Below are 57,236 nucleotides of genomic sequence, written 5' to 3' on the forward strand. Positions count from 1 at the left end.
CAGGTGCGCCTGCTGTGCAATACCTCGGCCATGACCGAATTCCTGCCGGATGCACTGGCCAGCTTCCTCAAGGCGCATCCGCAACTGAGTATCAATCTGGAAGAACGCCTGAGCCGCGAAATCACGCGTGCCGTGGCGGACGGCGCTGCCGACATCGGCATCATCTCGGACGCCGTGGACCCTGGCGCGCTGCAGACCTTTCCCTTCCGCGACGATCCACTGGTGCTGGTCATGGCGCGCGGCCATCCGCTGGCGCACGCGCTTGGCCACAAGCGCCACATGGCGTTTGCCGATGCGCTGGATCATGACTTCATCGGCCTGGCCGGCGACAGCGCTTTCCAGCAGAACGCCAACGAACAGGCGGCACGGCTGGGCCGGCGCATTCACTGCAAGATCCGTCTGCTCAGCTTTGAAGCCGTGTGCCGCATGGCTGCCAGCGGCGCCGGCGTCGCCCTGTTGCCGGAAGCGGCCGCGCGCCGCAGCGGCAATGGTCTGCGCATGGTCAAGCTCACCGACGAATGGGCCGACCGCAAACTCCTGATCTGCGTCCGCGACGCCAGCACCCTGCCCGGCTATGCCCGCGAGCTGGTTGGCGCGCTGACAGAAAATCACCGCTAGCTAATCCACGTCCGGCGCCCAGTTGATCGGGCCGATGTGCCCCGAGTGCAGCAACGTCATGCCAGGCGTGGCGGTACGCACCTTGGCCTTGACCTCTTTGGCGGGACGGTCGTATGGCGCCGGGTCGCCCGGCACAAAACTCATGGTACGCACCAGTACATCGCCAGTCAGCAGCTCCACCACGCAGCGCGAGCCACGCTGTATCGCCTTCTTTTGGCGGATGACCTGGTTGACCTCTTCCTGCGCCTGTTCCTGCTGTACCTGCGCCGCCTTCATGGCCAGCGATATCTTCGCCACCTGGCGCAGCGACGGGCCGACCGCTTCCGCCATCTTGTGGAACAGCGGCTCCTGCTCTGGCGTCAGCGTGACTTCGCGCTTGCGCACGCGCGTCGCCAGCGTCAGATAATTACGGACCTCGGTCTGGCTGGTGATCGCATCCATCTCGGCCTTGCGCTTGTCGGCCTCGCGCGCCGCGTGCTGCACCTTGGGCTGCAGCTCGGCGATCTTCTTGTCGAATTTGGCAGTATCCGGCACCAGCGGATACAGCAGCATCTCGTTCTGTTTGCGCGGGCCGGCGTGAAGAATCTCGATCTTGCGCGCCGCGATGGCGCAGCCCTCGGCCACCTTGATGACCACTTCCTCGGCCATGATCTCGCAGTTGCTCGCCTCGCCGATCACCACACGCGTACCCGAGATGATGCAGCTCTCCGCACGCGTCAGCGCGATCTCGCCGCGTTTGGTTTGCAGCACCGCGCCGGAAGCCACGCCCTGCACGCGTATCGCGCCATCGGCATTGGTGGCGGTACCGCCCATCAGATTTTTACTCAGCACGATATCGCCGCCGCGCGACACGATATTCCCGAACACATCGCCGTGGATGGTGATGTTGCCGCCTTCGACCACGCGCTGTTCCTGCACGTCGCCAAACTCCTCGTACTCGCCGGTGAGTTGCAGATTGCCCGTGGTGCGCGCGCTCACGCCCTCGCGGCTGATGATCTTGGGGCCGATCGACAAACGCTTGCTGCCGGGGTCCACGCTCAAAAAGCCTTCGACTGCGGAGACCAGGTATTCCACGCCTTTGACCGTTTCGATCAGCGTGCCTTCACCGGACACCGAAGTCAGCTCGATATCCTTGGGCACAGGCGGCTCCAGCACCAGTCCGGACAGCTCGTAGCCGCGCACGCCCGGTGCACGCGGCACCTTGCGCAGCAGCTTGACGTGCGGTTTCACCTGCGGGAAGCGGTTCTGGAACGTCTGCCAATCCAGCCGGCCATCACCCTTCTCCTTGGGCGCATTGCTGCGGTGGATATCCTGCGACACTTCCACGATGGTAGCGTCCTTGCCTGGCGTCGCATTCAGGCGCCGCGCCACAATCATGCGCGCCAGCCGCCCGCTCAGGATCACATCGCGCACTGCCGGCGCATCGATGCCGAAGCGGATGCCCTTGACCCACATGTCGGAAACGAATTCGTCGAAGTTCAGGCGCGCTGGCTGCGGCGGCATGTCCGGCACTTCAAAGAACACCGGCTCGAAGTAATACTCCGCCTCGCCGTTGATGATCTTGACGTTTTTGTACAAGGCGCGGCGTGGCGCGTGGAACGGCTCTATGCTGTCGGCAAAGCGCAGCAAAGGCTTGTTCTTCAAGGTGTCCGGCAGATCGGGGCCGACGTTGTACAGCATCTTGCTGAACACCGCGTAATCCAGGCCGGTGAAGTAGGAGCTGCTGAGGAAAATCTGGCTGACGGCGGACAGGCAGGACACCGCCGCCGCATCCGCAGCGAAAAAGATGCCGTCGGCCCGCCTGACGATCGCTGCAGGCAGATCGCCTTCCGCAGTTTGTTCCAGCGCCGTAGCGTCGTCTGACACAGTGCTATCCCCAGGAAGATGTACGTCGGAAGCCCGCCGTAGCAAGCGCCCTTCACTTTTTGATGTTAGCCCAAGATTAGCATGTTAAGCCGGGCTTGCGCCAGCCGCTTCAAGGGGACGCAGGCCGCAAGTGCGGGTTCAGGTGCCAGTCCAGTGAACCCTGGCTATCGGCAAACAACAACTCGCCGCCGGTCGGCGTGCCGCGCAGGCGCGCCTTGATATCCTTGGGCTGCAGTTGGCGCAGTGCCGTGGTGTCGGCGGCAAACGGCATGGTGCGGACCATGGTGTCGCCGCTGACCATGTGCAGACCGCAGCGCGAAATGCCGGCCGCTTCCACCTTCTGCTCGATCACGCGCGCCAGCCGGTCCTGCAGCAGCTTGATCTGGGTCTGGCCGACCTGCAGCTCCTGTTGCAGCTTCTGTATGGATTTCATTTCCTCTGCCACGGCACCGGCGATCTTGCGCAGATGCTGGCCCTGTTCCGGCGTCAGCACCAGTTCCTGCGTACGCAGCTTGGCGGCCAGCGCCAGGTAGCGGCGCACGTCCGGCAGCGCCGAGATGCGGTTCAATTCCTGCTCGCTGGCCTGGTTGGCCTGGACAAAGGCGGCGATACGCATGTCCAGTTCAGCGATCTCCTGATCGAACTGGGTCACGTCCTTGACCAGCACATAAATCATCATCTCGGTGCGGCGGCGCGGGCCGGCGCTTTCCACTTCGACGTTACGGCCGGCGATGGCGCAGCCCTCCGCCACTTCCACGATCACCTCGTCGCCGATGATCTCGCAGTTGGAGGCCTCCTCCACCTTGACGCGGCTGCCCGAGATCACGCAGTTCTCGGCGCGGCTGATGGTGATGGCGCCGTTGGCCGCATAGATCACCGAGTTGGACGCCACGCCAGCGATGTTGATATTCCCGGCGGCGTTATGCACGCTGCCGCTGACCAGGTTCTTGTCCAGTACCACCGTGCCGCCACGCGAATGGATATTCCCATAGACGTTGCCATGCACCGTGATATCGCTGCCCGTGAGGTCGCGCTGCTCCTGCACATCGCCATATTCCTCATACGCGCCGGCCAGTTGCAGATTGCCCGTGGTACGGCCGCTCACGCCTTCCAGGCTGATGATCTTGTCGGTGATGGAGATGCGGTTGGACTTGGCGTCCACGCTGAGAAAACCTTCGCGCGTCGAGACCAGGTATTCGCCGTCCTCGAACAGCTTGGCCTCGGTGCCTTCTCCAGACAGGAAGCGCAGCGTCAGATCCTTGGGCGGCTCCGGGTCGGTCTTGCGCCCTGCCAGGTCAAAGCCCGGCAGGCCGGGCACCGGCGGCAGCTTTTTCAGCAGCCGCATATGCGCCTTGATTTGCGGGAAGCGGTTCTGGAAGCTTTGCAGGTCGATGCGGCCATCCGGCCGCGCCTTGGGCGCATCGCTGCGGTGCAGTTCGGACGACACTTCCACCACCGTGGCATCCTGGCCCGGCTCCGGTTCCAGGTCGCTGGCAAAGGTAATGCGGTCGGCCTTGGTCGACGCCATCGCCGCCTTCACCGCCGCCACATCGATGCCGAAGTGGATGCCCTTGTTCCACATATCGGCGATGAACTCGTCGATATCGAGCGCCACGGGGCGCTCGGGAATCACGGTGCCGTCGGGCAGCGTCACCTCTTCCAGGTAAAGCTGCTGGAAGTAGTACTCGGCGTAGGACAGGCTCACTTTCGGATTTTTGTACAGCGACAGGCGGCCGGCGTCGAACACCCGCACATCGTCGGCCAGGCGCAATGCCTGCTGGCTGCCGGTGTCCGGCCCCACCCCGTACAGCGCCTTGATCAGGACCGGGTAATCGAGGCCGATGAAATACCAGCCCGACTGAAAGACGTGCGTGACCGCAGCCACCAGCGCCGGTTTGCTCATCCCAAGATCAATGTAAATTCCGTCCGCCAGCTTACCCAAACCAATAGGCAATGCCGGGCCGGAGGCTTCTGGCCCCTCGCCTGCGGCTGGCGCTGCGGATGCAACGTCTTGAACCACGGTCTTCCTCCAAACGGCACGCTCGGGCCGGAAGGCGTTGCGTGTGATTAATTAATCTTACACGCAGACCATAGAAAAAGAAGGAAATTCTGTGACTAAAACGGCACAACTGTGAAAATATTGATACAAACCAATACTAATCAAATAATAATGGTGCCGTTTTATTATGGTTAATTGCCAGGCAATTAACGACGGGGGGGATTGGCGTACAGGTCCTGGCCCACTTCGTTGATCTGGCGGCGCAGATCACGGCGTTCGTCCGGCGTCATGCGGCCGACGCGGCGGCTCATTTCCGCATTGCGGCTGGCTTCCTGCATGGCGCGGCGCTGTTCCTCGGCGCGCGCTTCGTAGGTGCGCGTATCGATCTGACGCTGTTCGCTGCTTGGACGCTGCTCGGTGCGCTGACCGCCTTGCTGATGCTGCGGCACCTCGCGGCGCGAGCCGTCAGGGCCTTCAGCGCGGGCGATGCCGGTGCTGATCAAACCGCAGCATAAAAGCGCGGAAGCCAGGGAGGATCGAACGCAAAAAGATGCGCTAGCTGCCGCGGATTTTTTTTTGTGATCGATGAACATGGCGTTCCTAAAAAACTGATTCTATGCCCGCAGTGTATGATGCTTTGCCTGAGGGGGTAAGGCTAAATGGGTAAAGTTTGTAACACTTTGTAATGGGTTATCTTGCGTTCGTATTCGCAGGACGAATATGACGTTACCATAGCAACATGAATAAGACAATTCTGGCAGCCAAATGACTAGCACAACGACTGAATCCGGCAACAACAACGCCAACGCGCAAGGCCACGCGGCCAAGATTATGGTAGTGGACGACGACGTCCGCCTGCGCGATCTGCTGCGCCGCTACCTCACCGAACAAGGCTTCAACGTCTTCACCGCAGAAAGCGCCACGGCCATGAACAAGCTGTGGCTGCGCGAGCGCTACGACCTGCTGGTGCTGGACCTGATGCTGCCTGGCGAAGACGGCCTGTCGATCTGCCGCCGCCTGCGCGGCGCCGGCGACCAGACGCCGATCATCATGCTGACCGCCAAAGGCGAGGACGTGGACCGCATCGTCGGCCTGGAAATGGGCGCGGATGACTACCTGCCCAAGCCCTTCAACCCGCGCGAGCTGGTGGCCCGCATCGGCGCCGTGCTGCGCCGCCGTGGTCCGGATGAAATCCCGGGCGCGCCATCGGAAACCCCGCAAACCTTCGAGTTCGGCCAGTTCGTGCTGGACCTGGGCACGCGCACGCTGAAGAAGAACGGCGAGACCGTACCGCTGACCACCGGCGAATTCTCGGTGCTCAAAGTGTTCGCGCGCCACGCGCGCCAGCCGCTGTCGCGCGAGAAGCTCATGGAACTGGCGCGCGGCCGCGAGTACGAAGTATTCGACCGCAGCCTGGACGTGCAGATCTCGCGCCTGCGCAAGCTCATCGAACCCGATCCATCCAGCCCGCTGTACATCCAGACCGTATGGGGCCTGGGTTACGTCTTCATTCCGGAGGGCCAGCCGCGCTAAGGCGCGGGCGCGTTCATGAAGTTGCCGTCGAAGCTACCCTTTGGCCTCCGCATCGCCAGCCTCAAAAGCGGATTATTCTGGCGCACCTTCTTCCTGCTCGGGGCGCTGACCACCACCAGTATGACGGCCTGGGTCGGCATGATCAGCGTGGTGCAGCACGAGCCGCAGGTGCAGCAGATTTCCTCGCAGGTGATCTCGGTGGTCACCATCACCCACGCCGCCCTCACCCACTCCGCGCCCGAACTGCGGCGCGAGCTGCTGTTCGAGCTGGTGTCGAACGAGGGTATCCGCGTGTTCCCGCTCGAGGACGACGACAAGGTCGAACCGCCGGCCGACAACGCGCTGATGCCGGACATCGAAAAGCTGGTCAAGGCCAAGCTGGGGGCGGACACGCGCTTCTCGTCCAAGGTGAATGGCGTGGCCGGCTTCTGGGTCAGCTTCAATATCGACGACGACCAGTACTGGCTGATGCTCGAGCGCGAACGCATCCGCGGCCTGACCGGCATCCAGTGGCTGGGCTGGGCCAGCGTGGTGTCGGTGGTATCGCTGCTGGGCGCCGCCTTCATTTCCAGCCTGATTAACCTGCCGCTGCGCCGCCTGACACAGGCCACGCGCGACTTCGCCCAGGGCAAGCGCCCGGCGCCGCTGCCGGAAAAAGGCCCGCTTGAAATCCTCGAAGCCAATCGCAGCTTCAACCAGATGGTGGACGACCTGCAGCAGGTGGAGTCCGACCGCGCCGTAATCCTGGCCGGCATCTCGCATGACCTGCGCACACCGCTGGCGCGCATGCAGCTGGAGGTAGAGATGGCCAATCTGTCGCAGGAAGCGCGCGAGGGCATGCAGTCGGACATCGGCCAGATGGACGCCATCATCGGCCAGTTCCTCGACTACGCCAAACCGACCGAGGCGGCCAGCTTTATCAATGTCGACATCAGCGAACTGCTGACGGATACGGCGCACGAAGCCGCGCGCTTGCCCGATGTGCGGATCGGCACCGACATCGCGCCAGGCGCGCACGCCATGGGCAATGCCACCGACATCAAGCGCGTCATCAACAACCTGATCGAGAACGCCCGCCGCTACGGCAAAACGCCAGGCGCGGACTACACCGAAATCGACATCAAGTGCAGCGTCAAAGGCATGCATGCTGCCAAACGCGTGACCATCGAAGTCCAGGACCATGGCAGCGGCGTGCCGCCGGAGCACATCGAGCAGCTGCTCAAGCCCTTCACCCGGCTCGACGAGGCGCGCAGCCAGGCCAACGGCGCAGGCCTGGGACTGGCGATTGTCGACCGCGTCATCACGCGCCATGGCGCCGAACTGCATGTGCGCAACCGCGAAGGCGGCGGCCTGCTGATCCAGATTGTCATGAAAGGCCTGTAATGCGCCGTACCCTCGTTTGCGCCGCGCTGCTCGGCGTGGCCACCATCGTCCATGCCGCGCGCCCTGCGCCGCCAGCCGTGCAGCAGCGCGAGCCGACCGCCGATGAACGCAATGCCTTTGACGAGTACTATCGAGAACAAGTACCGCCACGCGTCAGCGGCGGACCATCGCTGTTTGCCCCCGTCTTCGACATCCAGCGCCGGCGCGGCCAGCCATGGCAGGTGATTGCGCGTGTGGATTCGTCGCCGCGCCACTACACGCCGGAGCTGTGCCGCCAGGTCCGCACCAGCTACATCTATGACGCCAAGGCGCCCAAGGGACAGCGCTGGTCGCCGTCGGCAGCAGCGCCGGAATGGTATGTGTGGCTGGCGACACCCAAGGTCATCTGCACCGCAGCGCAATACACGGTGCGTATGGACCCAGCCGTATCGAACGAGGACGCCACCGCGCTGCTGCGCCAGCATCGCGAACTGCTGCAGCGCGCACGCCTGCTGTTTGCGGGGAATTCCGGCTGCGCGCGCCAGCGCTCGCTGACCTTCCGCTTTGCCGCAATGGCGCCGGCGCCGCCCGCCAACGGCGCTCCCGCCATGGTCGGCATGGTATTCGAGAGCGACCGTGACACGCGGGTACACGTCGCCGTCCGCAAGCACCGCGGCGAATACGCCGCGTGGAATGTCAACTGTGCTGAGGGTGCTGCAGGTTGATGGGATGGTCAGGCGCTTCCAGCAGCTTGGTCAGCAGCAGCTCGGTGGAACCATAGCCGTACAGCGAGTCCGCTTCCAGCCCGGGGGTATCGTAGGGCACGGACTCTTCGCGCTCCGAGCGGCCCGGATCGCTGTCCGAATACGTCACGCGCCAGGCGCGCTTGAGCGCATCGGCGCGGCGCAGGAATTGCGGCACCGGCCACATGGCCGGGTCCCACACGGCGATATCGCCAAGCACGCGCCAGTGGCCGCTGGCCAGCGCCATGTCGCCGCAACGCAGCACCTTGACCGCATCCTGCGGCTGCAGGGTATTCAGCTCTTCCACCGACGGCAAGCGCGTCAGTTTGGGACCGAACAGATAGGCGAGCAGGATTTTGCTGCCAGGCGTCATGCGCGCGACCAGGCCCCAACCATAGCCGCCGTCCAGCAATGGCACGGCAAACCAGCTCCCCTCTTGATACGACTGCTTCATTCCAACCCTTTCATCAGCACCGGGCGGTGCAAGTCCGCAGTGTAGCGGCGCCGCGCAAAACACGGCGCACGGCACTGCTGCGGCGAGCCTTGATGACAACTGTGTTACACTGGCGCCTCGCTAGGGGTCCTGGAAACGCATTTCCGGGTGAGAGATACCCTTCGTACCTGATCTGGATAATGCCAGCGAAGGAAAGCGCAAAAGTGGTTCTCCCCTCCTTTGATGGCTCTCTTCGCCGGCCTCCAGCCGAACAAGTAGAGAGCAGATATGTCCACACCAAACTTTGCAGTGTCCGCCATCGCATTGGCGGTTTTACAGGCTATGTCCGGCGCCGCGCGCGCTGAAGCCGTTGCCCCGGCCGCAGCCCCAGACCAAACCATGCCGGAAGTCGTCGTCAGCGGCGTCAAGGTCCGCGCCAGCTCGGCCAGCGTGGCCGGCTTCTCCAACGCGCCGCTGCTGGAAACGCCAGCGTCGGTCAGCGTGCTGAACGCGCAGCAGATGCTGGACCTGCAAATCCGCTCCACCACCGATGCCGCCAAATTCGACGCCAGCCTGAGCGACGCCTACAACGCCGTCGGCTACGCTGAACAGTTCTCCATCCGCGGCTTTAAACTGGACAACGCCTCGAGCTACCGCAAGGACGGCATGGCGATTGCCGGCGACACCCAGATCCCGCTGGAAAACAAGGAACAGCTGGAAGTGCTGAAAGGCTTGTCCGGCCTGCAGTCCGGCGTCTCCGCGCCCGGTGGCGTCATCAACTTTGTCACCAAGCGCCCGACCGATACGCCGCTGCGCACCGTGGTATTGGAAACCCGCGAACGCGGCACGCTGTATGGCGCGGTCGATCTGGGCGGACGCTTTGAGGACAGCCGCTTCGGCTACCGCATCAACGCTGCCGCCGAGCGCCTGCGTTCCTACATCAAGGGCGCCGACGGCAACCGCAAATTCGTCTCGGCCGCTTTCGACTGGCGCATCTCGCCGCAAGCGCTGCTGCAGGTGGATGCCGACTACCAGCGCAAATCGCAGATCACCGCGCCGGGCTACCAGTTGCTCAACAATGCCACGCTGCCCAACGTCCCTGCTGACCAGCTGCTGAACGACCAGCCATGGACCCGTCCCGTGGAAACCACCAGCAGCAACGTCGGCGTCCGCTTCGACTACAAGTTCTCGCCGGATTGGGCCGCCACCATCAGCGCCAACCAGCACAACTTCAAGCGCGACGACTACACGGCCTTCCCTTACGGCTGCGGCGCACAGGACCTGTATCCCGGTTTCTGCGGCAATGGCGACTATGACGTCTACAACTACATCAGCAAAGGCGAAAAGAAATCGCCGCTGACCGCGCAGGCGCTGCTGCAGGGCCGCTTTGCCACCGGCGCGCTGCAGCATGAACTGACCGCCGGCGCATCGTTCTTCAAGAACAGCGAAAAATGGGGCGACTACCTGTACGACTACTCGGGCACCAGCAACATCTATCGCCCGGTGGTGGTGACGCCGGCGCCAGGCGATAGCGGCCCGGTCACCGAACGCCGCAGCGACAATGAACGCGGCCTGTTCGCCCAGGACATCCTGAGCCTCAACCAGCAACTCAAGCTGCATGCGGGCGCACGTTACGCGCAGGTCAAGCGCGACGAATACGTGGGCGTCGATGCCGGCAAGGTACTGCCCTATGCCCACACCGACGTCGGCTTCTGGCTGCCAAACCTCGCGCTGGTGTACAACGTGCGTCCCAACGTAGCGACCTATGTGTCGTACGCCCAGGGACTGGAGCATGGCGGCGTCGCGCCGATGGGCACGGCGAACCAGCGCCGCGCACTGGAGCCGGGCAAATCGAAGCAGGTGGAAGTGGGTGTGAAGGCGGACATTCGCCCGGACCTGAGCGCCAGCGTATCGCTGTTCCAGATCCGCAAGGGCCTGGAGTACACGGACGCCGCCAACACCTTCGTGCGCAATGGCGAAGCGCAGAACCGTGGCCTGGAGATGGCGCTGGCCGGCCGTGTCACGCCTGAACTGCTGGTCGGCGTATCAGCCACCGCGCTGAACACCCAGCAAAGCGGCACCGGTTCGGCTACGCTGGACGGCAAGCGCGTCACCGATGTGGCAGCGTTCAAATCTTCCCTGTACGCGAAGTATGCGGTGCCGCAGGTGCGTGGCCTGGATGTGGCGGCCAACTGGGTCTACAGCAGCAAGAAAGCCTTTGACGCCGCCAACACCGTGTTCGTGCCAAGCTATCACGTGATGAACCTGAGCGCTTCATATGCGACCCGCATCGGCGATGTGGCCACCACGCTGCGCGCCAACGTCGACAACGCCTTCGACAAGTTCTACTGGCGCGATGTGACGCCGGATCTGGGTGGTTATCTGATGCCGGGCGCCTCGCGCACCTTCCGCGTCTCGGCGCAGTTCGACCTTTAAAGCCGCGACAGCGCGTCCGCAACCTGCGCGACGCGCTGCTCGATGCTGCCGCTTACCGGCACGTAGGGAATACCGCGTGCCGTCAACTCTTGGTTCAGCATGCGGTTGATGATAATGCTGACCTCTTCATTCTCGCGCATCAGGCCATCCGCTTGCCATGGGATGTCGGCGGCCGTCACCAGCGTGAGGTCGTAATCCTGCAGATGCGCATCCGCCAGCGGCGCCAGCTGCGCATCAATCCCGCCAAAATAATGGCGGCTGTACACCGCCGTCATCAACGGCGTGGTGTCGCAAAACAGATAGCGCTGCGCTGCCAGCGCGGCCATGTTCTCGCGTTCGCGCTGCACGCGGGCGATATGGAACTGGTCCGCGTCCACCGGCACACGGCCGGCGGCGTCGACAAACTCGCGCAGATATTCAGGCACCCACAGCGTGCCATAGCGCTTGGCCAACGCGGCCGCCAGCGTGGTCTTGCCGGACGACGCTGTCCCCAGAATGGCAATGCGCTGCGGCCTCATTCCATCGCCAGCCGGCGGCCACCCGTGCCGGCGTCGCCGCTCCACGCGCGCAGACCGATAATCGCCATACCGACAAATACGCCGTACAGAATGGCCGTCAGGATCAGATGCTTGTGCAGGTACAGCGCCACATACAGGATATCGACGATGATCCAGACATGCCAGTTCTCGATCTTTTTACGCGACAGCAGCAGCTGACCGATCAGCGAACCTGCGGTCAGGAAGCCATCCGAACTGGGTACATCGGTATCAGTGTAGGTTTTGAGGAACCAGGCCAGCACGCCGAAGCCCGCCAGCCACGCAGCACCGGCGATCCAGCGGCCGCGCGCGTCCAGCGCGGTAACGGGCAGCTTCTCATGGCGGTCGTCCCCATGCAGCCATTGATACCAGCCGAAGATGGAGACAGTGATGAACACCAGTTGCAAGCCCATGTCGCCATACAGCCGCGAACCGTAGAACACCAGACCATAGGTGGCGGACGAAATGATGGCAAACAGCCAGCCCCAGTGGCTCTGGCGTATGTTCAACCACACCGTCGCCACCGACAGCAGGAACGACAGCAGCTCCAGCGGGGTCGTGGCGAATACGGCCAGGTGCAATGGCATATTGGCGTAACTAAGCAGGAGCGTCAGTGCGTTCATTTTTTAGGGTACTTGATCGTCATCTCTTTGAGGAGATTATCGGCGTGATCCACTTCCGCCATCACCCACAGCATATAACGAATATCCAGATGAATGGCGCGGGTGATATCGCGGTCGAAGTACCAGTCCTTGGTGATGGACTCGTAGGTCGAATCGAAGTTTAGGCCAATCAGCTCGCCATTCCTGTTCATGACCGCCGAACCGGAGTTGCCGCCGGTGGTGTCAGTACTGGTCAGGAAGTCCACCGGTACGGTGCCCAGCACAGGATCCTTGAACTTGCCATAGCGCTTGGCCTTGATGGCTTCCAGCAGATTGGCCGGTGCGTCGAATGGTGCCTTGCCAGTATTCTTCTCGACGATGCCTTCGACGGTGGTGAACGGGCCTTTGGTGATGCCGTCCTTCGGCGAGTACGGCGATACAGTGCCATAGGTCACGCGCAGCGTCGAATTCGCATCCGGATACACTGGCTTGCCCTGCGATTTCTTCCATGCGATAACCGCCGCCATATATTGCGGGATCACGCGTTCCAGATTGCCGTCCAGTTCCTTGCGGCGCTCCTTCAGCGCTTGCGACACGCCGTCGATCTTCACCGCCAGCTTGAGGAAGGCATCATCCGACGCGGCGACCGCAGCGCCATCCTTGCCCACCCACGACAGGCGCTGGGCGGTGTCGCCCAGTTGCGATTGCGCGTACAGCGCCGGCACGCTGTCCACCGGCGGAAGCAAGGCATCCAGGCCGGTCATGTGCATGGATTTCGGCAGTTTGGCATAGCGCTGCAGGGCTGCGATAAAACGCGCCTGATCCACGCTGCCCACATACGACTGCTCCAGGCGGTTCAGGCGGGCCTTGATGAAGGCCAGGTCGCGCTGCTGGTAGCCGCTTTCACGCTCCGCATCCGGCTTGGCGCTTTCCTGCGCCAGGCGGTACAGGGTGGTGCCGGATTTCAGCAAGTCGCTGGTGGTGGCGACGCTGTGGCCGAACTCCTCATCGCTCAGGGCGATGTCGGCGGCGATCAGCGCATCCAGCTCCGTCAGCAGATTCTTGTTACCGCCAGACTGTTTTGCGTACCAGGCGCGGAACTCGGCGTCCTGCACATCCTTGATGGCGGCGATGTCCTTGCGCGCAAAGCCGTCCATCAGGCCGCGCGTTTTCTTCATCACGTTGTTGAGGCTCTTGACCACGCTGGCGTAACGCACGGAGTTGGCTTCGTTGTCCCTGGTCGACGCAGCAATCACGTCCAGGTCCGACTGGATCTCGCCAGCCTTGGCCGGATAGGCAGCGTCGCGCGCGTAGCGGATTTCCGACGGCAGCTTGTAGCGGCTGGTGCGCCCAGGGTAGCCGGCCAGCAGCACCGGATCGCCATTCTTCAGGCCTTCAGCCGACACTACCAGGAAGTCCTTGGATTTGTACGGCACGTTGTCCGGCGACGGATCGGCCGGGCGGCCGTCCTTGCCCACGTAAGCGCGCAGGAAGGAATAGTCGCCGACATGGCGCGGCCATTCGTAGTTATCGATATCGCCGCCAAAGTCGCCCAGCGAGTTGGCTGGCGCATAGACCAGGCGCACGTCGCGTATCATCATCTGCCGGATGCGGTAGTACTCCAGGCCACGGTGGAAGGCCGGCACCGAGCAGCGGTAGAACTTGTCGCTTTCGCATTCGGCGATCAGCGACTTGATGTTTTTCTCGACCGCTTCGTTGCGCTGCTTGCCGCTCATGGCCGGCGTAATGTCCTTCAGCACGCGGCTGGTGACGTTTTCCACCTTGTCGGTCACGTACACCAGCGTGTTCGGGCCGCCCGGCAGTTCTGCTGCGCGGGTCTTGGCCAGGAAGCCGTTGGCGATGTAATTGTGTTCAGGGGTCGAGTTGCGCTGAATGGCGCCATACGCGCAATGGTGATTGGTCACCACCAGGCCGGCGTCCGACACAAACGAAGCCGAACAGCCGCCCAGCGACACGATGGCGCTCATCGGATGTTTGGACAGATCCGCCAGCTTCTGCGCCGGAATGGCGATGCCGACGCGTTTCAGTTCGGATTTCAATTGCGGCAGCTGGTACGGCTGCCATTGACCTTCGTCCGCTTGTACACTTGTGACGCACAGCAGCGCGGCTGGAATAACTAATTTTTTTAACAAGATATGGCCCCTGATTGATTACGGCGCCGATATTATAGATCGAAGCTCACCATCAGCCTACAGCCATGGCCCGTAGCCGGGGTGCCAATCTCCATTGCGCCGCCCAGTGCGGCCACGCGCTGCGACATGCCGATCAGTCCAAAGGAATCGCGCTGGCCGGTGCCGGCCGGCGCCGGCTCCAGGCCGATGCCGTCATCAACAATGGTCAGCGACAGACGGCGCCCGCGCAGCGCCAATGCAATCGCCACCTTGCTGGCCTGCGCATGGCGGCGCACATTGCTCAACGCTTCCTGCAGGCCACGGAACAGCACAATCGCCATGTCCGGCGCCACCACCAGGCTATCCGCATCGTCCGGCAGCGTCAGCGTGCACGCCAGGCCGCTACGCTTGCGGAATTCGGCTGCCTGCCACTCCAGCGCTGCCGGCAAGCCCAGGTCCAGCACCGCCGGCCGCAGTTCATTCATGATGCCGCGCACACTGCGGATGGTGGCGTCCACATTGTCCAGCGCCGCGTTGACGCGCTGGTGCAGGCGCGCGTGGCGCTCGCTGGTCCGTGTTCCCAGCATGGAAATATCGATGCGCAGCGCCAGCAGGTTCTGTCCCAGCTCATCGTGGATATCGCGCGCAATGCGCTTGCGCTCTTCTTCCTTGATGGTTTCCAGATGTGCCGCCAGCTTGCGCAGCTGTTCGCGCGATTCGCTGAGTTCCGCGGTGCGGGCCTCCACCCGTTCATCCAGCTCGTGCGACCAGCGCAGCAGTTCCGCATCCGCCTGACGCTGCGCCGTCACGTCCGAGAACACGCCGATGTGGTAGCTGATCGCGCCATGCTCGTCGCGTATCACCGTCAGCGACATATGCGCCACGTAAAGCGTGCCGTCGCGGCGGCAGTTGAAAACGTCGCCTTGCCAGCGTCCCTCGCTGCGCAGCTGCTGCATAGCCTCGGCATGATACCCCGGCGGGTGTTCCGTCTGACGGCCCAGGAAGCGCGGATTGCGGCCCAGCGCCTCCTCCACCGGATAGCCGGTGATTTCCGTGAACGCCGGATTGACCGAGACAATCTGGTAGTCGGCGTCACACACCAGCACCCCTTCCTTGATGCTGTCCAGTACCTGCAGCGCGCGCAGACGCACGGCATCGCGCACCGGCGCCGTGCCAACGTCAGTAAGGATGATGCGGCACTTGCGCGCGCCCGCCTCCAGGTTGGCTTCCATGCGTACCTGCCGCGATGGCGTGCCGGCGGCGTCCGCCGGATCAAACAAGGGCACTTCCATGACACCGCGCTCGCCGCTGGCAAACAGGCCTTGCAGGAAGCGCCGCCAGCCTGCCTGCGCCTGCGGCGCCACAAACTGCTCGAAACGTTTGGCGATGAGTTCATCGCGGCCGCTGCGCAGCAGTTCGCCCGCCGCCAGATTGGCGCGGGTGATGTAGCCTTCGTCGTCCACTGACAGGTAGCCGGCCGGCGCCTGGTCGTACAAGTCCGTATAGCGCTCGCGCTGCTCATCGGCCAGATCGCGCTCGGTCTGCAGTTCGGCCAGCGCCTGGTTCTGCATATCCAGTTCGATCTGGGTGACCTGCAACTCATGCCACTGTTTCAGCTGGTCGCTGGGCGTATCCGCCGGTGGCTGCGGCGGCAGCGAGGCGGCGGCACGCTCGGCGTTCTCGCGCAGCAGATGGGCGTCCAGCTCAGCGCGCGAGGGCTTGGTCATGGCCGGCTCGCATCTCTTCTATCCCGCAACAGCGGCAGCAGGCGCGCTTCCATCTGCTTGAGCTCCGTGATATTGATGAAGGTGACCACCACGCCATCAATCACATTGTCCACTGTGCGGTAAGGACGGATACGCATGGTGTACCAGCCACCGCTGCGGGTTTCGATCTGCTTTTCGCAAAACACCAGCGTGCGCAGCACGTGCTGGGCATCCTGCTCCAGGTCCGTGTACAGCAGATCGTTGACGATATCGCTCAACGGGCGATTCACGTCGCTGGGGATCAGCTTGTAGATCTGCGTAGTCTGGTCGGTAAAGCGGCGGATACGCAGTTCGCCATCCAGGAAGATGGTGGCCACGTCCGTGCTGTTGAGCAGATTCTTCATGTCGCCATTCACCAGCGACAGGTCATCCACCTTGGATTGCAGCTCGGCGTTGACGGTGTACAGCTCTTCATTGAGCGACTGCATCTCCTCTTTGGAGGTGGTCAGCTCTTCATTGGTGGACTGCAGTTCCTCATTGGTCGATTGCAGTTCCTCGTTGGCCGACTTGAGTTCCTCGCGTGAGGCCTGCATCTCGTCGCGCACGGCCTGGATCTCCAGCCGCGCCTGCGCCAGCTGCTGTTCCAGCTCCAGCACATAGGGATTGCTCGAGCGCGTACGGCGCTTCTTGGGCGGCAGCGGCGCGCTGGAAAACGTCAGCAGCACCGTGCCTGGCAACGGCCCGCTGTCCGGCATGGCTTCTGCGGTCAGGTCCAGCGCCTGTGAAGGCTTGCCTGCTTCGTCGCGCTGAATCAGGCCACGCACCGCAATCAAGCCGCTTTCCTGGGTCGAGCGCTTGAGCAGCTCCGCCATCTCATGGCGCAGGCTATCGCGCGCCATGGCATGGATATTCCAGTTGGCTTTACCCGCCGCCGGCTCTAGATAGGCGCCGGTGCGCCCGTGAATGTAAAGGATGTCGCCATGGGCGTTCAGCAGCACCGCAGCTGGCGCATGCTTCTTGAGCAGCATCTGCTCAACCTGAATTTGAAGGTTACCGTTCATGTTAAGGTTGCTTGGTTCAATCACTGTGGGCGCCACGACGCTACTGACGCGGGTCGGGAAATAATTCGCTACGCGATGGATCGATGCATCCAATCGCCGGTAAATACGGCCGGCGCCGGGCATCAGGGTGAATAATTCGTTGAAGTGCCCCGGTGTGTCGGCGCTGCCCAGCATCAGCAGGCCGCCGGTGCGCAAGGCATAATGAAACAAGGGGATCAGCCGCTCCTGCAGCTTGGCCGTAAAATAAATCAGCAAATTGCGGCAGCACAGGATGTCCAGCTTGGTGAATGGCGGATCGGAGATCACGTTCTGGCGCGCGAAGATAATCATATTACGCACATCTTTGCGGATACGATAGCCATTTTTCTCGGCCGGCATAAAGTAACGCTGCAGCAGCTCGACCGACACATCCGCCTCGATATCGGCGCCAAACACGCCCTGGCGGGCCTGATCGACCGCGTCGTCATCAAGGTCGGTCGCGAAGATCTGCAGCGTGTAGTGCGCCGTGGGCCGCAGGCGCTCCAGCACTTCGTTAAAGGCGATGGCCAGCGAATAGGCTTCCTCGCCTGTCGAGCAGGCGGCGACCCAGGCCTTGAACGCCGCGCCTTCCGGATGCTCCGCAATCAGCTGCGGCAGCGCCGTGTTCATGAGGTACTCCCACACCTTGGCATCGCGGAAGAAGTTGGTGACGCCGATCAGCAGCTCCTTGAACAGCAGCTCCACCTCGGCCGGATTGGCGCGCATGAACTTCACATAGTCGGCCAGCGAGCTGCACTGGCGCAGCTTCATGCGCCGGTCAATCCGGCGCAGCACCGTGCTCAGTTTATAGTCGGAGAAGTTGGCGCCGGTCTGTTTGAGCAGCTGCTGGAACAGCTGCTGCAAGCCTTCACGCTGGATCATCGCCTGTTCCGGCAGGCCGGATTCCTGCGTCGCCCACCATTCGGCAATCCGCATGGCCATCTGCCCGGGCAGTTCCACCATATCCACGGCGCGTTTGGAAATCGCATTGGAGGGCATGGGATCGAAGCGGGCCGACGACGGCAGCTGCGCCAGCGTCAGGCCGCCGCTGTCGCGGATCGCTTTCAGGCCCGCCGAGCCATCCGCTCCCATGCCGGAAAACAGCACGCCAATCGCGACATCGCGGCTGTGCAAAGCCAGCGACTTGAAAAAACTGTCGATCGGCAGATGGTGGCCGCGCCGCGCCGCAACCGCTTGCAATGTGAAATGATAGTGTTCGATGCCGATGTCGTGACCAGGCGGGATGACGTAGACATGATTGGCTTGCACCGCCATACCGTCCTCGATCTCGCACACCCTCATGCTGGTCATGCGCTGCAGCAGTTCTGGCAGCATGCCTTTATGCAGCGGGTCCAGGTGCTGCACGACCACATAGGCAAACCGGCTGTCAGCCGGCACGCTGACGAGAAACTCGCAAATGGGATCGAGGCCGCCGGCCGATGCACCGATACCTACGATGGGCAGTAGCGTCTCAGCGGCGGGAACGGCGGTAGCGCTTGTTTTGTTCATCGAGGCGTGTTTTTATGTACATCTTGCCAGATGATTATACAGCAAGGCTACGCCGTTAAAGGGTCTGTTTCGGCTTAGTTGCCTGCCGCATGCCAGCCACCGCCGAGCGACTGGATCAGCGCGATGGCCGTGGTCTGGCGGTCGGCCTGCGACTGCACCAGCGCGCGGCGCGCGGTCAGGGCGGTATTCTGCGCGGTGACCACATCGCTGTAGCTGACCTGGCCGGCGCGATAACGGTTCAGCATCTGCACCTCGACCTGGTCCGCCGCTTCGGACGCCGCCTTGCGCAAGTCCTGCTGCTGCGCCAGCGTGCGGGTGGCTGCCAGCTGGTTCTCGACATCGGCAAACGCCGCGAGCACCGTCTGGCGGTAACTGGCAATTGCCTGGTCACGCGCCGCTTCCGCCCCACTGACGCGGGCTTTGGTGGCGCCGGCGTCAAACAAGGTCTGTGCCGCCGTCAGCCCCAGCGACCACAGATTATTCGAGGCGTTGAACAGGCCACCGGTGGAGGCCGCGCCATAGCCAAAGGAACCGGTCAGGTTCAGGCTGGGGAAGTAGGCGCTGCGCGCAATGCCGATCTGCTCATTGGCCGCCGCCACCCGGCGTTCGGCGGCAGCGATATCCGGACGGCGCTGCAGCAGTGTCGATGGCACGCCGGCCGGCACATCCGGCACCACGACTGTCCACGACGCCGGCGCCAGCGTGAAGTCGCTGGCGGCCTTGCCCAGCAAAACGGCAATCGCATGCTCCAGGTTGGCGCGCTGGCGCACCAGCGTGATCTGGTCAATGCGGGCGCTGGCCAGCTGCGTTTGCGCCTGCAGCAGATCGGACTTGGCGGCGATGCCAGCGTCAAAGCGGTTCTGGGTAATTTGCAGCACGCGCTCATAACCTTCCACCGTGGCGTCAAGCAGCGCCTTTTCGGCATCGGCCTGGCGCAGCGAGAAGTAGTTGGTGGCCAGTTCGCCCTGTGCCGACAGGCGTGCCGCCGCCAGCTCGGCCGCGCTCACCTGCAAACTGGCGTTGGCGCTGCCGACACCGGCGCGCAGCTTGCCCCACACATCCGGCTCCCAGCTGGCGCCGATATTGGCGCGGTACTGGTTACCGGTCTTGGTGTCGCCGCCACCGCCGGTGCGCGTCGCGCTGCCGTTCAGGTCTACGCTGGGGAACAGCGTGGCGCGCTGCTGCGCCACCAGCGCCCTCGCCTGCGCATAGGCCGCCACGGCGGCAGCCACGTTCTGGTTATTGACCTCGATACTCTCGGTCATCTGGTTCAGCTGCTGGTCACCGAACAGCTGCCACCACGGGCCGCGCTCCAGCATATCGGCCGGTGCGGCGGCGGTCCAGCCGGCGGCCGCCTTGTCCGCATCGGTGGCGGTTTCCTTGAAAGCCGCTGGCTGCGGCGTCTCCGGCACCTTGTAGCTTGGCGTAACCGAGCACGCGGACAGCAACGCAGCCGCCACGGCCAGCGCAATCAATGAATAACGGGGAGTTGGTGCGTATTTGCTCATGGTGTAATCGGCGATTGGTCGCTATGGATGCGGCTCAGTTGTTGTTCGGACGGGCTGCGGCGGCGCAGCTTGTCCATCAGGATGTAGACCACGGGTGTCGTCAGCAGCGTCAGACACTGGCTGGCAATCAGGCCACCGATGATGGCGACGCCCAGCGGCTGGCGCAGTTCCGAGCCTTCGCCGAAACCGATCGCCAGCGGCAAGGCGCCCAGCGCAGCAGCCACCGTGGTCATGAGGATAGGACGGAAGCGCAGCAGGCAAGCCTCGCGCACCGCTTCCATCGGCGACAGGCCTCGTGCACGCTCGGCTTCCAGCGCAAAATCGATAATCAGGATGGCGTTCTTCTTGACGATACCAATCAGCAGGAAGATGCCGATCAGCGCAATCGTCGAGAACTCCATCTTGAACACCAGCAGCGCCAGCACCGCGCCCACACCCGCCGACGGCAAGGTGGTCAGCACCGTGACCGGATGTACCAGGCTCTCGTACAGGATGCCCAGCACAATATAGATCACCACAATCGCCGCGAGGATCAGCAACGGCAGGGACTTGTTGCTGTCTTGCGCCGCCTTGGCCGAACCCTGGAAGCTGCCGCGCACATTGTTCGGCATGGCGATGTCCGCTTCCGCCGCCTTGATCTGCTCTGCAGCGTCGGACAGGCTGTAGCCTTCGGCCAGGTTGAACGCGATGGTGGTGGCCAGTTCGCCGTCCTGGTGGTTGATCGAGGTGGCGGCCGAGCTTTCGGCAAACGACGCCAATGTGGTCAGCGGCACCATCTTGGTTGCCATCGTGCTCAGCGCCGAACCGGATGACGCATCTTTCACCGCCGGCGCCGCGACATTGGCTGCAGTGGCATTGCCGGTCGCCGACGTCGTGGTCGCAACCGGCGCACCGGTCGGATTGGAAGCCGACGGCGTCGGCAGTCCCTTGGACGGCACATACACGTCGTTCAGCGCCTCCGGCGACTTGGCGTACCAGCGCGGCACCTCCATGATGACGTGATACTGATTGAGCTCACTGTAAATGGTCGCCACCTGGCGCTGGCCGAAGCTGTTGTACAGCGCATTGTCGATATCGCGCGTGGAGACGCCGAGCCGCGCCGCGCTCTGCTTGTCGATGGTGACAAACGTCTCGACGCCGTTATCCGCCTGGTCGGAGTCCACATCAGTCAGGCCTTTTTGCGCCTTCATCGCTTCCGCCAGACGCGCCGCCCATTTTTTCAGGTCGGCCTGATTGTCCGATTTCAGCGTGTACTGGAAGTTGGCGTTGGCCGAGCGTCCACCCGAGCGCAGATCCTGCACTGGACTCAGGAACAGGCTCACGCCAGTCACCCTGGCCAGCTTGGGCCGCAGGCGCGCAATCACCGCTTGCCCTGCCGCCTTGCGCTCGCTGGCCGGTTTCAGATTGATGAACATGAAACCACCGCCTGCGCGGCGGCCGCCGGTAAAGCCCACCACCGTGGCGACATCGGGATCATCCTTGATGATGTTGACCAGCTGGCGCAGCTTGCCCTGCATGGCCTGGAAGGAGATGCTCTGGTCGGCGCGGATGCCGCCGCTGATCTGGCCCGTATCCTGCTGCGGGAAGCCGCCTTTGGGAATCGCCGCAAACAGATAGACATTCAGGCCGATCACAAACACAAGGCTGAGCATCACCAGCCAGACGCTGTGCAGCGCCCAGTCCAGGCTATGCTCATAGCCCTTGAGAACAGCGTCGAAACCGCGCTCAAAGAAACGCGCGACGCGGCCCGGCGGCTTGGCCTCATGGCCGCCCGGCGTCAGCAGCCAGGCGCACATCATGGGCGTGGTGGTCAGCGAGATCACCAGCGAAATCATCACCGCAGCCGACAGCGTGACGGCAAATTCCTTGAACAGCGCGCCGAACTGGCCGCCCATGAACAGCAGCGGAATGAATACGGCAATCAGCGAAAGGCTGATCGACAGCACGGTAAAGCCCACCTCGCGCGCGCCCAGCAGCGCCGCCTTGAAGCGGTCCATGCCGGCCTCGATATGGCGCGTGGTATTTTCCAGCACCACGATGGCGTCATCCACCACAAAGCCGGTGGCCACGGTCAGCGCCATCAGCGACAGGTTATTCAGGCTGAAACCCAGCAGATACATGACGCCGAAGGTACCCAGCAGCGACACCACCGTGGCCACCGTCGGCACAATCGTCGCCCGCACATTGCGCAGGAAGACGCTCACCACCAGCACCACCAGCAGGATGGAGATGATGAGCGTGACCTCAATTTCGTGCAGCGACGAGCGGATCGAGTTGGTGCTGTCGCTGGCCACCTCGATCTTCACATCCGGCGGCAGTTGCGCCTGCAGGGTCGGCAGCTGTGCGCGCACGCTGTCCACGGTTTCAATCACGTTGGCGCCAGCCTGGGAGCGCAGCAGCACGATAATCGCCGGCTGGCCATTGAACAGGCCAAGGTTATTCTGGTCTTCGACGCCGTCCACCACTTCCGCCACGTCCTGCAGGCGGATCGCCGTGCCATTGCGCCAGCCGACGACCAGATTGCGGTAATCAGAAGCACTGCGGCCGCCAATCGCGTTGGCCGCCTCGGAATAGATCTGCAAGCGGCGGCCGTTGCCCTGGATCGCACCGCGTGGACGGTTGGCGTTCGTGGCCTGCAGGGCCGCGCGCACATCCTCCATCGACAAGCCCTGGCGGTTCAACGCATAGGGATTGAGCTCCACCCGCACCGCAGGCAGCGAGCTGCCGCCCAGCTCCACGTCACCCACGCCGGTCACCTGCGACAGGCGTTGCAGCACGATGTTGGAGACCGAATCAAAGATCTGGCCCGGCGTACGCGTCTTGGAGGTCAGCGCCAGAATGATGATGGGCGCACCGGAAGTATTCGCCTTGCGGTAGGTTGGATTGCTGCGCAGCGAAGCCGGCAAATCCACGCGGCTGGCATTGATCGCCGCCTGCACCTCGCGCGCCACCGCGTCCACGTTGCGGTTCAGGTCGAACTGCAAGGTGACGTTGGACGTGCTGGTGCTGGACTGCGAGGTCATTTCGTTAACCCCGGCAATCGTGCCCAGATGCCGCTCCAGCGGCGTCGACACGCTGGTCGCCATGGTGGACGGACTGGCGCCCGGCAGCGTGGCGTTCACCGAGATGATGGGGAAATCCACCTGCGGCAGCGGCGCCACCGGCAGCACGAAGAACGCACCGATGCCGGCCAGCGCCACGCCTATCGTCAGCAGGACGGTAGCGATCGGGCGCTTGACGAATGGCGAGGACAGATTCACAGCGCACCACCTTCGGCATGAGTCGCTGGCTTGCGGCGGAAGCGGCTGGCCAGGCTGTCAAAACCCAGGTAGATCACCGGCGTGGTGAACAGCGTCAGCATCTGGCTGACGATCAGGCCACCAAAGATGGCCAGACCCAGTGGACGGCGCAGCTCCGCGCCCTCGCCCCAGCCGAACATCAGCGGCACGGCGGCAAACAGCGCGGCCAAGGTCGTCATCAGGATGGGACGGAAACGCAGCAGCGCGGCCTGGTGAATGGCATCGCGCGGCGCCTTGCCTTCATCACGTTCCGCCTCGATCGCGAAGTCGATCATCATGATGGCGTTTTTCTTCACAATGCCGATCAGCAGAATGATGCCGATGATGCCGATAACGCCTAGATCCTGGCCAGTCACCAGCAGCGCCAGCAAGGCGCCGACACCAGCCGAGGGCAGCGTCGACAGAATGGTCAGCGGATGGATATAGCTTTCATACAGCACGCCGAGCACGATGTACACGCAGATCACGGCGGCCAGGATCAGCCACAGTTGGTTCGACAGCGAATTCTGATACGCGCCGGACGCACCGAGGAAGGTCATGGTCACCGAAGCCGGGAACTTGATCTCGGCCGCGGCCTGGCGGATGCTTTCCACGGCCGTCCCCAGCGAGACGCCGGAGGCGGTGTCAAAGCCCAGCGTGGTGGCCGGATACTGCGCCACGTGGGTGATCTGCAGCGGCGCCGCGCGTTCGCTTACGGTGGCCACCGCCGACAGCGGCGTCGCCTTGCCGGAGCCGGTGCGCAGCTGCAGGTTGGCCAGGTCGGCCGGCGTGGTGATATCGTCGCGGCGTGCTTCCAGGATCACGCGGTACTGGTTGGTCTCCGTGAAAATGGTCGAGACGATACGCTGGCCAAACGCGCTATACAGCGCATCATCGATAGAGGCCGCGGTAACGGACAGGCGCGACGCCGTATCCCGGTCAACGGTAACGTAGGCCGCATTGGCGCTGGCGCCGACATCGGACACCACGTTGCGCAATTCATGTTTGGTACGCATCTGCGCCGCCAGCCTGGTGGCCCATTCGTTGACAGTGGCGTTGTCGGCGCCTTCAATCGACACGCGGAACTGGGTCGGGCCGGTTTCTGCATCGATGGTCAGATCCTGCGTCGGCTGCAGGTACAGCGTCAGACCAGGGATCTCGGCAATCCTGGCGCGCAGACGGTCCATGGTTTCCTGCTGGCTGCCGATGCGCTTGTGCTTCAGGTTAATCAGCATGCTGCCGGTGTGCAGCATGGTGTTGTTGGCTGCATCCACGCCCACCACGGAACTGAGGTTGTTCACGTCAGGGTCATCAAGGATCGCCTTGGCGGCCTGCTGCTGCAGGGCGGCCATCTTGTCATACGAGACCGCCTTGCCGGTTTCCAGGCGCGCCTGCAGCTGCCCCGTGTCCTGCGTCGGGAACAGGCCTTTCGGAATCACCACATACAGCAGCACCGTGAGCAGCAGCGTCCCCAGCGCCACCAGCAGCGTCAGGCCGCTGTGATCGATGACCCAGGTCAGCGATTTGTCGTAATGGCCAATCACCCAGTCAAAGAACTGCTGGAAGCGTTGCGCAAAGCGGGATGGTTTTTCCTCGGCGTGATTCTTCAGCCAGCGCGCCGACATCATCGGCACCAGTGTCAGCGACACCACGGCGGAAATCAGAATGGTGATGGCCAGCGAAATCGCAAACTCGCGGAACAGGCGCCCCACCACATCGCCCATGAACAGCAGCGGAATCAGCACCGCAATCAGCGACACCGTCAGCGAGATGATGGTAAAGCCGATCTGCTTGGCGCCCTTGAGCGCAGCGGCCATCGGCGTCTCGCCCTCTTCGATGTAGCGCGAGATATTTTCGATCATGACGATGGCGTCATCGACCACGAAACCGGTGGCGATGGTCAGCGCCATCAGCGACAGGTTGTTGAGGCTATAGCCCAGCAAATACATCACACCGCAGGTGCCGATCAGCGAAATCGGCACCGACAGGCTGGCAATCACGGTCGCGCGCAGGCTATGCAGGAAGGCGAAGATCACCAGCACCACCAGCACCACCGCCAGCACCAGCTCTGTCTCCACGTGTTCGACGGAGGCGCGGATACCGGTGGTACGGTCGCTCAGCACTTCTACGTGCATGGCGCCCGGCAGGCCAGCCTGCAGCTCCGGCAGACGCGCCTTGATGGCGTCCACCGTGGCGATGACGTTGGCGCCCGGCTGGCGCTGCACATTGAGGATGATGGCTTGCCTGGTGCCGGACCACGCGCCCAGCTCCACGTTCTCGGCGCTGTCCACCACCTGCGCGACATCGGTCAGGCGCACCGGTGCGCCGTTCTTGTAGGCCAGGATCAGCTCCTGATAGTCCTTGGCCGTAACCAGCTGGTCGTTGGCGTTGATGCTGTAGGCGCGCGTCGGACCGTCAAAGCTGCCCTTGGCGCCATTGGCATTGGCCGCCGTGATGGCGGTGCGCAGCGTATCGAGGCCGAGGCCATACGACGCCAGCGCATTGGTGTCCGCCTGGATGCGGACCGCAGGCCGCTGGCCACCGCTCAGCGTCACCAGGCCCACGCCGGAGACCTGGCTGATTTTCAGCGCCAGGCGCGTGTTGACGATGTTCTGCACTTCGGTCAGCGGCATCGTGTCCGACGTAATCGCCAGCGTCAGCACCGGCGCATCGGCCGGGTTGACCTTGGCGTAGACCGGCGGCGCCGGCAAATCGGTCGGCAGCAGCGAAGCGCCGGCATTGATCGCGGCCTGCACTTCCTGCTCGGCCACGTCGAGCGACTGGCCCAGGCTGAATTGCAGGGTAATGATGGAAACGCCGGCGGCGCTGGTGGAGCTCATGCGCTGCAGGCCGGCCATCTGGCCGAACTGGCGCTCCAGCGGCGCCGTCACGGTCTGGCCCATCACTTCCGGACTACCGCCCGGATACAGCGTCTGTACCTGGATGGTCGGGAAGTCCACCTGCGGCAATGCCGACAGCGGCAGGAACCTGAAGCCCACAATACCCGCCAGGATGATCGCCAGCATCAGCAGCGAAGTCGCTACCGGACGCCGGATGAATGGTGCGGATGGACTCATTGTTGTGCTGCGCCTTCCTTGTTGCGGCGGCGATGCTCGCCGGATGGGGCTTCGCCGGCCGGTGCGGAAGCTGCGGCGGCGCTGGCGCCATCCGCAGCAGCGGCGCCGTCACGCTTGCCTTTCCAGCCGCCGTGTTCACCCTTGCCGCCCTTACCCTGGCCGCCCTGGCCACCGCCCTGCCCTGGCAGCGTCACTTTCGCGCCTTCCTTGAGGCGGTCCGCACCTTCGGTGATGACCTGTTCGCCCAGTTGCAGGCCTTCGGTGATCTGGATTTTGTCCACGGTCGCCGCGCCGCGTTTGACCGCACGCACGGTCACCGTTTTGTCGGCCTTGAGCACATACACGAAATCGCCGTTGGTACCGTGGCGCAGCGCGGTCACCGGCACCATGATGGCATCCTTGATAGTGCGCAGTTCCAGGCGCACGTTCACAAACTGGCTGGGGAACAGCGCCATCTTGTTGTTGGCGAAGCGCGCCTTGGCTTTCACGGTGCCGGTCTGCGTATCGATCTGGTTATCCATTGCATAGAACTTGCCGCTGTCCAGCGTATTGGTGCGCGTGCGGTCCAACGCCAGCGACGGCAGGCTCGCGCCTTCGTTCACGCGCTGCGCCACTGCGGGTACGCTATCCTGCGGAATCGAGAACTCCACATCAATCGGCGACAGCTGGGTAATCGTGGCAATGCCATTGGCATCGCTGGAGCCGACCAGGTTGCCGATATCAACCGCGCGCAAGCCTACGCGGCCAGAGATCGGCGCCACCACCTTGGTGTAGCCCAGATTCAGCTTGGCCGTGCCTTCGGCCGCCTTGTCGGTCATGACCGTGCCTTCGAGCTGCTTCACTAACGCGGCCTGGGTGTCCACGTCCTGGCGCGCGATCGAGTCCTGGCCCAGCAGCGTGCGGTAGCGGTTCAGCGTCAGCCTGGCGTTTTCCAGCTGCGCTTCATCGCGCTGGCGTTGGCCGGTCGCTTGCATCAGCGACATCTCGAACTGGCGCGGATCGATCTGCGCCAGCACCTGCCCCGCCTTCACCATCTGGCCTTCCTTGAACAGGACGTTTTGCAGGATGCCCGATACCTGCGGACGCACTGTGACGGTGGCAGCTGCCGTGACCGTGCCCAGCGCTTCCAGCGTCACGGGAATATCAGCCTTTTCCGCAGCCGCGACGCCGACCGTGGTCGCTGGTGCGCGCCGTCCACCGCCTGCGCCGCCCGGACCGCCGGGACCACCTGGGCCGCCGGGGCCAGGACCGCCCTGGCCTTGTGCACCGGCGGCATTGCCGGCCGGCTGATGGGTCAAGTGCCACGCCAGTCCGCCCAGGCCCGCCATGGCGGCAACGGCAATCACGCTGCCTAGCAATTTACGGCTGCGTTTAGGAGGGTTGGCATTCAAATTCGGCTTGGCTTGCGAATCCATCTTTTTCCTTTTTGTAGACGTGCGTACCCATGGCAAACACGCCACGGCATCAATGCGAGGACTCTAGCATAAGTGCCTGTCAGCGACGGTCATGGGTTACAAACTCGCTACAAAACAAGGACTTCAGCATCAATCGTTAAACTGCCTTTACATATCTTTACCGGCGCGACATGGCGCCTAAACGTACGGTCCGCATACTGGCTTCACTGTCACTCAACCAGGAGATTGTCATGAGTATCTTCAACCGTCAGACCGTTGCCGCATTTGTGCTGGGTTCCGCACTGGCTGTGGGCGTGGGCGCCTACGCCGTCGAGCGCCATGCGGGCGGGCCGCACGCACATATCGGCCGACTGTACGCCGAAGTGCAAGCCACTGACGCACAAAAAGCCAAGATCGATCCACTGCTCAAGGCCGCCATGGCCGATCTCAAGCCACTGCACGAGCAGCTGCATGACTTGCATAAAAAACTACTCGAACAGGCAAGCGCGCCCACCATCGACCGTGCCGCCATGGAAGCCACGCGTCAGCAAGGCCTGGCGCTGGCCGACAAGGCCTCCAGCCGCGTGCTCCAGCTGGTGGCCGACGTCGGTGATAATCTGACGCCGGAACAGCGCAAGAAACTGGCCGAACACCTGAGCCATGGACGCCGCTTCCGAGGCATGTAAGAATTGACCGCATGAACCCTGTAGACCGCATTCTGTTAGTAGAAGACGATCCCCGCCTGGCTGAGATGCTCACCGAGTATCTGGGCCAGTCGGGCTTTCGCGTTACCCACGCCCCCACCGGCCGTGCCGCCATGGACCATATTCACAGCGCCGAAATCGACGCGGTGATCCTGGACCTGATGCTGCCCGATATGGATGGCCTGGACGTGTGCCGCCAGCTGCGCGCCACGTCCGATGTCCCGGTGCTGATGCTGACCGCGCGCGGCGACGCCATCGACCGCATCGTCGGCCTGGAAATCGGCGCCGACGACTACCTGCCCAAGCCGTTCGAGCCACGCGAGCTGCTGGCACGCCTGCGCGCCATCCTGCGCCGCCGCGTTGACGTGCGCCACCTGGATACGGCACGCGGCAGCGCCGGCGCCAGCGCCAGCGAAGAATTCCTGCGCTTCGGCCGCCTGGAAATCGATCCCGCCGCACACGCGGCGCGACTGGACGGCGTGTCGTGCGAGCTCACCGCCTACCAGTTCGACCTGCTGCTGGTACTGGCCAAGCACGCCGGCCGCGTACTGTCGCGCGACGCGCTGATGGATCTGCTCAAGGGCGAGCCGCTGGAAGCCTTCGACCGCTCCATCGACGTCCATATGTCGCGCATCCGCGCCGCTGTCGAAGACGATCCCAAAAAACCGCGCCGCATCATCACCGTACGTGGCGCCGGCTACCTGTTCGCGAAGGCACAGGACTGATGGCGCGCATCAGCATGGGCCTGCCGCGCCTGTACTTCCGTTTTTATGTCGCGCTGCTGTTCATCCTCGTGCTGTTCGCGATGGCGGTAGTGATGATCTGGAACCGCACCGGCAGTCCGCTGGAACGCTCCAACGCCACGCTGGCGCAAGTGATGCAGAACGTGCTGGCGCCCGCCGACGCACCGCCCGACGTCCAGCAGGCTGCATTGGCGCGCGTGGCGCAAGGCCTCAACGCGCACATGACGCTGTATACGCGCGACTGGCGTCCGCTGGCCGTGGTCGGCGAGCAGATTCCGGCCCGTCACTGGCGCCGCCAGGGCATGACCGGTCCGCCGCCTGAATCCTACGTGCGCCTGCCCGATGGCCGCCGCCTGCTGTCCAGCGAGCCGCTGGGTTTCACGCGTCCCAAAGCCATGCTGCACAACGCCCTGCTGCTGCTGGCACTGGGTATCGGCATCGCCGCCTTCCCGCTGGTGCGCCACCTGACCAAGCGGCTGGAACGTTTGCAGATGGGCGTGGAAAAACTCGGCGCAGGCGACCTGACGGCGCGCGTGCCGGTCGAGGGCAAGGATGAAGTGGCGCGTCTGGCACAGAGCTTCAACCGCGCCGCCGACCAGATCGAGCAACTGGTGAGCGCCCATAAAACGCTGCTGGCGAATGCCTCGCACGAACTGCGCACGCCGCTGGCACGCATCCGCCTGGCGCTGGAACTGATCCAGGAAGGCATCGATCCAAAACGCCGCGCAGGACTGGAACAGGACATCGCCGAGTTGAATCACCTGCTGGACGAAATCCTGCTGGCCAGCCGCCTGGGGGCCATCCCGCAAAACACCGACACGGAAGAACTGGATCTGCTGGCCCTGGCCGCCGAAGAATGCGCGCATTACGACGATGCCACGCTGGATGGCGAATCCGCCATCATGCAAGGCGATCCGCGCCTGCTGCGCCGCCTGCTGCGCAATCTGCTGGAGAACGCACACCGTCACGGCATACCGCCGGCCAGTGTGCAAATCACCTGCGCCGGCCAGGTGACGACGCTCAGGGTGTGGGATCAGGGACCAGGCGTGCCGGACCCGGAATTTGAGCGCGTCTTCGAGCCCTTCTTCCGCCGTCGGGGCACGCTGGATAATACCGGCGCCGGACTGGGACTGGCCCTGGTGCGCCAGATCGCCCGCCGTCACGGCGGTGAAGCGCGCTGCGCCCTCATGAAAGATGGACGCAGCTGCTTTGAAGTTACGCTGCCGCTGTCAGCTCCAGCGCCAAAATAGTATCGGCATAATCGGTATCGCCGACCCGGAAGGTACGGCTGCCGATTTGCCGGAACCCGCAGCGCTGGTAAAACGCCAGCGCATCATGGTTCTCCGCATACACGCCCAGCAGCACACGGCCCACGCCACGTGCGCGCGCATCGGCCACCGCTGCATCCATCAAACGCTTGCCCACACGCTGCCCGTGAAAACGGTGCAGCAGGTAGATGCGTTTGATCTCCAGATCATCAGCACGCGGTTCGGCGATGGGCAGCGTGGCCGGCGCTAGCACCAGGTAGCCGATCGGCGCCCGGCCCGGGTTCACCTCCGCCAGCCAGATCCGCATGTCGCCATCGACCAGCCAGTCGCGGTAGACCGCGGCGGCGTGCTGCTTCTCGCAATGGGCGATGATGTCACCGCCGTCCAGGATGCCGGCAAAGGCTTCAAGGAAGCTGGCCTTGCCCACTGCGGACAAGGCTTCCTCGTCACCGCGCGCGGCGGCGCGGATCAGGATATCGCTCATGGCGATTCGCACAGGCAGTGCGTGATCGCAGTGAACGGCTTGCGCTGCGCCGTGATCTCCGACAGCCAGCCCAGGTCATTGGCAATGCTGCTGGCGGCGCTTGGCGGCAGGCCGGTGGTAGCGGCCGCGCCCAGTTTCAGCTGCGTCGATACCGCCTGCGCAATCACCTGCGCCGTGCCGCCGCCGATCATTTCAACCAGGCGATCGAACTTGCTGATTTCACGCTCAACGTAGACCACGCGGTAGTCGGCTGGCAGCTTGGCGCGGGCAGCCGCGGATTTCAGCGCATCGTTATAGCTGCCCAGGCGATCAACCAGGCCACGGTCCTTGGCCTGCGCGCCGGTCCACACGCGGCCCTGGGCCACGGCGTCGATTTTCTCCGGCGTGGTTTTACGTGCCTTGGCGGCCTTGGTGGTGAACTCTTCGTAGATATGATTGATGCTGCCCTGGATCACCTGGCCAAAGCGCGGGTCCAGTGGGCGCAGCGGATTGCCGGCGTCACCCAGCCAGGTGGTTGGCTGGCCGCCGGTGTGGATGCCCAGCTTGTCGATCACCTTGTCGGCGGTCGGCAGGATCGCAAATACGCCGATCGAACCCGTGATGGTGGTCGGCTCTGCGATCACCTCGTCGGACGACATCGAAATCCAGTAACCGCCCGACGCGGCCACGTTGCCCATCGAGACCACGACCGGCTTGCCGGCCGACCGGGTCAGCTCCAGTTCGCGGCGGATCAGTTCCGAAGCGAAGGCGCTGCCGCCAGGCGAATCGATCCGCAGCACGACGGCTTTGATGTTGTCGTCTTCCCGCGCCATGCGGATCAGTTTCGACGTCGAATCGCCGCCGATGGAACCAGGACCGGCGCTGCCGTCGCTGATCTCACCCTGCGCCACGATCACGCCCACGGCAGCGCCGGTCGCCTTGCGCGGCACGCGTGCCAGGTAGTCGTCAAAGGCGATCTGGCGGAAGCTCTTGCCATCGGCATCGCGCACGCCGCGGTCCATCATCAGCTTGCGGATTTCATCCTTGGTCTTCAGGCCATCGACCAGCTTGGACGACAGCGACAGCTTGCCAAGGTCGCCATTCACCGCTGCCACTTGCGCCGGCAGGTCGTTGATGACCTTCATGATCTGGCCTTGCGGCAGCTTGCGCGCCTTTTCCACGTTGTCGGTATAGGACGCCCACAAGGCGTTGTTCAGATAAGCCTCCGCTTCGCTGGCCGCCGGCGACGGGCCGTTGGCGATGAACGGTTCGCCGAAGCTCTTGTAGGTGCCGACGCGCAGCAGGTTGACAGTCACGCCCAGCTTGTCCAGCGCATCGCGGTAGTAGTTGCGATAGCGGCCAAAGCCTTCGATCAGCACCATGCCCATCGGGTGCATGTACACCTCGCTGGCATGCGCCGCCAGCAGGTACTGGCGCTGGTCATAGCTGGAACCCCAGGCAATCACCGGCTTGCCGGAGGCCTTGAAGCGGTCGATGGCGGCCGCCACTTCACGCAGCGAAGCCTGGCCGGCGCCTTGCAATTCATCGGTCAGCAGCACCGCCGCACCCACGTCCGGGTCTTTGGCGGCCTGCTCCAGCACGGCCAGCACGTCGCGCAGCTGGATCATCTTGTGCACGTCACCACCGCGCACATTGGTCAGCAGCGCATCGCGCGCATTGATGCTCGATTGCTCGACCAGTTGGCCTTTGAGTTCCAGTACCAGCGTGGTCTTGGGCTGCAGCGGTTTGGCGCCGCCGCCGAAGATCCCATACAGCAGCACCAGCAAGATAATCAGGAAAATCAGGTTCAGCAGCGTACGGCGGCCGGCATCCAGCGCGCGCCAGAAAAAGGCGAAACCATGACGGATATAAGAAAACGGCGATTGGCTCATCTACACTCCAGTGATTGCGTTATTGGCAATGATAATACTGTATGCCAGCCCTTACGTGCCTTTTTTTGAAATGAGCAGCAGGCCGGCAAAGACCAGCAATCCATTCAGGATAAGCAATTCCAGCCCTATGCGATAGGTGCCGAACAGGATTTCCTGGTTGGTGTCGATGAGGTAGCACAGCGCGGGACCGGCCAGCGCCACCAGCGGTACCCAGCGGTCGCGCAAGGTGCGGCGGGTCAGGATGCCAAACGCGAACAGGCCAAGCAAGGGGCCATAGGTATAGCCGGTCAGTTTCAACACCAGCCCCACCATGCTGGCGTTGTCCCCCCATTTGAACATGAGCACCAGGATCAGGAAGATGGCGCAGAACGCCAGGTGCACGCGGTGGCGCAAGCGTTTCCTGGCCTGTTCCGTCATGCCGGTGCGGCGCTGCACGCCGAGGATGTCGATACTGAACGAGGAAGTCAGCGCTGTCATGGCGCCATCCGCGCTGGGGAACAGTGCCGAGATCAGGCCGATGAAGAAAATCAGTTGCAGTACAGCCGGCATATGACCCATCACCACAGCAGGGAAGAGTTTGTCGCCCGTGGCCGATACACCTACCGTCGGCGCGTACAGGTACAGCAGCGCGCCAAGGTACATGAACAGTACCAGTACAGCGGTCAGTACAACCGTCATGAGCACCATATTCTTTTGCGAATCGCGCAGGGTCTTGACGGAGATATTCTTCTGCATGGTTTCCTGGTCCATGCCGGTCATGCCCAGCACGATGAAGAAGCCGGCCAGCACCTGCTTCCAGAAATAGCCAGGGCTGTCGACCGTATGATTGACGATCCTGGTCAGGCCGCGCTGCTGCATCTGCGCGATGCTCTCGAGCGGGCTGAGGTGCATTTCGTGCAGCAGCCAGCCGGTGCAGATCACCAGTCCTAGCACCATGCCCAGCGTTTGCAGCGTATCGGTCCAGACGATGGTTTTAACCCCGCCCTCAAAGGTGTACAGCAGGATCATGGCGAGGATGACGACGGTGCTGAGCCAGAACGGCACGCCCATGCTGTCCAGTATGGTGATCTGCAGGATGTTGACGACCAGATAGAGCCGCGCGGAGGCGCTCATGGTGCGCGACAGGATGAAGAAGGCGGCGCCGCTCTGATACGAGCGCGGACCAAGCCGCTGCTCCAGATAAGTGTAGATCGAGGTGAGCTTGAGCCGGTAATACAGCGGCAGCAGCACGCACACCACGGCGATGTAACCGAGCACATAGCCCAGTATCACTTGCAGATAGGCGAAGCCGTCCCGCCCCACCGCGCCGGGCACGCTGATGAAGGTCACGCCGCTCATGGTGGTGCCGACCATGCCAAACGCCACCAGCACCCAGTTGCTGCTCTTGTTACCGATGAAGAAGCTGTCGTTATTGGCGTTGCGCGAGGTGCGCCAGGCGACAACCAGCAGCAAGGCAAAATAGGCGAAGACGAGACAAAATAGCGAGACTGCGGACATGGTGTGGCGGCTGAGTTCAAATCGCCGCCACTATACACCGGCCACAGTCGTTGCTGTCCTTAATGGCCCACAGCGTGGATGGATTTGCTGGCGCCGGTGCTGGCGAAACTTGGATTCAACCGATCCAGCCGGCCGCTCAGCGCCGTCAGGCCAAGGGCGCCCAGTACCACCAGCGCGCCAATCCAGCCGGTATGAATCAGCCCCAGATGCTCGACAATCAGCCCACCGCCCCAAGCGCCGCCAGCGATGCCCAGGTTGAAGGCAGCAATGTTCAGGCCCGACGCCACGTCCACCGCACGCGGCGTGAAGTGTTCCGCCTGCTGCACCACATACACCTGCAGGCCCGCCACGTTACCAAACGCCACCGCGCCCCACACCAGTACAGTTGCCAGCACCAGGGGTTTGCTCGGTGCAGTGAAGCTCAGCGCCAGCAGTACAGTTGCCAGGCCCAGGAAGATGATCTTCAGCGCGCCGATCGGGCCGCGCTGGTCCGCCAGCTTGCCGCCCCAGAGGTTGCCGACAGCGACCGATACACCGTACACCAGCATCACCAGACTGACCGCATTGGCGCTGAAGCCGCTAATCTGCGTCAGGATAGGCGCCAGGAAAGTGAAGGCGATGAAGGACCCGCCATAACCGACCGCCGTGATCGCATACACCAGCAGCAGACGCGGCTCCGCCAGCACCCTCACCTGTTGCATGAGCGAGGCGGGCTGGTTGTGCTGAACCGTCGAGGGCACGAAGATGGCGCTGCCGGCAATCGCCAGTACACCCAGCGCCGCCACGGCCAGGAAGGTTTCACGCCAGCCGAAATGCTGGCCGATGAAGGTCCCCAGCGGCACGCCGGTCACCAGCGCCACGGTCAGGCCGGTGAACATGATGGCAATCGCACTGGCCGCCTTCTCCTTCGGCACCAGCGAGGTGGCGATGGTCGAGCCGATCGAAAAGAACACACCATGCGCCAGCCCCGTGAGAATCCGGGCAATCACCAGCGACGTATAGCCGGGCGCCTTCCAGGCCAGCAGATTACCCAGTGTGAACAGCACCATCAGCGACACCAGCAGCAGTTTGCGCGGCACCTTGCCGGTCAGCGCGGTCAACACCGGCGCGCCAACCGCGACGCCCAAGGCATACAGGCTGACCAGCAAGCCGGCCGATGGCAGATTCACGCCCAGATCGGCGGCGATGGTCGGCAACAGGCCGACAATCACAAACTCGGTAGTCCCGATGGCAAACGCGCTGATGGTCAGCGCAAGTAGGGCAATTGGCATGGCTTCACTCCTGAAAAGTTAATGTCATGCAGTATCAGGATTTCTTTTAATGAGAAAAAGAGCGATCAATCAAAAATATATTTGACCCACGAGCAGCAATGACAGTAGTTGGCAAATCGGTTACAGTTCCAGCCGGACATCAGGACTATTCATATGGCGCGGCAGATCTTATTCATCGATGGCGTAGGCGGAAAACGGTATATGCGCGGCGCGCTGGTGCGTTATTTCGAGCGCCATGGTTATACCGTCCACTGCTTCGACTACCTGGCCTCGCGCCAATCGCTGGACGCCATCAAACAAAACCTGATGCACGCGCTGTCGCAAGCTGCACAGCGTGGTGAATACAGCGTGATCGGCTATTCATTTGGCGGCGTACTGCTGCGCATGCTGTGGAACGAAATAAGCAGCGCCGCTATCCAGCCGTCCAAGGTCGTGCTGCTGGCTTCGCCGATAGGCGCGATGCGGCTGGGCGCCCGGCTACGTGACTGGCGCATCTATCGCCTGCTGTGCGGCGAATGCGGCCAGTTCGCCGCCGACCGCGCGCAGATGGCCACGCTCACCATGCCCACCGTGCCCACCGCATGCGTCTACGGAACCTGGCCATGGCTCGGAGCGCTGGGCATATTGTTCGGCTTTGGCTTTGCGCACGACGGCATGGTCGCCGCGCAAGAAGCCGCGCCGCCAGCCCCATGGCCCGCCATTGCAGTTTCGGCCAGCCATGCTTTCATTCCGTCGAATCCGATGGCATTGGATGCCATCGGCAACTGGCTCACCGCCACTCACTGAACAGGAGACCCAGTGGTGAAAGCATCTGGAGTATTGACAGCGCTCGCACTGGCGGGGACGGTGCAAGCGCAGGAGATCACGCGTTTCGAGGCGCGCGGTACCGGCTTCATCGAGTATCAGGTACCGCCGGCTGGCGACGCGCCACCAGTTGAATACTACATCTCGCGGACCACGGCGCCAGCGCCGCTGGTGCTGTTGATTCAAGGCTCGGGCTGCACACCGGGATTCAGCGGCCTGGGCACGCCACGGCGTTCGGCCAATATCTTCGGCTTTCTCGATACAGCGTGGACCGGCAAGTACGCCGTCATGACGGTCAACAAGCCCTACTCGCCAGCCACGCCGCAACCCGACGGCACCGCAACCGCCTGTCCCGAGCAATTCAACCAGTACTTCACGCTGGAGAACTGGACACGCGATCTGGCGCGCGCCGTGCAGCACGCGCGCAACCTGCCCTGGGTGGCGCAAGGCCCGCTGCTGGTGATTGGCGTGTCGGAAGGTGCGACCGCTGCGGCCGCGCTGGCTGCGCGCGATGCCGCCATCACCAACCTCGCCATGGTCAGCGGCAGCGGCGCGACGCAGTACTACGACTTCATCGTCAACGCCTACCGCAGCGGCGCCAATGATAGCGAGGTCAAACAAAAGCTCGATGAACTGGACGCCACCCGCCAGCGCATCTTTGCCGCGCCGGACAGCGCCACGGACTTCGCCTGGGGCCATCCTTACAAACGCTGGAGCAGCTTCTTTCGCGCCTCCAATACCACCAGCCTGCTGAAGAGCCGGAGCAAGGTCTACGTCGTCAGCGGCATGCAGGACAGCAGCACGCCGATCCTGTCCGCCGAAGCCATGGCCGCCGACCTGCGCGCGGCCGGCCACGATGTCACCGTGCGCCGGCTTCCCGACGTGGGCCACACCTTGCAGCCAGCGGGCGCGTCGGGTGACGCGCTGTGGCCCGAATATCAGCGCATTCTCAACTGGTTCCAGCCATGACGTCCGAAACCCCAAAAATTCCTTTGCGCCGGCAATTGGCAACCTGCGCGCTGCTGTCGGCGATTGCTGTTGCATATCGGCCTGGTCGCGGCCATGACGATCCATGCCTCGGCCGACATCGTCGGCCTGTACGCGATCCGGCAATACGTTCTGACGCAAGCCCGCCCATGAATTCTGAAAAACTCGCCCTGCTGCTCACGCGCGAAATGCCTTACGGGAAGTACAAAGGCCGCAAGATTGCCGACCTGCCCGGCCACTACCTCGGCTGGTTCGCACGCGAAGGTTTTCCGTCTGGCGAACTGGGTGCGCTGATCGCGCTGATGTACGAAATCGACCACAATAATCTGCGCTCCCTGCTCGATCCCCTGCGTCGTCAACCGTGACATCCCGGCCTTCAAAATCCGTGTATAAATACACTATTGCATTGTTTAGGAGAACGTCATGGCTGAGCATTCACCCGGCTGCACTTGCTTCATCATTCCACCGAAGATGCTGCGCCAGCTTGCCGAGGAAACGCCAGACACCGCTGAGCGTCACTGCCTGCTCGACCAGGCCGAAATGTCCGCACATCTGCGTGGCCAGCGGTCGGTTGCGCCTATCGCCCTGGGTCTGGTTGCGACCGCCACCGGCGAAAAACGCCGCACCGTCTACGACGGCCAGAACAAGTCCGCGCTGCCCGGCAAACTGGTGCGCGCGGAGGACAGCAAACCGTCCACCGATACCGCCGTCAACCAGGCCTACGATGGCGCTGGCGCCACGTACGACTTCTACCGCGAAGTCCTGAAACGCAATTCCATCGACAACAAGGGCATGCGCCTGGATTCCACGGTCCACTACCAGAACCGCTTCAACAATGCGTTCTGGAATGGCCAGCAGATGGTGTATGGCGATGGCGACGGCAAACTGTTCCTGGGCTTCACCAGCGCCATCGATGTGATTGCGCACGAACTCACGCACGGCGTGACCCAGTACTCGGTACCGGGCGGCCTGGTCTACCAGGACCAGAGCGGCGCACTCAATGAATCAATTTCAGATGTGTTCGGCAGCGTGGTCAAGCAATGGACGCTCAAGCAAAGCGTCGAGCAGGCCGACTGGCTGATTGGCCCCGGCATCATGGCGCCCGCTGTCGGCAAGGCGCTGCGCTCGATGGCCGATCCGGGCAACAAGGAACTCACCTGGTCGGGCGACGACCAGCCCAAACACATGAAGGGCTATGTGGAAAACGGCGACGTCCACACCAACTCCGGCATTCCCAACCACGCGTTCTACGCGGCCGCCATTGCGCTCAAGGGCAACGCCTGGGACAAGGCCGGGCCGATCTGGTACAAGGCGCTGTCGCTGCTGACCTCCAATGCCACCTTTGCCGACATGGCCAAGGCCACTGCACAAGCGGCCGTGCTGCTGTACGGCGCCGATTCAGCCGAAGAGCACGCGGTGCAAGCCGCGTGGAAAGTCGTCGGCGTCACCTGAGGAACCATGATGCGCTTGACATTGACATGCAAGGGCGGCTTTACCGGACCGGCGGGCGCGCAGACGCGCACCGTGGATCTGGCCCAGTTGCCGCAAGACCAGGCCAGCCAGCTCCGGCAACTGGTGCAGGCCAGCGATTTCTTCGCGCTGCATCCGCAACTGGTCAAGGAAGCGCCCAAATCCTGGGATTTCCAATACAACCTGACGGTAGACGATGGCCAGCAAAGCCACTGCATCAGCTACCATTTGGACCAGGCGCCGGCCGCGCTCAAGGCGCTCACCGAAAAGATCAACGATGAGGTCGAGCCGGACTAACTGATTTTCAGCTCGGCATAGCCGGTCAGCGGATCATGCTCGCGTGTGAACCGCTGACCGGGCAGCAGCGCCAGCAACAATTCCGCCGTGGTGCGCACGATGCAGCCGGCCCCCAAGTGTCCCCCCATGACGCGGCCCTGCGCATCCGACACCGTCATGTGCAGATGCGCGCCATCCGGCGAAATCGAGCCGGCCAGCGTTAAAATTTCCAGATCGCCGCGCAGCTCGGAGGGGTGCGGCACCCCGGCAAAGCGCAGCTGGGCCACACTCAGGCTGCCGATGCCCTGTAGCACAAAACCAGCCGCATGGCCGCTGGCCGCCAAGGCCGCCACCACCGACGCCCGTAGGTCGTCCCCGGGATTCAGGCGCAGCGGCAAGGCCTGCATGACTCAGCCCACCAGGCGCGCGAATTCGCCGCTATCGATGAGCTTTTGCAGATCGTTGGCGCCGCCGATCAGCGTGCCGTTCACAAAAATCATCGGGAACGTCGACCAGCCGCTCCACAGCTTGAGCGCCAGGCGTGGCCGCCATTGGGAGAAATAGTTGCCGTAGCTGAGGTAGGTGTAGGGCGTGCCCTGCGCAGCCAGAATCTTGCGCGCCTTGGCAGGGAAAGGATTCAAGCCCATGCCGACCACCACCACCTTGTGGGCGGCAATGGCGGCTTTTACCTCGGCGATCAGATGCGGGTGATTGCTCTCGATCTGCGCCAAGGCGGCAGGATGAATATGGGCCTGGTCCAGGATATTACGGGTCATCATTACTCCATGTTGGTAGGATGACCGTAGAGTAGCATTACAGGTCCAGCTTGGAAATCTTCGTGCCTTCCAGGTTCAGGTTGGCCATCAGGCCGGCATTGGTCAGCACAAACGCCTGGACCGGATTGTTGGCAGTGTTGGTATCGACCTCGCCATTCGCGCCAACCTTGATCAGCGCCACCGAACCATCCACGCCAGCAGTCCAGCCTTTGCCGTTGCGGAATTTGTCCAGCGCCTCGCGGCTCATGAACAGCAGCACCACCGCCTTGGACTGGGCGCCAGCCTGGAAGCCGACCGATACCGAAGCGACGCTGTAGTAATCCGCAGTCTGGCCACCGGTGCGCAGCACGCCCTTGCCGTATTCGCCGCCCACCACCAGGCCGGCCGCCACCACGTTCGGGAATACCAGCACGCCATTAGCCTTGTGCACCAGTTCACGCGAACCTTTGACTTCCTTGTACAGGCGCTCCAGCGTGGTGTAAGCACCTTGTTCGATTTCGGTCTTGACGGCAGCGCTGCTCGGTTTGGCGGCGCCGGTGGTCGTGGTGCAACCACTCATTGCCAGGCCCAGGCCTGCGAAAGCGACAGCGGCCACACTGCGCGTCAGGAAAGTACGTTTTTGCATGACAATCTCCCAAAAAAGTTTGTTAATCAATGATAAACGCACGCCGCCCTTCTTCGTCGCACTGTTGAGCACTCTGCTGCGCCTGTTCAAATGCCGAGCACAAGCGGTTCCCCTGCGGATCTTCCAGCCGCGGATGCACACGCAGCAGATAGGCGCCGGCGCGCCACGCTTGCGCCGGGATGAAGCGCCATTGCCGCTCGCCGTCCGCCAGTTGCACCTTGCCTGCCACGCGCCGGCCGTCGGGACCTTGCAGTGCCAGCAACGGAGCGGCGTCGCCGTCCAGCGACGTGGGGAAATCGACGCGCAGCGGCTGGCGGCTGCCCCGTGCCGGCGTCGTCAAACGCCACTGCTGCGGCAAAATGGCTTGCCGCAGCGCAGGTTCAATCAGCCAACGCTTTTCCACGGGCCGCCCCAGCCGGGGATCGGTGATCCGCAACAGCACCGTTTGCCCCGCCTGCAGGGCCAGGCCGTGTGCCAGATTCGGGCCGACGCCGGTCTTGATGCGCCCCGGATCAAGCAGCAACGTGACCGAGCGCCCATCCCGGCCCGCCAGCGGCAGGTCAAGAAAAGCGTCCTTGATGAGCGCGCCCTCGCTGTCGAGCAGGACCACCTGGCGCATGTCCAGCGGTGCGGACAGCGGGCGATCCAGATGCAGCCCGATGCGCAGCAGATTGGCCGGCACCGCCGGCCCGGACGGCGTCACCAGCGTAGCCGCCGGCGCTGCAGCGGCCACCAGCGCCAGCGCACTAGCGCGCCAGATCGGAATAGCCTTCAAGACCACAGGCATACTTATGGAAGTCACGGAACTTGTCGCCTTCCGGATAACGGTAATCCGGGAAGTCGTACTCGTTCACAAAGTCGCTGAGCCGCAGATAGGCGCCCTTGGGAATCGACACCAGCTGCATCCGGCCGCTCGCATCCTCGCGCCGCAACACCAGCAACAGCTGCGGATTCAGGTTATCGACGCGCATGGTGGCTGCCATAGGCGTCATCGTGCCCTTCACGCCAAGATAAGGCTGGGTTGGCCACTCAATCGGCGTCTTCAGGCCCGGCGCGGCGGCGCCAGCGGCCAGATCCGCCGCGCTGAGCAGGTCCGCCGAGCGGCTGGAGTTGAGCAGCAAGGCGTATTCCGACTCCCCTTGCGTGAACGTGACCAGGCCATTCGGCATGCTGCCCCAGCCCATTTCCCCAATCGTCTTGGCGGCGATGTGCGCGCCATCCTTGAGGTCCTTGAGCGGGATCACCACCAGCGGCGTGCACGTGTATGCCGCCAGCAGCGACGGCTCGCCATTGATCGTCATTACCGCCATGCTGCGGATCGGCGCGCGGGTTTCGATCTGGTTATGCACCGGATGGTACATTTCCACCGTGGTGGTCCGGGCCTGGCCCTGGAACGGATAGTCGTACACCCGCAGCGTCGAGGCAAAACTGCGGTTGGACAAGCCCGCCACATACAGCTTGTTCTGGTAAAAGCGCATGTCGGTCACGGTCAGCGTTTGCGCCGGCACGTCGCGCCAGAACGCCACGTCAGCCGCCGGCACATCGCCAATCGCCGCAGAACTGCCTGCCTTGCCCAGGTCCAGCCGCGTCACCTTGCCGGCCGCGTCGATGCTGACGATGGCTGGCGTCGCCTTGCCCTTGGCGCCCTGCACCGTCAGCGCCACAAACGCCCACTCGCTGCCAGGCTGCACCGCCAGATCCTCGAAACGCAGCGCAGCTGGCGTCACGCCCAGTGCCTTGGCGATTGTGCCCTGCACATCCTGCAGATTGAATGGCCGGCCCGCAGCATTGGCCGCCACCGGCACCTCCAGCGCATGAATGCGCGCGCCCTTCCAGTCGGCGACAAACAAGGTGTGGGCATCGCCAAAAGTCAGCCGGGAAGCGGACTGGATCGGTGCAGCAGCAGCCTGCGCGGCGGCCAGCAAGGCCGCCGCCAGTATGGTCAATAGCTTCATGTCAGCTCCTTATTGATTGCGCTTGAGGAAGGACTTGACCGCCGCCACCGTGGCGGCTGGCTGCTCCTCCATGAGCCAGTGGCCGGCGTCCGGCACCACCAGTTCGGTGACGTTGGTGGCGGCGTTGCGCATCACGATCGCTTCGTTGACGCCAAAGGACTTGGCGCCGCCGACAGCCAGCACCGGCATGGTCAGTTTGGTCGCCATGGACTTGAGGTTATCCTCGGCGTCCTTCGGGATCGACAGGAATTGCGCGAAAGCGGCATGCATCGCACCTGGCAGCGCATAGAGCTTGGCGTAATGGCGGCGCGTTTCCTCGTCAATTTTGGACGGCGTGCCGGCAAATTCGTTCCAGAAGCGGTCGAGATAAATACGTTCGCGGCCCGCCACCAGGCGCTCCGCATCCGGGCCGCCAAACGAGAAATGCCACAGCAGCGGGCTGCGCACAATCTGCTCCCACGGCGGAATGCCGGGCACCGGCGCATCCATCACAATCAGGCGATCGGTCTTGTCGGGATAGCGGGTGGCATAGGCGTAAGCCACCATGGTGCCGATGTCATGGCCGACCACATCGGCATGGTCGATGCGCAGTTTTTCCAGCACCGCGCGCATGTCGCCAGCCTGCGTGCGCTTGTCGTAGCCACCGGCGGGACGCGAGGACAAACCCATGCCACGCAGGTCCGGCACCACGACGGTGTGGTCAACGGCCAGCGCAGCTGCCAGCGGCGCCCACATATCGCCGGTGTCGCCAAAGCCATGGATCAGCAGCACGGCCGGGCCGGCGCCGCCCACGCGCACGTGGATGACGCCATCGGCCGTGGCCACCTTCATGGTCTTGAAGTTGTCAGGGAAAGCGGGAACCGCCGCATGGGCCGCAGTCAGGGATAAAGCCGTCAGCAAGGCGGCCAGGTATTCCGTGCCGGCGCCATCCCCCGTTAGCGGTATGGCGCTATGCCAGCTTAGCGGCCGAACGCCAGCCGCTTGCCTTCCCTGAGCATGGCCGCGAATTCCGCTGCGGGGACGGGCTGGCTGAACAGATAGCCCTGCAGCTGGTCGCAGCCGAGCTCGCGCAGGAAAGCCATTTGCTCGGCCGTCTCCACGCCTTCCGCCACGATCTCCTGGCGCAGCTGCTGCGCCATGGTGACGATGGCGCGCGCGATGGCGCAATCGTTTTCTTCGTACGGCAAACCGATCACAAAGGAGCGGTCGATCTTGAGTGTACTGATCGGGAATTTTTTCAGATAGGCCAGGCTGGAATAGCCCGTGCCAAAGTCGTCCAGCGCCAGCGCCATGCCCATCGCCACCAGCTGGTTCATGATGGCGATGACCTTGTCGGTACCGCGCACCAGCAGGCTTTCGGTGATCTCCAGATTGATCTGGTCGGGCTGCACGCAATGCCGCTCCAGCACTGCGGCAATCCGCTTCGGCAGCTCGTTGTCGAACTGGCGTGCCGACAAGTTGACGGCAATCGGCGGCATAATCAGGTTGGCGTCGCGCCATTCGCGCACCTGGCGGCAGGCTTCTTCCAGCACCCACGCGCCCAGGTCCAGTATCAGGCCCGTCTCTTCCGCCACCGGAATGAACACGCCCGGCGACACCAGCCCGCGCATCGGATGGCGCCAGCGCAGCAGCGCTTCCGCACCGACGATGCGGCCGCTGCGCAAGCTCACCTTGGGCTGGTAATACAGCTGCAGCTCGTTGTTCTGCAAGGCCTGCCGCAATTCGCTCTCGATGCGCAGATGCTCCTTGGCGCGCTGGTTCATCTCTTCGCTGTAGAACAGGAAGTTGGACTCGATGCTCTGCGCCGCCTTGGCCACAGCCACGTCGGCGCAGCGGATCAGCGTCGGCACATCGACGCCATCCTCGCTGTAGACAGTAATGCCGATATGCGCGCCCACCTGCAGGCTATGCGAGGCCAGCGCAATCGGCGAGGACAACGCCGCCAGCAGCTTCTTGGCGACGATGGCCGCGTGCTCGCGCTTTTCGATGTGCAGCAGCGCGATGGCAAACCGGTGGCCATCCAGCCGCGCCAGCACGTCGCCCTCGCGCAGCGAAGTACGGAACATGCGGCCGATTTCGCACAGCAGCTCATTGCCGATTTCATGGCCCAGCGTATCGCTGATGGCGCCCACGCGCGAAATCTCAATCACCATCACCGCGCCATGTTCGCCGGTGCGCTTGGTTTCGGTCAGCGCCTGGCCCACCAGCTGCGTGAGCAGGCACAGGTTCGGCAAGCCGGTGAGCGGGTCGTAATTGGCCATGCGCTGCATGCGCGCTTCCGCATCCTTGTGCACACTGATGTCGGAGAACAGCGAGAAGGTGTGGCTGATCCTGCCGTTCTGGTCGCGCACCGCGCTGATGGTCACCGACTGCGGGAACAGCTCGCCGTTCTTGCGCTTGCCGACAATCTCGCCACGCCACGGACCGCCGCCCTGCATGGCCGCGCGCACCTTGGCGCGGAAGTCGGCATCGTGCACGCCGGAGCGCAGCAGGTCCGGCGTCTTGCCGATCGATTCGGCCGGCGTGTAGCCGGTGATGCGCGTGAAGGAGGAATTGATGGAGACGATGCGCTCATGGGCATCGGTAATCAGCACGCCCTGCTCGCTGTCCTCGATGATGCGCGCGTGCAGGTTGACCTTGTCCATGTCCGACAGGGTCTGGTTGGCTTGCGACAGCCGCACCAGCATGCCCATCGGCTCGCCGTCCTCGTGGCGCAGTTCGATATCCAGATGGACCCAGATGATTTCACCGTTTTTCTTGCGGCGCCGGACTTCGGTGCGCGCCGCCGTCTCGCCGGGACTGTGGTCGAAGAACAGTTCGGCGATATTGCCATCGTCATCGTCTTCCGCGTACAGGAACAGCACGTGCTGGCCCACCACCTCGTGCGCCGCGTAGCCGAACATCAGCTCCGCGCCCGGACTCCAGGACGTCACGTAACCGGTCAGGTCCAGCGCCAGCGACGCATCCAGCGCCGGCATATCGGCCGGCTTGATCGCCTCGCGGGCCTCGTTGAGCGCCGCATCCAGTGCGGCCAATGTCTGCGCCAGCGCCTCGCCTTGCTCACTCCGGGCTTGGCGGCTCAGGGCAAGACAACGCTCGATCGCGTCACGCATGGGGGCTACCGGTTTTGCCCGCCGCCACGCTCTGCATCCACAGATAGGCGTCGATGATGATGCGGTTGTAGGTGGCGTTGTCCAGCTGCAGCGCCTGCAGGCAGCCATTGAACGCATCGAAGTCTTCGCGCTCGGCCGATTCGACCACGCACAGCAGCTGCCCCATGTCGCCCTCATGCGACAGCAAGGCCTGCTGCACCGATTCGCTGACCGTGAGCGGTTTCAGCACCTCTTCAAGCGGCATGCCGAACAACGCGCCCAGCAGCGAGAACATGCCGACCATGAAAGCCTGCTCCTGGTGCGGCTTGTCTTCGCCACAGGCTTTGGACAGCAGCTCCATCGAGCGCGCCCGCACCGCCACGCGCGACAGCAGCATGGCCGAACGCGGATCGCCTTCACGCGACGAGAACAGCATCAGGTTCAGCCAGCGGCGCAGCTGCGAGCGGCCCAGTATCAGGATGGCTTGCGAAAAACTCGTCACGCGGCGGCCGGTGCCCATGCCCAGCGAATTCACCAGCCGCAGCAGGTGGTAGGACAGCGTCGGGTCCTGGCGCAGCAGCGCTTCGATTTCATGGGTATCGGCATCGGCGGACACCAGTTGCACCAGTTGCAGCGCCAGCGCGCGCGAGGCGGCTTGCGTGCCCACGGCTTTCGGTGGCGGCGCCAGGAACCAGTCGCCTTCCACCCATTGCACCGACGCCGGCAAGTCCTTGGGCAGCGCGCTGTCGGCACGCAGCACTTTATCGGCGGCCAGCACCTTCCAGCCGGCAGTGCCCAGCATCTGGTTCAGTGCCTGGCTGGCGCCGGGGCGGTAAAAGCAATTCATGCTGGCGTTGGCCAGCTCTTCGAGCAGGTTGACCGGCAGCTCGCCGTCCACAGCGGGGCGGCGCGCGGCGTCAAATAACAAAGCCGCCGGGCTGCCGTTGCGGTCGGCCAGCGGATGCAAAAACACGGGCGGCATGGCAGTCAAAACAGTCATGAACACGTTCCAGCAAATGGACAGGCAATTATCCCGCTATGGTACTCCGAAATTATTAACGTTGGTCAACATTATGATGGGGCAGATGGCGCAGCAAGCGCTCGAACAATCCCGGCTTGCGCATCCGGTTCAGCCACCAGTTCAATGCCGCACCGTTTTCGCCGCTACGCCAGGCCAGGTAGAACGTTTCGGCCGGCTTGGGCTCGTCCACCTGCTTTTCCACCAGCAGGCCGGCGCTGATGGCAGCGCGCGCGCAGGGCTCGGGCAGGAAGCCGAAGCCGACGCCGGCCAGCTGGTACTGGAATTTGGTGTGCATGTCGGCCACGGTCAGCACGTCCTGGCCCAGCAACAGGCCGACGGTGCGCGGCGCCAGCTGGCGCGCCGAATCGGCCACGCTGATGGCGCGATAGTGTTGCAAATGGGTGCGTCCCAGCCGTTCCTCGACCGCGGCCAGCGGATGCGTCGGGGCGACGGCAAACACAAAATCCACCTTGCCGATCGGTTCCGATACGTAGCCGCCGCCTGCGGGACCATCGCCCGCTGCGCCCACCAGCAGGTCGGCACGGCGATCCAGCAGCGCCTCCCAGGTGCCGGACAGGGCTTCCTGCACGATGCGCAAGCGGGTCTGCTGCGCCACCGCGTAAAACGCCGGTATGTCTTCATGGAACACGCAGGCCGAGAACATCGAGTCCATTGCCACCGCAAGCTCCGTCTCCCAGCCGGACGCGACGCGGCGCACGCGGTGTTCCAGATCCAGCGCGGCCTTCAGCAGGTAGCGTCCCTCCTTGAGCAGCTCCGCGCCGGCAGCCGTCAGCTCGACCCGCGGGCCGTTGCGATCGAACACCTGGACGCCCAGGTCATCTTCGAGCTTGCTGACGGTGTAGGAAATCGTCGATGGCACGCGGTGCAACTCCTTGCCCGCAGCGGAGAACGATCCCCGGCGGTCGATGGCGTCCACAATTTGCAGGGCTTCCAGGCTTAATCTGAGCATTCGAAATTTTCGATAGTAGAGGGGTAAATTTTCCGTTTTTTGATTCCGAAACGGCGGCCTACAATGTGTCCATCGCTTTCAAAATTATCGCATATCAAAGGAGCTCACCATGTTGCAAGTACGTCAATCTGAATCGCGCGGCAAAGCTAACCACGGCTGGCTGGATTCCAAACACAGCTTCTCCTTCGGCCACTATCATGACCCGGAACACGTGGGCTTTGGCCCGCTGCTGGTCATCAACGAAGACCAGGTGCACGGCGGCCAGGGCTTCGGCACCCACGGCCACCGCGACATGGAGATTATCTCCTACGTGCTGAGCGGCGCACTGGAACACAAGGACAGCATGGGCACCGGCTCGGTGCTGCACTACGGCGATGTGCAGCGCATGAGCGCCGGTACTGGTGTGCGTCACAGCGAGTTCAACGGCGACCGTAGCGAACTGGTGCATTTCCTGCAAATCTGGATCCAGCCTAACCAGCTTGGCATTCCGCCCAGCTACGAGGAAAAGCACTTCACGCCGGAAAGCAAACTCGGCAAGCTGGCCCTGATTGCCTCCAATGACGGCCGCAACGGCTCGGTGCTGATCCACCAGGATGCGGAAATCTACGCCACCATCATGACCTCGGGCGACAGCCTGAAGCATGAGCTGAAAGCGGGCCGCCAGTCCTACGTCCACGTGATCCGTGGCGAAGTGACCGTCAACGGCACCGCCCTGCAAGGCGGCGATGCGGCCAAAATCACCGATGAAACACTGGTGACGCTGGATAACGCCAAGGCAGCCGAGATTTTAGTATTTGACCTGCCGAAATAAGTCTTGCAAAGGGTAGAGGGAGGCCTTAAATAAGTTTCCGCCAGTTTTGGTATCATGAGGGGCGCGCCGGGTCTGTTGGAACAGCCCGGCGCGCCTTTTTTACCTAGTCATCACCGAATATAAAGAGCAAAACCATGTCGCAGAGCGCAGAAATCCTTTCCCCAGACGAACTGAACTACGTCACTTCCTGCGCCCTGCCCACCCCTTGGGCACAATTCACGCTGCATGCCTTTGTTGAAAAAGCCACCGGCAAAGAGCATCTGGCCATGGTGCTGGGCGATATCGGCGATGGCGCCCCGGTGCTGGCGCGCGTGCATTCCGAGTGCCTGACTGGCGACGTGCTGTTCTCGCAGCGCTGCGACTGCGGCGCCCAGCTCGAGGGCGCGCTCAAGAAGATCGCCGACGAAGGCCGCGGCGTGCTGCTGTATCTGCGCCAGGAAGGCCGCGGCATTGGCCTGGTCAACAAGATCCGCGCCTACCGCTTGCAGGAGGCCGGCGCCGACACGGTGCAAGCCAATGAACAGCTGGGCTTTAAGGCCGACCAGCGCACTTACGGTCTGGTGCAGCCGATGCTGGCGCAATTTGGCGTGAAAAGCCTGCGCCTGATGACCAATAATCCGCGTAAGATCGATGCCATGACCAAACTGGGTGTTGAGGTGGCCGAGCGCGTTCCGCTGCTGGTCAACCGCAATGCCTTCAACCAGTATTATCTGGATACCAAGGCCGCCAAGCTGGGCCACATGATGACGCCGCTGACGCCGGCGCAAGTGGAGGATGGCGCGCTGTAAGGTAGTAACGATTTAAGGACTGCATGAAAGTCACCAAGCTCGCTCACGTTTTATTGTTCACCTGGGCCGCTGCCAGCGCCGCCCAGGCAGCCTCGACAGCTAATCCCGCCGCCGCACCGGCAGCCACGCCAGCCGCAACGGCGCCCCACGGCGCCCGCCAGGCGCCAGCGCCCACTGCGCCACAGGCCGCGCCGGCCGCCGATCCCGATGCCAATGCGGACGCCGCGCCGCTGCCGCCGCCATCCAGCGCGGCCCAGCATCTGTACGCCGCCGCCAAGAACGACATCCTGCAAGTACGCTCGCTGCTGAAAAGCGGCCGCACGCAATCCTCGGTCGGCTCCGGCTTTTTGATCGGCACCAGCAACCTGGTGCTGACCAACTACCACGTGGTGTCGCAGTTTGCGCTCGATCCCGACACCTATGTGGGCGAATGGGTGGACACCGGCGGCCAGCGCGGCAATGTCGAACTGCTGGCAGTCGATGTGCTGCACGACCTGGCCGTGCTGCGCGTGAACCGCAACGGCACCGGCTTCTTCAAAATGCCCGAGCAGCTGGCGCGCCTGACGCAAGGCCAGTACCTGTATTCGATGGGCAATCCGCTTGACCTGGGGTTTGCGATTTCGGAAGGCGCCTACAACGGCGTCATCACGCGCAGCTTCTATGACCAGCTCATGTTCACCGGTCCGATCAACTCCGGCATGAGCGGTGGCCCCAGCGTGACCGCCGACGGCTCGGTGGCTGGCGTCAACGTCTCCAAGCGCCTCGACGGCGAACTGGTGAGCTTCCTGGTGCCGGCGCGCTACGCGCAGGCGCTGCTGAAAAAAGTGGAGGCGCAGCAGAAGGCGCCAACCGACTTCACCGCCGTGGTGGCCGGCCAGTTGCTCAATCATCAGACCGCCATGGTCAACCAGCTGCTGGCCAGCCCGCTCAGTTTAAAACCGATGGGACCGTATCAGGTGCCGGTGCGCGAGTCGGAACAGATGCGCTGCTGGGGGCGCTCCAACGTCAAGGCCGACAAGCCGTTCACGGTGGACGATGCCAGCTGCGCCATGGAAGCGGCCATCTTCGTCAGCGGCTCGCTGCAGACGGGACAAATCAGCATCCGCCACCAGTTCCTGCGCAGTACCGGCCTCGACAAGCTGCGTTTCGCCCAGCTGGCCAGCGCCTCGTTCAAGAACGAACACTTCGGCAGCAACAAGGATGCGCGCCTGACCGGCCCCAACTGCACCGAAGACTTCGTCAAGAACAAAGACCTGCCGCTGCGCGCCGTGCTGTGCGTGCGCGCCTACCGCAAATTCTCCGGCCTGTACGACTTCGCGCTGCTGACCGCCAGCACCGACCAGGGCTTGATGAGCCTGCAAAGCCGCCTCGATGCACGCGGCGTCTCGTATGAAAACGGCATGCGCCTGTCCAAGGTCTTCCTTGATTCGCTGTCACTGGCGCCGAAGAAAGGCGGTGCGAAATGAAAGCCCCCTACTTCATCGAAATCCTGGCGCGCAATGGCGACGTGCTGCACCGTCATAAAATCACGCAGCTGCCCATCCGCATCGGACGCGGCTACGACAACGAGATCATCCTCGACGACGCGCACAGCGCCGCCAGCCACGCCATCGTCGAAACGGACGACCACAACCAGGTGGTGCTGCGCGACCTCGGCAGCAAGAACGGCACGGTCTACAAGGGCCGCCGCCAGACCAGCGTGACGCTGGATGGCGACACCGTGGTCCGCCTGGGCCACACACGTCTGCGCGTGCGCGGCGCCGACTTCCCGGTCGCCGCGGAAATCGCCGACACCACCATGCACGGCTGGGAAGGCACGACGCCCGCCACCATTGGCCTGGTGCTGATCGCCGTGTTCTCCTGCCTGGAAACGTGGCTGTCCGACGTCGAGCCGTTTGCGCTGATCCGTTATCTGCTGGTGCTGGCGTCCAGCCTGGCGGCGGGCCTGCTGTGGGCGGGTGTGTGGGGCTTGGCCAACCGCCTGTTCGGCAGTCACGCGCGCATGGGACGCCATCTGTTCATCCTTGGCAGCGCCTTGGCGACGGTGGGCTTGTGGCGTGCGGGCAGCTCGCTGCTGGCTTACGCCTGGTCGGCCGAATCGCTGACGCGCTACGGCAACCTGGTCACGCTGGGTATCGCGTGCGGCATGGTGTTCTTCCACCTCATCACCATCAAGCCGCACCATCCACGCCGCTTCCTGATCACGGCGACCGTGATGCTGCTGGCGGGATCAGGACTGGTGGTGATGACCAACCTGCAAAGCACGGGCCGCGCTTCGGACGAGCTCTATATGTCGGTATTGTTGCCGCCGGAAGTGCGGCATAGCCAGGATCGCAGCGTCGACCAGTTCATGGCCAACGCTGCCAAGCTGAAGACCGCACTGGACGAAGCCCGCATGCAGTCTGTGAAGAATGGCGCCCCCGAAACCGAGGACGACGAAGAGGACAGCAGCGCCGATTAAGCCTGCTTGCGGCGGCGGGCCACAAAGCCCAGCAGACCCAGACCGGCAACCAGCATGGCATAGGTTTCCGGTTCTGGCACGGCGGCGGTCAGGCTGACGTTGTCCAGCACCGCGCCCGAGTAGCCGTCGCCGCCGACACTGCTGAAGGTCAGCAGTTGCGAACCTGCGCTGTTACCGGTGGTGAAGGTGAAGCTGTGGTTGGTCGGGGTGCCGGTGCCAACGTACAGGTTCTGAATGCCGTTCACATCCACTTGCACGGCGGTGTAGCTGCCGTTCGGATTGCGGCTCACATCAAACGACAGGGTATAGGTGGTGTTGGCGGCGTAATTGAACGCCTGCGACAACACGCCTGGACCTGGCGTGCCCAGCATGTCTACGCTGGTGCCACTCACCGAGCCATAGCTGTTCTTGATCAGGTCAACCGATACGCCGCCCACAGTCCAGCCACTAATCGCGTTCGAACCCGCAGCAATCAGGGTATAGCCGCCGTTAGGCACATAGCCCGTGTAGGACTCGAAGTCGCCATTGACGATGATGTTGGTGGCGGCGGCCGAAGCAGCACCGGAAGCAAACAGGGCTGCAATGGCAGCGGCTTGAATCAGACGGGCGGTTTTCATGATGGGGGTTCCTGACGTTGGAAAGTACGATATCAGCATTGTACTCGGCAATTTCAGAATTACAACATAAATTTCAATTTGACAAAATTTGTGAAATTTAAGCAACACTCTTCACATCAGCTGTCAGCCCGGCCAGCCACGCAGAACCTGGTCCACCACCTCCTGTAACTGCTTGCGCGTAGCGCCAGCGGCGGCCTGCACCGCCATGCCGTTGGACACCGTCATCACATAACGCGCCATCTGGCTGGCGCAAAAGTCGGCCGGCAGGTCGCCTTCCCGCTTGGCGCGGTCAAAGCGGTCGCGCAGACGCACCTCGGCGGCGGCCCGGCGTTCGATCAGGGAATTGCGGATCGGTAGCGCGTCGTCGCTGCACGCGAGCGCGCCGTTGATGACCAGGCAGCCGTGCGGATTCTCCTCCTCGGTCTGGGCATCGGCATTCCCACGCAGGAAATGCTCCACCACTTCGCGTGCGGAGTGCAGCTCCAGCGCCGCCTCAAACAAAGGATCGTGGGCGGCGCCGTACCGCTCCAGCGCCATGCGGAACAGGTTCTCCTTGTTGCCAAACACGGCGTACAGGCTGGGCCGGTTCATGCCCATGGCTTCGGTCAGTTCCGGCAGCGAGCTGCCTTCGTAGCCCTTCTCCCAGAACACTTTCATGGCCTTTTCCAGCGCATTGTCCGCATCAAAGGTGCGTGGACGGCCTAGTTTTCGCTCTTTCATACCGATCGGTTAAAAATTCATTGACAAAGTTCTCTGTTACGCACATTATGAACCGACCAGTAAAAAATTCAAGTATTTTTACCGCTCAAGGACTTTCCATGCAAAATCGAACCAATACCCAGGCCGCACTCCCGGAGGAGACGCCCGCGCCCTCCCCCATTCACACACACGGCTCGCCATGGCTGGCCGTGCTGTCCGTCTCCATCGGCGCCTTTGCGCTGGTCACCACCGAATTCCTGCCCGTCGGCCTGCTACCTGCGATTGCCGCGGAACTCGGCGTGACGGAAGGTGTGGCCGGCATGATGGTCACCGTGCCCGGACTGGTGGCCGCGCTGGCCGCGATTCTGGTCACGGTCGGCATCGGCAAGGCTGATCGCCGCTACGTCATCTGGAGCCTGACCGGCATGCTGCTGCTGTCGAACGTGCTGGTGGCGCTCTCGCAATCCTTCCCGGTGGTACTGGCCAGCCGCGCGCTGCTCGGCATCGGCGTGGGCGGATTCTGGGCCATCGGCCCGGCGCTGGCGACGCGCCTGGTGCCGGCCGGTTCGGAAACGCGCGCCACCTCGCTGGTGTTTGCCGGCGTGTCGGTCGGCACAGTGGCGGGTGTACCGGCCGGTGCGCTGGTCGGTGAGCTGTTCGGCTGGCGCGTCGCCTTCCATGCCGGCGCCGCTGTCGCGCTGCTGGTGCTGCTGGCGCAAATGTGGCTGCTGCCTAAACTGCCGGCCAAACAGGCGATCACCTTCCGCCAGTTGCCGGAGCTGCTGCGTGTGCAGAAAGCGCGCCTGGGCATGATGATTACGCTGCTGATTTTCGTCGGCCAGTTTGCCGCCTACACCTACATCACGCCGTTCCTGGTGCAGGAGGCAGCGCTCAGCGCCAAGACCATCAGCATGCTGTTGCTGGCGTATGGCGCGGCAGGCTTTGCCGGCAATCTGATTGGCGGCGCAGTGGTGGCGCGCAGCGTGCGTACCTCGCTGATCGCCACGGGCCTCATCATGGGCTTGTCGACTGCAGCGATGCCGTTGCTGGGCCATGGCCTGTGGGGCGCGACCGCGCTGGTGGTGATCTGGGGTATCGCGTTTGGCATGATGCCGATTTCGGTGCAGACCTGGATCTTCCAGGCCGCACCGCATGCAATGGAAAGCGGCGGCGCCGTGTTTGTCGCCACGGCGCAGGTGGCGCTGGCCAGCGGCGCGCTGGTGGGCGGCATGGCAGTCGACCACTTCGGCGTATCGAGCGCCATGCTGGTCGGCGGCGTACTGGCCCTGGCAATGGCCTTGGTGACGGCGCTGCGGGCACGCGAAGACGGCAAGTCTTCAGTGAAACTGCACGCCGTCCATTAAAGCCGCACGCGGCGATAGGCGCCGAGGAATACTTCGGCGTCCTGCTCCGCCATGACCTTGATCTCGTCGCCGTGCCAGACATACAGGTACTGCGGTCCACCCAGGCGGTCAGTCAGCTTGGCGCTGACCAGGAAAATGGTGCCGAGCGGGTAGATGCTGGTGTCGCTCATGCGGCGCGAGCATTGTACATTCAGCTCCGTCGCATAGGCCTGGCCGGACACCGGATGGATCTCTACCCGGCCATTCCATTCCACCGATTCCACGGCGACTTGCCGGTAGGCGTAAGTATCACGCGCCATCATCTCTCCTTGAAAGCCGTCATGGTAGCAGAGACTGGACGAATGTCAGGAAGGCCTGCGTCTTGGCTGGCTGATGATGACGCGACGGATACAGCGCATACAGCGGGAAGCGCTCATCCGGCCATGCCGTCAATACCGGTATCAGCGCGCCGGAACGCAGCATGGGTTCCACCGCAATATCGATCACCTGCGCCAGACCATAGCCCGACAGCAGCACGGTCTCCATGGTGCCGCCATCGTTGAGCGTGATCTGGCTGCGCGGATTGACAATCGTGACTTTGCCGCCGCGATGAAACTCCCAGTCAAACGGCCGCCCCGTGGCCGGATTGCGGAAGTGGATGCACACGTGATCCGGGCTTTCCAGATCCGCCGGCTTCTTCGGCGTACCGTGCTTGCGCAGATAGGCAGGCGTGGCGACAGTCAGCACGCGCGTGTCCATCAGCTTGCGCGCGATCAGCGACGAGCTTTGCGGCTGCCCCAGGCGGATGGCCAGATCGAAACCATCGCCCACCAGATCGCCCAGATGGTCGCGCGCCATCAGATCAAGTTCCAGCTCCGGATAGCGTTTCAGGAAGCCGCCCAGCTTGGCGCCGAACAACAGCCGCGCGCACAGCGGATCGGTATTCACGCGCAGCTTTCCACGCACCTTGACCGCACCCTCGCCCGCCGTGGCCACCGCGTCTTCCAGCCCCGCCAGCAAAGGGCTCACCTGCGCATAGAAGCGCCGGCCCTCATCCGTCAGCGCGACCTTGCGCGTGGTACGGTCAAACAGCCTGATATTGAGCCGCGACTCCAGCCTGGCGATGGCGCGGCTCACACCGGACTGCGACATCTCCAGCGCCTCGCCAGCACGCACAAAACTGCCACTGTCCACAATCGCGGCCAGTACCCGCATGCCGTTCACTACCCGTTCGTCGAATGCCATATATGCCAATTCGTCATTAATGATATGAGTCCCATGCTATCGGAGTATGGGCGGTTTTGCATCAAAATCCTCTCCATCGACTATCAAGGAGAAGAAGATGTATGCAATTACCGGTATCACTGGCCAGGTAGGTTCGGCGCTGGGTAAACAGTTGTTGGTAGCAGGTCTGCCAGTACGCGCAGTCGTGCGCGATGCAGCCAAGGGCGAGCTGTGGGCTGCACGCGGAGCCGATGTCGCACTGGCCGACATCAGCGATGCTGCCGCCTTGACGCAAGCCTTCACCGGCGCCGAGGCGGCATTTGTGCTGCTGCCGCCAACTTTCGATCCCTCCGAAGGCTTTCCGGAAGCGCGCCGCACCATCGCAGCGCTTCGCCAGGCGCTAGCTGCTGCGCGGCCGTCACGCGTGGTGGTGCTGTCAACCATTGGTGCGCAGGCTACGCAGCCGAATCTGCTGAATCAGCTGGGCATCATGGAGCGCGAATTGAGTACGCTGGATCTACCTGTCACTTTCCTGCGTGCTGGCTGGTTTATCGAGAACAGCTTGTGGGATGTGTCGTCGGCACGTGCGACCGGCAGCATTCAGAGCTTCCTGCAACCACTGGACCGCGCCGTGCCGATGGTGGCATGCGCCGATATCTCGGCCCTCGCGGCGGAACTGCTGCAACAACACTGGCACGGCGTGCGCGTGGTCGAACTGGAAGGATCGGCGCGTATCAGCCCGAACGACATCGCGGCCAGCTTCAGCCGCCTGCTGGGCCGCAGCGTGCAGGCACACGCCGTGCAACGCAGCGCATGGCAGGAGCTGTTCGCATCGCAGGGCATGAAAAATCCGACGCCACGCATGCAGATGCTGGATGGGTTCAATCAAGGCTGGATTGAATTTGAAGGTATTTCGCGCAAGGGCTCGGTCACGCTGGACACCGCCATCGCCGGCCTGCTGGCACGGGTGCCTGCATGAGCGGCCGCCTGCCCGGCCAACGTGTGCTGGTGCTCGGCGGCTCATCCGGCATCGGCCTCGCAGTGGCGCGCGAGGCCTTGCGCGAGGATGCGGAAGTGATGATCGTCTCCAGCCAGATGGCGCGCGTCGAGCAAGCGCTGGCGGTGCTGGGCCACAAGGCGCAGGGCTGCACGCTGGACTTGCGCGATGAGAGGGCCATCGAGCGCTTCTTCAACGGCATCGGAGAATTCGATCATCTGGTGTACACGGCTGGCGATGCGCTGCAGTTGGGTGCCTTGCGGGATACCGGTGTCGCCGCCGCACGTCCAGCGTTCGACCTGCGCTACTGGGGTGCGCTGGCGACGGCCCGGCATGGTGTGCGCAACATGCGGGCTGGCGGCTCCATCACGTTCACGACGGGTATCGCCGCGCAGCGCCCACGCGCTGGCTGGGCGCTGGCGGCCAGCGTCTGCGGCGCGGTGGAAGCGTTGACGCGCGCGCTGGCGGTGGAACTGGCGCCAATCCGCGTCAACGCTGTCTCGCCGGGACTGGTGGCCACCAAGCTGTGGACCGACATGACTGACACCGATCGCCAACGCATGTTTGCCGATGCAGGCGACATGCTGCCGGTGGGTCGCGTCGGCTCGGCCGAGGACATCGCCGCTGCCTATCTATTCCTGATGACCAGCGGCTTTGCCACCGGCCAGACC

50 protein-coding genes and 1 riboswitch (2 of these 51 only partly in view) are annotated in these 57,236 nt (G+C 63.2%); of the genes, 20 read left to right on the top strand and 30 right to left on the bottom strand.

The genetic code is table 11. From position 1 onward, the window contains the following. Window positions 1-618, top strand: the 3' portion of a protein-coding gene (locus tag BUA36_RS00575; protein WP_072780518.1) for a LysR family transcriptional regulator. 279 nt of this gene lie to the left of the window's left edge; only the last 618 of its 897 coding nucleotides appear in the window; the start codon falls outside the window, past its left edge; its stop codon occupies window positions 616-618. On the opposite strand, the gene BUA36_RS00580 is transcribed toward BUA36_RS00575, so the two are convergent. From BUA36_RS00580 to BUA36_RS00590, 3 genes are all read right to left on the bottom strand, one after another. Next, on the bottom strand, window positions 619-2,484 hold the full coding sequence (locus tag BUA36_RS00580; RefSeq protein ID WP_229255576.1) for a flagellar assembly protein A: 1,866 nt from the start codon (window positions 2,482-2,484) through the stop codon (window positions 619-621). It lies immediately after the preceding gene. Between the two features lie 109 nt (window positions 2,485-2,593). Beyond that, complete coding sequence (locus BUA36_RS00585; protein ID WP_084559930.1) at window positions 2,594-4,387, bottom strand: flagellar assembly protein A; 1,794 nt, start codon at window positions 4,385-4,387, stop codon at window positions 2,594-2,596. 302 nt (window positions 4,388-4,689) lie between these two features. After that, window positions 4,690-4,986 carry a hypothetical protein gene (locus tag BUA36_RS00590; RefSeq protein WP_229255577.1) on the bottom strand — a complete coding sequence of 99 codons (297 nt, stop codon included), beginning with the start codon at window positions 4,984-4,986 and terminating at the stop codon, window positions 4,690-4,692. Window positions 4,987-5,248: 262 nt separating this feature from the next. On the opposite strand from BUA36_RS00590, the gene ompR reads away from it, so the two are divergent. Genes ompR through BUA36_RS00605 form a run of 3 tightly spaced genes read left to right on the top strand, consistent with a single transcriptional unit; the run spans window position 5,249 to window position 8,103 of the window. Next, entirely contained in the window at window positions 5,249-6,016 is a 768-nt protein-coding gene (gene ompR, locus BUA36_RS00595; protein ID WP_072780521.1) for an osmolarity response regulator transcription factor OmpR, read from the top strand. 15 nt (window positions 6,017-6,031) lie between these two features. Next, a complete protein-coding gene (locus BUA36_RS00600) occupies window positions 6,032-7,399 on the top strand; it encodes an ATP-binding protein (RefSeq protein WP_072780522.1) in 1,368 nt (455 codons plus the stop codon). Beyond that, window positions 7,399-8,103: a hypothetical protein gene (locus tag BUA36_RS00605; protein ID WP_072780524.1), complete on the top strand. Its 705-nt coding sequence runs from the start codon at window positions 7,399-7,401 to the stop codon at window positions 8,101-8,103. Before BUA36_RS00600 ends, BUA36_RS00605 begins: the two co-directional genes overlap by 1 nt. On the opposite strand, the gene BUA36_RS00610 is transcribed toward BUA36_RS00605, so the two are convergent. Beyond that, entirely contained in the window at window positions 8,075-8,575 is a 501-nt protein-coding gene (locus BUA36_RS00610) for an Imm26 family immunity protein (RefSeq protein ID WP_072780525.1), read from the bottom strand. The two genes, BUA36_RS00605 and BUA36_RS00610, sit on opposite strands and share 29 nt — an antisense overlap. Before the next feature lie 112 nt (window positions 8,576-8,687). Continuing rightward, window positions 8,688-8,786: riboswitch (TPP riboswitch) on the top strand. Window positions 8,787-8,842: 56 nt separating this feature from the next. On the opposite strand from BUA36_RS00610, the gene BUA36_RS00615 reads away from it, so the two are divergent. Then, window positions 8,843-10,990: a TonB-dependent siderophore receptor gene (locus BUA36_RS00615; RefSeq protein ID WP_072780527.1), complete on the top strand. Its 2,148-nt coding sequence runs from the start codon at window positions 8,843-8,845 to the stop codon at window positions 10,988-10,990. On the opposite strand, the gene BUA36_RS00620 is transcribed toward BUA36_RS00615, so the two are convergent. From BUA36_RS00620 to BUA36_RS00660, 9 genes are all read right to left on the bottom strand, one after another. Then, complete coding sequence (locus BUA36_RS00620) at window positions 10,987-11,508, bottom strand: AAA family ATPase (protein ID WP_072780528.1); 522 nt, start codon at window positions 11,506-11,508, stop codon at window positions 10,987-10,989. The two genes, BUA36_RS00615 and BUA36_RS00620, sit on opposite strands and share 4 nt — an antisense overlap. Then, on the bottom strand, window positions 11,505-12,149 hold the full coding sequence (pnuC, locus tag BUA36_RS00625) for a nicotinamide riboside transporter PnuC (RefSeq protein ID WP_229255578.1): 645 nt from the start codon (window positions 12,147-12,149) through the stop codon (window positions 11,505-11,507). Before pnuC ends, BUA36_RS00620 begins: the two co-directional genes overlap by 4 nt. Further along, window positions 12,146-14,281 (bottom strand): S46 family peptidase, encoded by a 2,136-nt coding sequence (locus BUA36_RS00630; protein WP_072780530.1) that lies wholly within the window; start codon window positions 14,279-14,281, stop codon window positions 12,146-12,148. Before BUA36_RS00630 ends, pnuC begins: the two co-directional genes overlap by 4 nt. 32 nt (window positions 14,282-14,313) lie before the next feature. Continuing rightward, window positions 14,314-15,987: a sensor histidine kinase gene (locus tag BUA36_RS00635; protein ID WP_072780531.1), complete on the bottom strand. Its 1,674-nt coding sequence runs from the start codon at window positions 15,985-15,987 to the stop codon at window positions 14,314-14,316. Continuing rightward, the gene (locus BUA36_RS00640) at window positions 15,984-18,554 is read right to left on the bottom strand and encodes a chemotaxis protein CheB (protein ID WP_072780533.1); all 2,571 of its coding nucleotides are present in this window, start codon (window positions 18,552-18,554) and stop codon (window positions 15,984-15,986) included. Before BUA36_RS00640 ends, BUA36_RS00635 begins: the two co-directional genes overlap by 4 nt. Before the next feature lie 74 nt (window positions 18,555-18,628). Further along, a complete protein-coding gene (locus BUA36_RS00645; RefSeq protein ID WP_072780535.1) occupies window positions 18,629-20,062 on the bottom strand; it encodes an efflux transporter outer membrane subunit in 1,434 nt (477 codons plus the stop codon). Beyond that, window positions 20,059-23,322, bottom strand: a complete 3,264-nt coding sequence (locus BUA36_RS00650; protein WP_072780536.1) for an efflux RND transporter permease subunit — start codon at window positions 23,320-23,322, stop codon at window positions 20,059-20,061. The genes BUA36_RS00645 and BUA36_RS00650 overlap by 4 nt, the downstream gene beginning before the upstream one ends. Continuing rightward, the gene (locus BUA36_RS00655; protein WP_072780538.1) at window positions 23,319-26,417 is read right to left on the bottom strand and encodes an efflux RND transporter permease subunit; all 3,099 of its coding nucleotides are present in this window, start codon (window positions 26,415-26,417) and stop codon (window positions 23,319-23,321) included. Before BUA36_RS00655 ends, BUA36_RS00650 begins: the two co-directional genes overlap by 4 nt. Beyond that, entirely contained in the window at window positions 26,414-27,832 is a 1,419-nt protein-coding gene (locus tag BUA36_RS00660; RefSeq protein WP_072780539.1) for an efflux RND transporter periplasmic adaptor subunit, read from the bottom strand. Before BUA36_RS00660 ends, BUA36_RS00655 begins: the two co-directional genes overlap by 4 nt. Window positions 27,833-28,062: 230 nt before the next feature. Here BUA36_RS00660 and BUA36_RS00665 point away from each other — a divergent pair, with 230 nt between their 5' ends. From BUA36_RS00665 to BUA36_RS00675, 3 genes are read left to right on the top strand one after another with little or no spacing between them, the layout of a single operon-like run. Next, entirely contained in the window at window positions 28,063-28,497 is a 435-nt protein-coding gene (locus tag BUA36_RS00665; RefSeq protein ID WP_072780541.1) for a Spy/CpxP family protein refolding chaperone, read from the top strand. 11 nt (window positions 28,498-28,508) lie between these two features. Beyond that, window positions 28,509-29,240, top strand: coding sequence for a response regulator (locus tag BUA36_RS00670; RefSeq protein WP_072780542.1), 732 nt, complete (start codon window positions 28,509-28,511; stop codon window positions 29,238-29,240). Continuing rightward, window positions 29,240-30,508: a sensor histidine kinase gene (locus BUA36_RS00675; RefSeq protein ID WP_072780544.1), complete on the top strand. Its 1,269-nt coding sequence runs from the start codon at window positions 29,240-29,242 to the stop codon at window positions 30,506-30,508. Before BUA36_RS00670 ends, BUA36_RS00675 begins: the two co-directional genes overlap by 1 nt. Here BUA36_RS00675 and BUA36_RS00680 read toward each other — a convergent pair. From BUA36_RS00680 to BUA36_RS00695, 4 genes are read right to left on the bottom strand one after another with little or no spacing between them, the layout of a single operon-like run. Next, entirely contained in the window at window positions 30,474-31,010 is a 537-nt protein-coding gene (locus BUA36_RS00680; protein WP_072780545.1) for a GNAT family N-acetyltransferase, read from the bottom strand. The two genes, BUA36_RS00675 and BUA36_RS00680, sit on opposite strands and share 35 nt — an antisense overlap. Next, entirely contained in the window at window positions 31,007-32,881 is a 1,875-nt protein-coding gene (gene sppA / locus BUA36_RS00685) for a signal peptide peptidase SppA (RefSeq protein WP_072780547.1), read from the bottom strand. The genes BUA36_RS00680 and sppA overlap by 4 nt, the downstream gene beginning before the upstream one ends. 51 nt (window positions 32,882-32,932) lie before the next feature. After that, complete coding sequence (locus BUA36_RS00690) at window positions 32,933-34,378, bottom strand: sodium:solute symporter (protein ID WP_072780548.1); 1,446 nt, start codon at window positions 34,376-34,378, stop codon at window positions 32,933-32,935. 59 nt (window positions 34,379-34,437) lie between these two features. Further along, the gene (locus tag BUA36_RS00695; protein ID WP_072780550.1) at window positions 34,438-35,649 is read right to left on the bottom strand and encodes an MFS transporter; all 1,212 of its coding nucleotides are present in this window, start codon (window positions 35,647-35,649) and stop codon (window positions 34,438-34,440) included. Between the two features lie 153 nt (window positions 35,650-35,802). Between BUA36_RS00695 and BUA36_RS00700 the strand changes: the two genes are divergently transcribed. The 5 genes from BUA36_RS00700 to BUA36_RS00720 all read left to right on the top strand — a co-directional run bounded on the left by BUA36_RS00700 (window position 35,803) and on the right by BUA36_RS00720 (window position 39,207). Beyond that, entirely contained in the window at window positions 35,803-36,435 is a 633-nt protein-coding gene (locus BUA36_RS00700; RefSeq protein WP_072780551.1) for a lipase family protein, read from the top strand. Between the two features lie 15 nt (window positions 36,436-36,450). Further along, complete coding sequence (locus tag BUA36_RS00705; protein ID WP_139260318.1) at window positions 36,451-37,422, top strand: alpha/beta hydrolase family protein; 972 nt, start codon at window positions 36,451-36,453, stop codon at window positions 37,420-37,422. Between the two features lie 167 nt (window positions 37,423-37,589). Further along, a complete protein-coding gene (locus BUA36_RS00710) occupies window positions 37,590-37,805 on the top strand; it encodes a DUF3820 family protein (protein WP_072780555.1) in 216 nt (71 codons plus the stop codon). A 58-nt stretch (window positions 37,806-37,863) separates the two neighbouring features. Then, on the top strand, window positions 37,864-38,892 hold the full coding sequence (locus tag BUA36_RS00715; protein ID WP_072780558.1) for a M4 family metallopeptidase: 1,029 nt from the start codon (window positions 37,864-37,866) through the stop codon (window positions 38,890-38,892). Between the two features lie 6 nt (window positions 38,893-38,898). Then, window positions 38,899-39,207 carry a protealysin inhibitor emfourin gene (locus tag BUA36_RS00720; RefSeq protein WP_072780560.1) on the top strand — a complete coding sequence of 103 codons (309 nt, stop codon included), beginning with the start codon at window positions 38,899-38,901 and terminating at the stop codon, window positions 39,205-39,207. On the opposite strand, the gene BUA36_RS00725 is transcribed toward BUA36_RS00720, so the two are convergent. From BUA36_RS00725 to BUA36_RS00765, 9 genes are all read right to left on the bottom strand, one after another. After that, the gene (locus tag BUA36_RS00725; protein WP_072780562.1) at window positions 39,204-39,593 is read right to left on the bottom strand and encodes a PPC domain-containing DNA-binding protein; all 390 of its coding nucleotides are present in this window, start codon (window positions 39,591-39,593) and stop codon (window positions 39,204-39,206) included. The genes BUA36_RS00720 and BUA36_RS00725 overlap by 4 nt on opposite strands. Before the next feature lie 3 nt (window positions 39,594-39,596). Continuing rightward, window positions 39,597-39,962 (bottom strand): thioredoxin domain-containing protein, encoded by a 366-nt coding sequence (locus tag BUA36_RS00730; protein WP_072780563.1) that lies wholly within the window; start codon window positions 39,960-39,962, stop codon window positions 39,597-39,599. 37 nt (window positions 39,963-39,999) lie between these two features. Then, entirely contained in the window at window positions 40,000-40,587 is a 588-nt protein-coding gene (locus BUA36_RS00735; protein WP_072780565.1) for a BPSL1445 family SYLF domain-containing lipoprotein, read from the bottom strand. Between the two features lie 22 nt (window positions 40,588-40,609). Further along, window positions 40,610-41,368, bottom strand: a complete 759-nt coding sequence (locus BUA36_RS00740; RefSeq protein WP_167544238.1) for a hypothetical protein — start codon at window positions 41,366-41,368, stop codon at window positions 40,610-40,612. Further along, window positions 41,334-42,542, bottom strand: coding sequence for a hypothetical protein (locus BUA36_RS00745; RefSeq protein ID WP_229255579.1), 1,209 nt, complete (start codon window positions 42,540-42,542; stop codon window positions 41,334-41,336). The genes BUA36_RS00740 and BUA36_RS00745 overlap by 35 nt, the downstream gene beginning before the upstream one ends. Window positions 42,543-42,551: 9 nt before the next feature. Beyond that, a complete protein-coding gene (locus tag BUA36_RS00750) occupies window positions 42,552-43,373 on the bottom strand; it encodes an alpha/beta fold hydrolase (protein WP_084559971.1) in 822 nt (273 codons plus the stop codon). A 128-nt stretch (window positions 43,374-43,501) separates the two neighbouring features. Then, complete coding sequence (locus BUA36_RS00755; protein ID WP_072780568.1) at window positions 43,502-45,655, bottom strand: putative bifunctional diguanylate cyclase/phosphodiesterase; 2,154 nt, start codon at window positions 45,653-45,655, stop codon at window positions 43,502-43,504. Next, window positions 45,648-46,634 carry an EAL and HDOD domain-containing protein gene (locus BUA36_RS00760; RefSeq protein ID WP_084559931.1) on the bottom strand — a complete coding sequence of 329 codons (987 nt, stop codon included), beginning with the start codon at window positions 46,632-46,634 and terminating at the stop codon, window positions 45,648-45,650. The genes BUA36_RS00755 and BUA36_RS00760 overlap by 8 nt, the downstream gene beginning before the upstream one ends. Before the next feature lie 55 nt (window positions 46,635-46,689). After that, complete coding sequence (locus BUA36_RS00765; protein ID WP_072780571.1) at window positions 46,690-47,625, bottom strand: LysR family transcriptional regulator; 936 nt, start codon at window positions 47,623-47,625, stop codon at window positions 46,690-46,692. A gap of 109 nt (window positions 47,626-47,734) precedes the next feature. Here BUA36_RS00765 and BUA36_RS00770 point away from each other — a divergent pair, with 109 nt between their 5' ends. The 4 genes from BUA36_RS00770 (at window position 47,735) to BUA36_RS00785 (ending at window position 51,685) form a co-directional block, all read left to right on the top strand. Further along, window positions 47,735-48,436 carry a pirin family protein gene (locus BUA36_RS00770; RefSeq protein WP_072780573.1) on the top strand — a complete coding sequence of 234 codons (702 nt, stop codon included), beginning with the start codon at window positions 47,735-47,737 and terminating at the stop codon, window positions 48,434-48,436. 134 nt (window positions 48,437-48,570) lie between these two features. Then, on the top strand, window positions 48,571-49,224 hold the full coding sequence (ribA, locus tag BUA36_RS00775; RefSeq protein WP_072780574.1) for a GTP cyclohydrolase II: 654 nt from the start codon (window positions 48,571-48,573) through the stop codon (window positions 49,222-49,224). 23 nt (window positions 49,225-49,247) lie between these two features. Then, window positions 49,248-50,690, top strand: coding sequence for a S1 family peptidase (locus BUA36_RS00780; protein ID WP_072780576.1), 1,443 nt, complete (start codon window positions 49,248-49,250; stop codon window positions 50,688-50,690). After that, window positions 50,687-51,685, top strand: a complete 999-nt coding sequence (locus BUA36_RS00785) for an FHA domain-containing protein (RefSeq protein ID WP_072780577.1) — start codon at window positions 50,687-50,689, stop codon at window positions 51,683-51,685. Before BUA36_RS00780 ends, BUA36_RS00785 begins: the two co-directional genes overlap by 4 nt. Here the strand turns inward: BUA36_RS00785 and BUA36_RS00790 are convergent. Both BUA36_RS00790 and BUA36_RS00795 read right to left on the bottom strand, forming a co-directional pair. Next, window positions 51,682-52,302 (bottom strand): FxDxF family PEP-CTERM protein, encoded by a 621-nt coding sequence (locus BUA36_RS00790; RefSeq protein ID WP_072780579.1) that lies wholly within the window; start codon window positions 52,300-52,302, stop codon window positions 51,682-51,684. The two genes, BUA36_RS00785 and BUA36_RS00790, sit on opposite strands and share 4 nt — an antisense overlap. Before the next feature lie 123 nt (window positions 52,303-52,425). After that, window positions 52,426-53,022 (bottom strand): TetR/AcrR family transcriptional regulator, encoded by a 597-nt coding sequence (locus tag BUA36_RS00795; RefSeq protein ID WP_072780581.1) that lies wholly within the window; start codon window positions 53,020-53,022, stop codon window positions 52,426-52,428. A gap of 98 nt (window positions 53,023-53,120) precedes the next feature. On the opposite strand from BUA36_RS00795, the gene BUA36_RS00800 reads away from it, so the two are divergent. Beyond that, on the top strand, window positions 53,121-54,365 hold the full coding sequence (locus BUA36_RS00800) for an MFS transporter (RefSeq protein WP_072780582.1): 1,245 nt from the start codon (window positions 53,121-53,123) through the stop codon (window positions 54,363-54,365). Here the strand turns inward: BUA36_RS00800 and BUA36_RS00805 are convergent. Both BUA36_RS00805 and BUA36_RS00810 read right to left on the bottom strand, forming a co-directional pair. Next, entirely contained in the window at window positions 54,362-54,664 is a 303-nt protein-coding gene (locus BUA36_RS00805) for a hypothetical protein (protein WP_072780584.1), read from the bottom strand. The genes BUA36_RS00800 and BUA36_RS00805 overlap by 4 nt on opposite strands. 19 nt (window positions 54,665-54,683) lie before the next feature. Continuing rightward, on the bottom strand, window positions 54,684-55,589 hold the full coding sequence (locus BUA36_RS00810) for a LysR family transcriptional regulator (protein ID WP_072780585.1): 906 nt from the start codon (window positions 55,587-55,589) through the stop codon (window positions 54,684-54,686). A 97-nt stretch (window positions 55,590-55,686) separates the two neighbouring features. Here BUA36_RS00810 and BUA36_RS00815 point away from each other — a divergent pair, with 97 nt between their 5' ends. Continuing rightward, window positions 55,687-56,547: an NAD(P)H-binding protein gene (locus BUA36_RS00815; protein WP_072780586.1), complete on the top strand. Its 861-nt coding sequence runs from the start codon at window positions 55,687-55,689 to the stop codon at window positions 56,545-56,547. Further along, window positions 56,544-57,236, top strand: partial view of an SDR family oxidoreductase gene (locus BUA36_RS00820; RefSeq protein WP_072780587.1) — the 5' portion only. It continues 33 nt past the right edge of the window; 693 of the gene's 726 nt are visible here — the first part of the coding sequence; it begins with the start codon at window positions 56,544-56,546; its stop codon lies off the right edge, out of view. The genes BUA36_RS00815 and BUA36_RS00820 overlap by 4 nt, the downstream gene beginning before the upstream one ends.

The organism is Duganella sacchari (genome assembly GCF_900143065.1).
In the GTDB taxonomy this organism is placed as follows: Bacteria; Pseudomonadota; Gammaproteobacteria; order Burkholderiales; family Burkholderiaceae_D; genus Rugamonas; species Rugamonas sacchari.

Bases quoted from the DNA above. Each gene is read 5' to 3' on its own strand.
- BUA36_RS00585 (WP_084559930.1), bottom strand. From the start codon at position 4,387: ATGAGCAAACCGGCGCTGGTGGCTGCGGTCACGCACGTCTTTCAGTCG.
- ompR (WP_072780521.1), top strand. From the start codon at position 5,249: ATGACTAGCACAACGACTGAATCCGGCAACAACAACGCCAACGCGCAA.
- BUA36_RS00600 (WP_072780522.1), top strand. From the start codon at position 6,032: ATGAAGTTGCCGTCGAAGCTACCCTTTGGCCTCCGCATCGCCAGCCTC.
- BUA36_RS00605 (WP_072780524.1), top strand. From the start codon at position 7,399: ATGCGCCGTACCCTCGTTTGCGCCGCGCTGCTCGGCGTGGCCACCATC.
- BUA36_RS00610 (WP_072780525.1), bottom strand. From the start codon at position 8,575: ATGAAGCAGTCGTATCAAGAGGGGAGCTGGTTTGCCGTGCCATTGCTG.
- BUA36_RS00615 (WP_072780527.1), top strand. From the start codon at position 8,843: ATGTCCACACCAAACTTTGCAGTGTCCGCCATCGCATTGGCGGTTTTA.
- BUA36_RS00620 (WP_072780528.1), bottom strand. From the start codon at position 11,508: ATGAGGCCGCAGCGCATTGCCATTCTGGGGACAGCGTCGTCCGGCAAG.
- pnuC (WP_229255578.1), bottom strand. From the start codon at position 12,149: ATGAACGCACTGACGCTCCTGCTTAGTTACGCCAATATGCCATTGCAC.
- BUA36_RS00635 (WP_072780531.1), bottom strand. From the start codon at position 15,987: ATGACCAAGCCCTCGCGCGCTGAGCTGGACGCCCATCTGCTGCGCGAG.
- BUA36_RS00640 (WP_072780533.1), bottom strand. From the start codon at position 18,554: ATGAACAAAACAAGCGCTACCGCCGTTCCCGCCGCTGAGACGCTACTG.
- BUA36_RS00645 (WP_072780535.1), bottom strand. From the start codon at position 20,062: ATGAGCAAATACGCACCAACTCCCCGTTATTCATTGATTGCGCTGGCC.
- BUA36_RS00655 (WP_072780538.1), bottom strand. From the start codon at position 26,417: ATGAGTCCATCCGCACCATTCATCCGGCGTCCGGTAGCGACTTCGCTG.
- BUA36_RS00660 (WP_072780539.1), bottom strand. From the start codon at position 27,832: ATGGATTCGCAAGCCAAGCCGAATTTGAATGCCAACCCTCCTAAACGC.
- BUA36_RS00665 (WP_072780541.1), top strand. From the start codon at position 28,063: ATGAGTATCTTCAACCGTCAGACCGTTGCCGCATTTGTGCTGGGTTCC.
- BUA36_RS00670 (WP_072780542.1), top strand. From the start codon at position 28,509: ATGAACCCTGTAGACCGCATTCTGTTAGTAGAAGACGATCCCCGCCTG.
- BUA36_RS00675 (WP_072780544.1), top strand. From the start codon at position 29,240: ATGGCGCGCATCAGCATGGGCCTGCCGCGCCTGTACTTCCGTTTTTAT.
- BUA36_RS00680 (WP_072780545.1), bottom strand. From the start codon at position 31,010: ATGAGCGATATCCTGATCCGCGCCGCCGCGCGCGGTGACGAGGAAGCC.
- sppA (WP_072780547.1), bottom strand. From the start codon at position 32,881: ATGAGCCAATCGCCGTTTTCTTATATCCGTCATGGTTTCGCCTTTTTC.
- BUA36_RS00690 (WP_072780548.1), bottom strand. From the start codon at position 34,378: ATGTCCGCAGTCTCGCTATTTTGTCTCGTCTTCGCCTATTTTGCCTTG.
- BUA36_RS00695 (WP_072780550.1), bottom strand. From the start codon at position 35,649: ATGCCAATTGCCCTACTTGCGCTGACCATCAGCGCGTTTGCCATCGGG.
- BUA36_RS00700 (WP_072780551.1), top strand. From the start codon at position 35,803: ATGGCGCGGCAGATCTTATTCATCGATGGCGTAGGCGGAAAACGGTAT.
- BUA36_RS00710 (WP_072780555.1), top strand. From the start codon at position 37,590: ATGAATTCTGAAAAACTCGCCCTGCTGCTCACGCGCGAAATGCCTTAC.
- BUA36_RS00715 (WP_072780558.1), top strand. From the start codon at position 37,864: ATGGCTGAGCATTCACCCGGCTGCACTTGCTTCATCATTCCACCGAAG.
- BUA36_RS00720 (WP_072780560.1), top strand. From the start codon at position 38,899: ATGATGCGCTTGACATTGACATGCAAGGGCGGCTTTACCGGACCGGCG.
- BUA36_RS00725 (WP_072780562.1), bottom strand. From the start codon at position 39,593: ATGCAGGCCTTGCCGCTGCGCCTGAATCCCGGGGACGACCTACGGGCG.
- BUA36_RS00730 (WP_072780563.1), bottom strand. From the start codon at position 39,962: ATGACCCGTAATATCCTGGACCAGGCCCATATTCATCCTGCCGCCTTG.
- BUA36_RS00735 (WP_072780565.1), bottom strand. From the start codon at position 40,587: ATGCAAAAACGTACTTTCCTGACGCGCAGTGTGGCCGCTGTCGCTTTC.
- BUA36_RS00745 (WP_229255579.1), bottom strand. From the start codon at position 42,542: ATGAAGCTATTGACCATACTGGCGGCGGCCTTGCTGGCCGCCGCGCAG.
- BUA36_RS00750 (WP_084559971.1), bottom strand. From the start codon at position 43,373: ATGAAGGTGGCCACGGCCGATGGCGTCATCCACGTGCGCGTGGGCGGC.
- BUA36_RS00755 (WP_072780568.1), bottom strand. From the start codon at position 45,655: ATGCGTGACGCGATCGAGCGTTGTCTTGCCCTGAGCCGCCAAGCCCGG.
- BUA36_RS00760 (WP_084559931.1), bottom strand. From the start codon at position 46,634: ATGACTGTTTTGACTGCCATGCCGCCCGTGTTTTTGCATCCGCTGGCC.
- BUA36_RS00765 (WP_072780571.1), bottom strand. From the start codon at position 47,625: ATGCTCAGATTAAGCCTGGAAGCCCTGCAAATTGTGGACGCCATCGAC.
- BUA36_RS00770 (WP_072780573.1), top strand. From the start codon at position 47,735: ATGTTGCAAGTACGTCAATCTGAATCGCGCGGCAAAGCTAACCACGGC.
- ribA (WP_072780574.1), top strand. From the start codon at position 48,571: ATGTCGCAGAGCGCAGAAATCCTTTCCCCAGACGAACTGAACTACGTC.
- BUA36_RS00780 (WP_072780576.1), top strand. From the start codon at position 49,248: ATGAAAGTCACCAAGCTCGCTCACGTTTTATTGTTCACCTGGGCCGCT.
- BUA36_RS00785 (WP_072780577.1), top strand. From the start codon at position 50,687: ATGAAAGCCCCCTACTTCATCGAAATCCTGGCGCGCAATGGCGACGTG.
- BUA36_RS00790 (WP_072780579.1), bottom strand. From the start codon at position 52,302: ATGAAAACCGCCCGTCTGATTCAAGCCGCTGCCATTGCAGCCCTGTTT.
- BUA36_RS00795 (WP_072780581.1), bottom strand. From the start codon at position 53,022: ATGAAAGAGCGAAAACTAGGCCGTCCACGCACCTTTGATGCGGACAAT.
- BUA36_RS00800 (WP_072780582.1), top strand. From the start codon at position 53,121: ATGCAAAATCGAACCAATACCCAGGCCGCACTCCCGGAGGAGACGCCC.
- BUA36_RS00805 (WP_072780584.1), bottom strand. From the start codon at position 54,664: ATGGCGCGTGATACTTACGCCTACCGGCAAGTCGCCGTGGAATCGGTG.
- BUA36_RS00810 (WP_072780585.1), bottom strand. From the start codon at position 55,589: ATGGCATTCGACGAACGGGTAGTGAACGGCATGCGGGTACTGGCCGCG.
- BUA36_RS00815 (WP_072780586.1), top strand. From the start codon at position 55,687: ATGTATGCAATTACCGGTATCACTGGCCAGGTAGGTTCGGCGCTGGGT.